Here is a 57,671-nt window from a genome sequence, read left to right as displayed (position 1 = left end):
CCATCAGCCAGTCCGGCGTGATCCGCAATGCGCCGCTGGCGATGCGCCTGCGCGCCAACAGCGTCTGGGCGATGCTGGAATTCGTGTTTAACGGCATGGTGTTCATCATGTTGGGCCTGCAACTGCCGGGGATCCTGGAAACCTCAATCTTGCAGGCGGAGCTGGATCCGACCATTCAGACCTGGTACTTGTTCGCCGACGTGGCGATTATCTATGCAGCGTTGTTGTTGCTGCGCTTTACCTGGCTGTGGCTGATGAAAAACGCCAGCCGGCGCTTTATGAAAAAACGGCCATTGCAGTTTGGCGATTACAGTACGCGTGAGCTGTGGGTGGCATCGTTCGCTGGGGTGCGCGGGGCAATCACCCTGGCCGGCGTGCTGTCGATTCCACTGCTGCTCAGTGACGGTTCCGCCTTCCCCGCGCGCTATCAGTTGGTGTTTATCGCCGCCGGCGTGATCCTGCTTTCACTGATCGTCGGTGTGCTGGCATTGCCGTTGCTGCTGCGTGGCGTAGTGGTGGTGGACAAGAGCGCCAGCAAGAGCGAGGAGCGGATGGCGATTGCCCTGGCGGCTGAAGTGGCGATCGAAAGCATCAACAAGATGGAAGAACGTCTGGCCGTCGACGTAGAGGAGAACATCGACCCGCAGGTGCTGAAAGAGATCAGTTCACGGGTGGTGGGCACGCTGCGGCGGCGCATCACCACCAAAGACGATATCGAAAATGCATTGATGCTGGAGAACCTGGAGCGACGCTTCCGCCTGACCGCACTGCGCGCCGAGCGCGGGGAGTTGTATCACCTGCGCGCTACGCAGAAAATCAGCAACGAGACGCTGCAAAAGCTGTTGCACGATCTCGACCTGCTGGAAGCGCTGCTGATAGAGCGCGAAGGGTAACGCCAACAGGGCCGCAGATGCGGCCCTTGTTATTGGGGCTATTTGATCGGCGGCCAGTAGTCGCGGCAGCAGGCGATCCAGGCCTGGGCGCCGTGCGACAGGTAGCTGCCCTGGCGCCAGATGAGCCCCACGCGCCATTCCATCCTCGGTTCCAGCGGCAGCCAGATCAGGTTTTCTTTATCCAGCCACTGGCATACCGGCTCCGGCAGGGTAGCGATGCCGACCCCGGCCTGTACCATCGATGCCAGAAAATCCCACTGCCCACTGCGTACGGCAATCTGCGGTTCAAAACCGGCCTGGCGGAATGCCTTCATCAGCATTTTGTACAGCGAAAAATCTTCGTTATAAATCAGGATCGGCCAGTTGGCCAATTCGGCGATATCGATGCTGGTGCGGTTAAGCCAGTGCGGCGTACGCGGCGCCACCACGCACATCGGATGGTTCAGCAGCGGCAGGAAGGTCAGCGGCTGATCCAGGTCGACGGGCAGCACCGTCATGGCCAGATCCAGTTCGCCGGACATCACTGCTTGCTCAACCGACAACCCGCCCAGCTCGGAAATTTTCAGTTCGATGCCGGGATAGGTCTGACGAAACTGACGGATCAAATCGGCGATCTGCCGGCCGACCATCGGCGGGATACCCAGCCGCAACACGCCTTTTTTCACCGAGCTGATGTCTTCCAGTTCGGCTTCCAATTGGCGGAACTCATCCAGGATCGCCAGCCCGCGCTGGTATACCGCCTGGCCGCTGTCGGTCAGGTGCAGCTTGCGTCCTTCGCGGATCAGCAGCGTACACTCCAACTCTTCTTCCAGATGCCGCAGCATCTTGCTGATGGTCGGCTGGGTGACGAACAGTTTCTCCGCCGCGCGGGTAAAGCTTTGCTGGCGCACGACTTCCACGAAGTAACGCAGGGTGCGGACATCCACGTTGGGTTCTCCTCAGGACAATACCGGCGGGAAACTATTCCCTGATGGCATGATATTGATGATTTTAATTCATTTCAGGCAAGGTTTCCTGGCCGCGTATACTGCAATCCTTGAATTTTTTGAGGCTATCTCCCATGTCACTGGCGTTACGCCGCGCAGCCCCCTCTCTGTTGACCCGCCTGCAGGTACCGGTTCAGGTTGCTTTATACGCGGTGCTGTTTCTGATTGCCGATCGGCTGGTACAGCAATTTCATCTGCCGCTGCCCGCCAACATTGTCGGCATGCTGATGTTGTTGGCGCTGATCCTGCTGAGGATTTTGCCGTTGAGCTGGGTCAGGGCCGGCTCGCGCTGGCTGCTGGCAGAAATGCTGCTGTTTTTTGTTCCGGCGGTGGTGGCGGTGGTCAACTATGCCCAGTTGCTGATGGTGGAAGGCTGGAAGATTTTTCTGGTGATTGCGATCAGCACCATGCTGACGCTCGGCGCCACCGGGTTGGTGGTCGACCGGGTATACCGTTTAGAGCTTTGGTTGCAGCGACGGAAACAGCGCGATGAATGATTATATCCTTAGCCTGGTTTGTTTTCTGGCGACGCTGGCGTTGTACTTCGCCAATAAGAAACTCTACCGCCGCCGCCGAACCCTGCTGCTGATGCCGTTAGTGCTGACCCCGATGATCCTGGTGCTGTTACTGGTGGTGACGCATATCTCGTATCAGGATTACATTGGCGAAACGCACTGGCTGCTGTGGCTGTTGGGGCCGGCGACTATCGCGTTTGCGGTGCCGGTTTATGAAAATCTGCATATTATCCGCCGCCACTGGCTATCGCTCAGCGCCGGGGTATTGACGGCGGTGCTGGTGGCGGTCTACAGCTCGGTGTGGTTGGCGCGGCTGCTAACGCTGCCGGAAGAGGTGCAACGTAGTCTGGCGGTACGTTCCATCACCACGCCGTTTGCGCTGGAGGCCGCCAAACAGATGGGCGGCCAGCCGGATTTGGTGGCGCTGTTCGTGGTGATCACCGGAGTGTTCGGCATGGCGGTGGGGGACATTCTGTTTCTGCGGCTGGCGGTGCGCAGCAGTCTGGCCAAGGGGGCGGGGCTGGGGGCGTCGTCGCACGGTGCCGGCACGGCAAAAGCCTATGAAATGGGGCAGGAAGAAGGCGTGGTTTCCAGCCTGGTGATGATGCTGGCGGGGATTATTACGGTGATCGCCGCACCGCTGATTGGGCAACTGATGTGGTGAGCCCTGAACGGATCATTCCGTTCAGAGGTTCTCTGAAACGCCGGCGGGAACGATGCCAGATACAACAGACGAGAAAAAATTAAATAATTTTCAGCACGTTTTTTTCCATCGTTAGAACAAAAATCGATAGATATCGCGGCGGTCAGGCCGGTTGTCAATTTTCAATCTTCTTTTATCTATTTTATTTTGAAAAGTGATCGTGCTAATCATAAAGGATAACTTACTGATGTGGGAAAGGTTTTATCATTAGGTTATTTGTACACTTATAGTATTGAATAATGTTTTTTAAAATAAATCATTATGAAATCATTATATTTAAATAATTAATAAGTCCGCTGGTCATCCTCGGGTAATATAAGTTAAACAAATCGTTAATTAATTCAATTGCCCCCCTTTCGCCAAACAAAATATCTTCTTCTATACTACATCCCTCCAGGAAATGAAGTGCGCAGGAGGCTCTGTATTAGCGATCAATTCCTTACTTAGTTGGCGTAAAGATCCAACTTTTTCATTTTTTATTCTGACTCGACCTGTCGGGCGGCCAGGCTTTGCCTAAAAATCGATCAGTTATTTTCATTCACTTAATGAAATCGTACTAGAGAGTATTATGAGCAAACAAACTAATGTGAAAGGTGAGGAATTCCGCGCAGATGCCCTGGCGGTAACGAATAAAACGGAGCTGCATGAAATTACTACGGCGCAGCGTGAACTCTGGTTGGGAGAAAATATTTCCAAAGAGTTGTCGTTTAATATTTGGGGGTATGGCCGGGTAGAGGGTCCGCTAGACATTACGCTGTTGCGGCAGGCCATCGATGCAATAGTCGAAGAAACCCCCGCTCTGCAGGCTCATTTTGTGGAAAAAGACGGTGAGTTGTACCAATACCGTGCGCCACGGACCCATGAACCCTTGTTCACGCTTGATTTCAGCCACGAGGAAAGCCCCGAACAGGCCGCCAGCCGCTGGATGATCGCGGACGCCGCGCTGACCCGCCGGGCCACCGATGCCGAGCCCTTCAGTTTTTATGTCATCACGCTTGCTCCGCAAACCTATTTTATCTATCGCCGTTTCCACCACATGATGACCGATGGTCGCAGCGCGGAAGAAGTGATGCGGCGCATTGCAGCCTATTACAATGCGTTGGCTTCCGGGGCAGAGATACCCGAATTTGCCAACTGCCCCTTCTCTCTGCTGTGCGAGAACGACGCCAAATATCGCTCTTCCTCACGTTATGTTTCGGACCAGGCTTTCTGGCGAGAATATACCGTCGCCGCATCGGGCAGCCTGTCGCGCAAAGCGATATTGACTCCTGAGTCGGCCATGCAGCACAGTACGCGGTTGCTGGAAAAAAGCGTGCTGGATCAGCTTCAGGAGCGTGCTGAAATTATTGGCGTTCACCGTGCTCATATTCTGGTTGCCGCAGTGGCATTATCTTTCTACAGCCTGACGGGTAGCGAATGTCTTAATTTCAGCATGCCGGTGACCGGCACGCGCGAACGCAATAGCATTGGCATGACGTCCAACGTAGTCCCATTAATTATTCACGTTAACCCACAGAAAACTCTGGCGGAATTTGTTCAGCAGGTTGCGGCGGAAATAGCCAGAGTTGCACGTCATCAATTATATCGCTGCGAGGATATTCGCCGCGATAAAGGCACCACGGATGCCGGCTGGTTTGGTCCTTCGATTAATATTATTTCCTTCGATCATGGTGAGCCATTTTGGGGGTGCCGCACTCGTTGGTATTACGGTGGGAACATTCCTGCCGGCGATTTACAAATTATGCTGTATGAAGATCAGCAGGCAGAGGAGTTGGACGTCACGTTCTCGGATGCCGTTTATGCAAATTCATTAGCCGATCTGGATGTTTTGCAGCAGCGTTTCCAGTTTGTTCTGCGTGCGCTGAACACCCCGGCGACGGGGACCGTCGAGGCGCTGGATCGGCAGATTGCGGCTCAGGCAGAGTTGGACGCTACCGGCAGTTTTTATGCTAACCGTCGTCAACCGCCGGCCGGGGGATTCCTTCGTTGGGATCGCCCGGCGGAGGAGTTACGGCACATGGTTGCTTCGCTGAGCCAGGGCGTTGGTTCTGGCTACCCGGCAAAGATACTGCTGGCCGATCGCGTTTTGGGGCTGACGGCATTAAAGGCTGTGCGGAGTGAGGATGCAGGCGAACCTGGAACGCTGCTGCAGATCGACGCAAACGGTTGGTATATCGCCACCCATCCCGGCGTAGTGCGGGCCGGGCCGTTTTTGCGCGCTGATGGCACGCGCCAACCGGCAGACGCGCTGGCGCAGGCCTGTGGCCTGTCGGTAGGCGACGTATTGCCGTTGCTGAGCGACACAGAAGCGCTGCATTTTGGCACTGTTTATGCCACCAGCGTCAATAATGCCGCGTTTTGGACACCGCGCCTGACGCATTTTTATCCCGCGCCTTTCCCGCCGGGCCCAGGGCGCCGGGCGGGCGTTCCTGCTCGCTGGCAAGCCACTGCGTGGCAGCGCCTGGAGCACATTTCCGGTGAGCAGGTATTGGCCGCAGCGACCCTCTATCTGGCGCGCATGTGCAATGAGAGCGATTTTCAACTCGGCTGGATTACGCAAGACGATCACGATTGGGGACGTTGGTCCAACTTGTCCGTGTGGGCGCTACCGCTGCAGGTTTCGATCGACAACGGTCAGAATTTTCAGCATGCACTGACGGCGCTGCAGCAGGAGTATGGGCAACTCAAGGCACATGCTTCATGCCATCCCGCACTGTTGACGCGCGATGCGGAACTGCGTGCGCCGCTGGCCTGGCCAACGGCAGTATCCATTGTCAGCCGGCGCACGGATCAAGGATTGCAACCTGAAGATGAGGGTGTCGCCGCCATCATGGCGTCCGGTTCACGGGCAGTATTGCAGATTTGCAAAACCGACGGTGCCTTCCGTTGGACATATGACGCCGCTTCGGTGGCCGATGAGCAAATGCTGCGCGCGACTCAGCACCTGTTGATGCTGCTTAACGAAGCGGTCCGGGCAGGTTCCCACCGACGACCGGTCAATGAACTCAATCTGGTGTCCACCGAGGAGCGCGAACTGCTGCTGAAAACCCTCAATCACACCTTTACGGCACATCAATCACCTTCCTGCCTGCACAGCATGTTTGAAGCGCAGGCGAAGCGGACGCCAGACGCTACGGCGGTGGTGAGCGGCGCCGAGAGCCTGAGCTATGCCGAATTGAACGATCGGGCCAACCGCTGGGCACTGCGGCTGATACAGCAGGGCGTTCGGCCAGACAGCCTGGTGGCGTTGTGTGCCGAGCGTGGGTTGCCGATGCTGGCCGGGCTGTTGGGGATCCTCAAGGCCGGTGGCGCCTATGTGCCGTTGGATCCCGCCTATGGTGGGGAGCGGCTAGAGTATATTTTGCAAGACTCCGCACCGGTGCTGCTGTTGGCGGACGCCGCTGGCCGTCAGGCGTTGGGTGAGTCGGAGGTACCGGTGCTGGCGTTGGAGCAGCTGCCTGAGGAAAGTGCCGGAAATCCGCAGCCCGCCGGGCTGACCCCGGCAAATCTGGCGTATGTGATTTATACCTCAGGTTCGACGGGCAAACCCAAAGGCGTAATGGTTGAGCATCGTCAGGTTGCGCGGCTGTTCAGTGCTACCGAAAACGGATTCCACTTTACCGCCGACGACAAATGGTGCCTGTTCCACTCGTTCGCGTTCGACTTCTCGGTGTGGGAGATCTGGGGTGCGCTGCTGCACGGCGGCCAGCTGTTTATCGTACCGCAGGAGATTGCTCGCTCGGCTCCGGATTTCTACCATTTTGTCTGTCACAGCGGCATCACGGTGCTGAACCAAACGCCCAGCGCCTTCAAAGCGTTTATTCAGGCACAGGCCCACAGCGACCAGCGGCAGCAACTGCAACTGCGTTATATCGTATTTGGCGGCGAAATGCTGAAACCGTCCGATCTGACGCCGTGGTATGCGCGTAATCCGGACAACCGACCACAGCTGATCAACATGTACGGCATTACTGAAACCACGGTGCACGTCACCTATCGCCCGCTGTTGGTACAGGACGTGGCGATCACCACCAGCCCAATCGGGCAACGTATTCCCGATCTGCGGCTGTATCTGCTGGGCGCCGATGGCCAGCCGGTACCGCTGGGTGCGATTGGTGAACTGTACGTGGGTGGTGAAGGTGTGGCGCGCGGCTATCTGAATCGTCCGGAACTGACGGCGGAACGCTTCCTCGACGATCCCTTTAACCGGGCGCCGGGTGCGCGCATGTATCGCACAGGCGATCTGGCTCGTTATCTGCCGGACGGCGATATCGAGTACCTGGGGCGCAACGACCAACAGGTGAAAATTCGTGGTTTCCGCATTGAGTGCGGCGAAGTGGAAGCGCAGTTGAGCACTCATCCGGCGGTGAGCGGTGTTGCGGTCGACGCGATTGATGATGGCGACGGCGGCAAACGGCTGGTGGCCTGGATTGTTCCGACACAGGGCGCAGACCGCGGGGAACTGGCGGCCGGGCTGCGGCAGCACCTGCAGGCACGTCTGCCGGACTATATGGTACCTGTGGCCTATGTCTGGCTGGAGGCGTTGCCGTTGACCGGCAACGGCAAGCTGGACAAGCGAGCGCTACCTGCGCCGCAAGCCGGCTCCTGTGTGCGTGAAGCCTATGTGGCACCGCAAGGGGTCACTGAAACCTTATTGGCGGCTATCTGGGGTGAGTTACTGGGTGTGGAGCAGATCGGCCGCTACGACAATTTCTTCGAGCTGGGCGGGCATTCCCTGATGGCGGTGCGTTTGGCCAACCGGGTGCAACAGGCCGGATGGCAATTGCCGTTGGCGGCTCTGTTCGCCGGACCGACGTTACACATGGTGGCCAAGGCGTTGGAAGCGGCGCCTGCCACGGCGTTGCCGCCGATAAACCCAACGGCACGCGAAGGTGCATTGCCCCTGTCATTCGCCCAGCAACGTTTGTGGTTCCTGACTCAACTGGAGGGGATGAGCGAAACCTACCATATTCCTTTGGCGCTGCGCCTGTGCGGACGGCTGGATCGGCAGGCCCTGCAAGGTAGCCTGGATGCGCTCTACACCCGTCATGAAGCGCTGCGCAGCGTATTCGTCACCCGTGACGATCGGCCACAGGTACAGCTTTTGCCGGCGGACGGACTGTCGTTGACGTTCCACGACCTGAGCAAGCACCCTGAGGAAGCCGAGATGCTGTGCCGGTGTGCGGCCACCCAAGCCTTCGATCTGGTGCAGGGGCCGCTGGTGCGCGCCAGCCTGATCCGCCTGGCGGACGAAGAGCATGTACTGCTGCTGACCTGCCACCACATCGTGTCCGACGGTTGGTCCACCGGCATTTTGCTACGCGAACTGGGTGCCCTGTACGGCGCCTTCCGCCACGGCGAAGCCAATCCGTTGCCACCGCTGGCATTGCAATACCCGGATTACGCTGCCTGGCAGCGCAGTTACCTGACGCCGGAGCGGCTGTCGACACAGGCGCAGTACTGGCGCGAGGCTCTGAGTGGTGCGCCGGCGCTGTTGACGCTGCCCACCGACCGGCCGCGTCCGGCGCTGCAGTCGTTGAACGGCGCGGAGGTACCGGTCGTCATCGACGCCGGACTGACGCAGGCGCTGCGGCAACTCAGCCGTCAACACGGGTGCACGCTATTTATGACGGTGCTGGCGGCCTGGAGCCTGGTGCTGGCGCGGATGGCCGGTCAGCAAGAGTTGGTGATCGGCACGCCGGAGGCCAACCGTAGCCGATTGGAGACCGAGCCGCTGGTCGGTTTCTTCGTCAGCACGCTGGCGCTGTGGATCGACCTGAGTGACGATCCTGATCTGTCGACGCTGCTCGGGCGGATCCGCAAGACGGTACTGGCGGCGCGGGAAAACAGCGATCTACCGTTCGAACAGGTGGTGGAGCAGGTCAACCCGCCACGTCACCTGGGTTATACCCCGTTGTTCCAGGTGATGCTGGCCTGGCAGGACGGGTCGGTGCGCGATATTGCGTTGCCGGGGCTACGGGTGGAGCCTGCGGGCTTGGAATACAGCGCGGCGAAATTTGATCTGACACTGGATTTGGCCGATACCGGCGAACAGATCAGCGGTACGCTGAACTTCGCTACCGCGTTGTTTGACCGTGCTACCGTGGAACGTTACGGCGTCTATCTGCAGCAGGCGCTGCGAGCGATGATGCAGGAAGAACCTCAGCGGGTCAGCCGGATCAATATGTTACCGGCAGCGGAACGCGAACATTTGTTGCACGGCTGGAATCAAACCGCACGGGATTACCCGCTGCACCAGACGCTGCACGCGCTGTTCGAGCAACAGGTACAACGCACCCCGGATGCTACTGCGTTGGTGAGCGGCGAGGAAAGCCTGAGCTACGCCCAGTTGAACGCCCGCGCCAACAAGCTGGCGCATGCGTTGATCGCCCGCGGCGTGGGGCCGGACTGCCGGGTGGCGGTATGTGCCGAACGCAGCCTGGGCATGGTCACCGCGCTGCTGGGGATCCTCAAGGCCGGCGGCGCCTATGTGCCGTTGGATCCGTCCTATCCGGGCGAGCGCCTGCAGTACATCCTGCAGGATGCCGATCCGGTGCTGCTGCTGGCGGACGCCGCCGGGCGGGCGGCGCTGGCGGCGCACGAGGTACCGCAACTGGCGCTGGACGAGGCGCTGCCCACCACTCTGAGCACCGACAATCCGCTGCCGCGGGCGCAGTCGTCGCATCTGGCGTACGTGATTTACACCTCGGGCTCGACCGGCAAGCCGAAAGGGGTGATGAACGAACACCGCGGAGTGGTCAACCTGCTGCTGTGGATGCAGGACGCCCACGGCCTGACGGTGCAGGAACGGGTGCTGCAAAAAACGCCGTTCGGTTTCGACGCGGCGGTACCGGAGTTCTTCTGGCCGCTGATGGTCGGGGCGCAGCTGGTGATGGCGAAGCCAGACGGACACAAGGATCCGGACTACCTGAGCCGGGCGATAGCCGAACACGGCATCACCACGCTGCATTTCGTGCCCTCGATGCTGCAAAGCTTCCTGGCGGACGAGCGGGCGGCGGCGCGCTGCCAAAAGGTGCGGCGGGTGATGTGCGGCGGGGAAGCGCTGCCGGCGACGCTGGTGACGGAGTTCTACCGCCGGCTGCCGCAGGTGGAGCTGCATAACCTGTATGGGCCGACCGAGGCGGCGGTGGACACCATCGTCTGGGACTGCAGCCGCGAGCCGGGACGGGTGTCGGTGCCGATCGGCCGGCCGATCGCCAACACGCGGGTTTATCTGCTGGACGAACGCGGGCGGCCGGTGCCGTTGGGGGCGGTAGGCGAGCTGTATATCGGCGGGGTGCAGGTGGCGCGCGGCTACCTGAACCGGCCGGAGCTGACGGCGGAGCGTTTCCTGAGCGATCCGTTCAACCCGGGCGGGCGGATGTACCGCACCGGCGATGTGGCGCGCTATCTGGCTGACGGCGCTATCGAGTACCTGGGGCGCAACGATCAGCAGGTGAAAATCCGCGGGTTCCGTATCGAATGCGGCGAGATAGAAGCGGTGCTGGTGACGCACCCGGCGGTGCGTGAAGCAGTGGTGGATGCACGCGAGCTGGGCGGCGACACGCGGCTGGTGGTCTGGGTGGTGCCGGCCGCGGGCGCGGAGCCCGAAGGGCTGGCGGGGGCGCTGCGTCAGCATCTGAGCGCGGCGTTGCCGGATTACATGGTGCCGGCGGCCTGGGTGCTGCTGGAGGCGCTGCCGCTGTTGCCGAACGGCAAGCTGGACCGGCGTGCGTTGCCGGAGCCGCAGGGGGCGCAGAGTCAGGTGGCCTACGCGGCGCCACAAGGCGAGCGCGAAACGCTGCTGGCGGCCATCTGGCGCGAGCTGTTGGGCGTGGAGCGGGTGGGACGGCACGACAACTTCTTCGAACTGGGCGGTCACTCTCTGCTGGCGGTACGCCTGACCAACCGTTTGCAACAGGCGGGGCTGCAACTGCAGCTGCAGGCGCTGTTTGCCAGCCCGACATTGCACGTGCTGGCTCAGCAGCTGCGATCGGCTGCGGGCGAGGCGCTGCCGCCGATCGAGGCGACGGCCCGCGATGCGGCGCTTCCGCTGTCGTTCGCCCAGCAGCGCCTGTGGTTCCTGACCCAGTTGGAAGGCATGAGTGAAACCTACCATATCCCGCTGGCGCTGCGCCTGAACGGCGAGTTGGATCTAGACGCCTGGCGCCGGAGCCTGGATGCGATCTATACGCGCCATGAGGCATTGCGCAGCCGATTCGCGACTCTGGACGATCGGCCGCAGGCGCACATTCTGCCGGCCGACGGTCTGCCGCTGGCGCTGCACGATCTGCGCGGTCAGCAGGATGCGCAGAACCGCGCACGGCAGCTGGCGCAACAGCAGGCGGATGCGCCTTTTGACCTGAGCGCCGGGCCGCTGGTGCGGGCCACGCTGATCCGCTTGGCGGAGGAAGAGCATTTGTTCCTGCTCACCTGCCATCACATCGTTTCCGACGGCTGGTCGACCGGCATTCTGCTGCGCGAACTGGGTGCCCTGTACGGCGCTTTCCGCCATGACGAAGCCAATCCGTTGCCGCCGTTGGCGCTGCAGTACCCGGATTACGCCGCCTGGCAGCGCAGTTACCTGACGCCGGAACGGCTGTCGGCGCAGGCGCAATACTGGCGCGAAACCCTGAGCGGCGCGCCGGCACTGTTGACGCTGCCGACCGATCGGCCGCGCCCGACGGTGCAGTCGTTCAGCGGCGCGGAGGTACCGGTCGTCATCGATGCCGAGCTGACGCAGGCGCTGCGGCAGTTCAGCCGGCAGCACGGCGCTACGCTGTTCATGACGGTGCTGGCGGCCTGGAGCCTGGTGCTGGCGCGCATGGCCGGGCAGCAGGAGCTGGTCATCGGCACGCCGGAGGCCAACCGCAGCCGGCTGGAAACCGAGCCGCTGGTCGGCTTCTTCGTCAGCACGCTGGCGCTGCGCATCGATCTTCAGGACGATCCGAGTCTGCCGACGCTGATCGAACGGATCCGCAGCACGGTGCTGACGGCGCGCGAAAACCGTGATCTGCCGTTCGAGCAGGTGGTGGAGCAGGTGAATCCACCGCGCCACCTGGGCTATACCCCGCTATTCCAGGTGATGCTGGCCTGGCAGGACGGGTCGGTGCGCGATATCGCGCTGCCCGGCCTGCAGGCAGAAAGCGCGAATCTGTGTTATCAGACCGCCAAGTATGATTTGACGCTCGATCTGGCGGAGATCGGCGGGCAGGTCAGCGGCACGCTGAACTTCGCCACCGCGCTGTTCGATCGTGCCACCGCCGAACGCTATGGCGCTTATCTGCTGCAGGCGCTGCGGGCAATGGCGCAGGGCAGCACCCTGCCGGTTTCGGGGATCGATCTGCTGCCGGCCACGGAGCGCGAACTGCTGCTGCATGGTTGGAACCAGACCGCCGAAGCCTATCCGGCACAGAGCAGCGTGCACGGCCTGTTTGAACAGCAGGTGCGGCACGATCCGGATGCCGTCGCGCTGGTGAGCGATGACGGCAGCCTGAGCTATGCCCAGCTGAATGCCCGCGCCAACCAGCTGGCGCATCAGCTGATTGCGCAGGGCGTGCGTCCTGGCGATCGAGTGGCGACCTGCGTTGAACGCAGCGCTGCGCTCACCCTCGCTCAGTTGGCGATCCTTAAGGCGGGGGCGGCGTATGTACCGGTCGATCCGCAGTTGCCTGCCGTACGGCAGACATGGATCCTCGGCGATAGCGGAGCGATGTTGATCCTGTGCGATCGCGATCTCGACGGCGCAATCACCGGAGATGTGAAACGTCTGCGTATCGATCGTCCGCTGGAGGGCGCGGCCACCGACCCGGGGTTGCCGATCGCCAGCGATCAGCCGGCTTACGTCATGTACACCTCGGGCTCGACCGGCACCCCTAAAGGCGTGATGGTGGCGCACCGGGGCATCGTTCGCCTGGCGGTCAACAATCGCTTTGCCACCTTCGAGCGCGGCGATCGCCTCGCCTTCGCCGCCAACCCGGCATTCGACGCCTCTACCCTGGAGATGTGGGGGGCGCTGCTGAACGGCGCCAGCCTGGCGGTGATTACGCCAGAGGTGCTGACGGATGCCGATGCGTTGGCGGCCGCGCTGGTGCGGCAGCGGGTCAACGTGCTGTTCCTCACCACGTCGCTGTTTAACCAATACGCCCACAGCATCGCCGGCACGCTGGCGCAGTTGAAGTACCTGATCAGCGGCGGCGAAGCGGCGGATCCGCATGCCTATGCCCGCCTGCTGAAAGAAGGGGGACCGGTGCAGTTGGTGAATGCCTATGGACCGACCGAGGGCACCGTCATTGCCACTGCGGCGGCGATTACCCGGGTAGAGCAATGGCAACGTCTGCCGATCGGCCGGCCTGCCGGCAACACCCGGATCTACCTGTTGGATCCATGCCAACAGCCGGTGCCGATTGGGGCAACCGGCGAGCTGTATATCGGCGGCGCCGGGGTGGCGCTGGGCTATCTCAATCGTGCTGATCTGACCGCCGAGCGCTTCCTGGCGGATCCGTTCATCCCGGGTGGACGCATGTACCGTACCGGCGATCTGGCGCGTTATCTGCCGGACGGCAATATCGATTATCTGGGGCGCAACGATCGGCAGGTGAAAATCCGCGGTTTCCGCATCGAATGCGGTGAAATCGAAGCGCGGTTGGCCGGCCATGTTGCGGTACGCGAGGCGGTGGTCGATGTGTGCGGCGAAGGGGACGACAAGCGTCTGGTGGCCTGGCTGGTACCGGAGGCCGCAGCGGAGCGCACGACATTGGCGACGACGCTGCGGCAGTACCTGGCGGGCATGCTGCCGGAGTTTATGCTGCCTGTGGCCTACGTACCGCTGGAGGTGCTGCCGCTGACGGCGAACGGCAAACTGGATCGGCTGGCGTTGCCGGCGCCGGAGGAAGAGGCCTATGCGCGTGAAGCCTACGCCGAACCTGAAGGCGAGCTGGAGACGCTGCTGGCCGGGATCTGGTGCGAGCTGCTGGGCGTGAAGCGGGTAGGGCGGCACGACAACTTCTTCGAGCTGGGCGGCCATTCGCTGTTGGCGGTGAAGCTGATGGCGCAGCTGCGCCGCTGCGGATTGGCTGCCGGCGTTCAGACGCTGTTCACCGCACCGACGTTGTCGGCGCTGGCGCAGGCGATGGGTGCGCAGCAGGAGGTGAGTGTACCGACCAACCGCATTGATGCCGACAGTGAACACATTACGCCGGAGATGCTGCCGCTGGCGACGCTGAGTCAGGCGGATATCGACCAGGTAGTGGCGCAGGTGCCGGGCGGCGTGGCCAACGTGCAGGACATTTATGCGCTGTCGCCGCTGCAGGAAGGGATCCTGTTCCACCACTTGATGGCGGAACAGGGTGACCCGTATCAGTTGTCGGCGGTGCTGCGTTTCGACAGCCGCGCGCGGCTGGACGACTGGCTGGCGGCGATGCAACAAGTGATTGATCGTCATGACATTCTACGCACTGCCTTTGTCTGCGAGGGGATTTCTTCGCCGGTGCAGGTGGTATGGCGACGCGCCGAGTTGTCGCTGAGTGAGCTGCGTCTCGACCCGGCGGCGGGTGAGATTGGCGCACAACTGACGGCATTGTTCGATCCCCGCCGTATCAGACCGGATCTGACTCGTGCGCCGCTGCTGAACTTTGTCACGGCGCAGCAGGCTGACGGCAGCTGGTGCGTGCTGCAACAGTGGCATCATTTGATCGGTGACCATTCCACGCTGGCGGTGATGCAGGAGGAAATTAACCTTATCCTGGCGGGCCGCGGGGATGAACTGGCCGCCGCACCGCCGTTCCGCAATGCGGTGGCGCAGGCACTGCTGGGGGTCAGCGAGGCCGAACATGAGCAATTTTTCCGCGATATGTTAGCGGGCATCGATGATCCGGTGCTGCCGTTTGGATTGAGCGATGTGCACGGCGATGGGCAGGGGGGATCGACGGCGCATTTGGCCTTGTCGTCAGCGCTCAATCTGCAGCTGCGGCGGCAGGCAAGGCGTCTGGGTGTCAGTCTGGCCAGCCTGTGCCATCTGGCCTGGGCGCAGGTGCTGGCGCGCATTTGCGGACGTGATGAGGTGGTATTCGGTACCGTTCTGCTTGGTCGTTTACAGGCAGGGGAAGGGGCTGATCGAGCGCTGGGGTTATTTATCAACACATTGCCGCTACGGTTGGACATCGACGATAGTAACGTGGAAACGGCGGTGCGGCAGGCGCATGGTCGGCTGAGCGGGCTGCTGGCCCACGAACATGCCCCGCTGGCGCTGGCGCAGCGTTGCAGCGGCGTGGCGGCCGGAACGCCGCTGTTCAGCGCTTTGCTGAACTACCGCCATAACAGTGGAGAGGACACGGCATTGCCGACTGGGGTGACGCTGCTGGACTCGCAGGAACGGACCAACTACCCGTTCGTGCTGTCGGTGGAGGACGGCGGCGATTCGCTGGGTATAACGGCGCAGGTAAGCCAACCGATCGAAGCGCAACGAGTGTGCGGTTATATGGCGAAGGCTTTGTCCGCATTGGCGGAGGCTTTAGAGCAGGCACCGGATACACCGGTGTGTGAATTGGAGGTGATGCCGGACGAAGAGTATGCGTTGCAACTGTGCCGCTGGAATCATACCTCTGAGCCTTACCCGGCGCAGGCGTGCGTCCACAGCCTGTTTGAGGAGCAGGTACGGCTTTCACCGAACGCCGTTGCATTGGTCGATGGCGATCTCCAACTGAGTTATGGGCAACTTAACGTTCGTGCCAACCAATTGGCGCAGAGGTTAATCGAGTCAGGCATTCAGCCGGGGGATCGCGTGGTGGCACGGCTGGTACGCGGCGTCGATCTGGTCGGTGCGCAACTGGCGATCATGAAAGCTGGAGCTGTGTATGTACCGATTGATCCTCTGCTGCCGGCAGCGCGTCAGGCATGGATCATCGACGACAGCGGAGCGCGACTGATTGTGGCTGAAACCGCCGGCGACGAGACGATAGCGCATCTGCCGGTCAACGATGTCGGTGAGGACGATGCGGCAGACAATCCGTCGCTTCTGCTGTCGAGCACGTCGACGGCGTATATCATGTATACCTCGGGCTCGACCGGTATGCCTAAAGGGGTGATGACGCCGCATCAGGGTGTCACTCGGCTGGTACGCAATAATCGCTACGCCGCCTTTGATGCCGACGATCGCGTCGCTTTCGCGGCCAATCCGGCCTTTGACGCCAGTACCATGGAAGTGTGGGCGGCATTGTTGAACGGCGGGACATTGGTGGTCATTGCACCTGAGGTGGTGATGGATGCCGGGTTGCTGGCCGAGACGCTAGAGCACCAGCGTATTACCACTTTGTTCCTGACGACTGCGTTGTTTAATCAGTATGCGCACAGCATCGGTGGTGCGCTGACCCAACTGAAATACCTGATTAGCGGTGGTGAGCAAGAGGATCCGGGCGCTTATGCACGCTTGCTGCAGGAGGAGGGCCCGGTGAAGCTGATCCATGCCTATGGCCCAACGGAGTCCACCTCCTTTGCCACTACGGCGTTGATCGAACGGGCTGAAGGATACAAACGCCTGCCGATTGGCCGGCCAATCGGTAACACCCGAGCCTATTTGCTGGATAGCCGTGGGCGCCCAGCGCCTGTGGGGGCGGTTGGCGAGTTGTATATTGGCGGTGTTGGCGTGGCGCTCGGCTATCTGAACCGACCTGAACTGACGGCGGAGCGTTTCCTGAACGATCCGTTCAACCCGGTTGGTGGTCGTATGTATCGTACCGGCGATCTGGCGCGCTACTTGCCGGATGGCAATATCGAATATCAGGGGCGCAACGATCAGCAGGTCAAGCTTCGCGGTTTCCGCATTGAGCCGGGCGAGATAGAAGTGCAGTTGGCGGCGAGCCCGTGGGTGCGGGAGGCGGCGGTACAGGTCTGTTCGGCGGCGCATAGCCCGAGGCTGGTGGCCTGGATTGTGCCGGCGGCGGATGCCGACCGCGTGGCGCTGCCCGGCCAACTGCGGGCGTACCTGAGCGATCGGCTACCGGATTACATGGTGCCGTCGGCCTACGTTTGGCTGGAGGCGATGCCGTTGACCGCCAACGGCAAGCTGGATCGGCGTGCGCTGCCGGAACCGGATCTGGCGGCCAGTACCGCGCGGGAATATGCGGCGCCGCAAGGGTACACTGAAATGGCATTGGCGCAGGCCTGGGCGGGGCTATTGGGGATTGAACAAGTGGGCCGTCAGGACAACTTCTTTGAACTTGGCGGCCACTCGCTGCTGGCGGTGCGTCTGTCGAGCCAGATGAGGCAGGTTGGCGTTATTCTGCCGGTACAGACCCTCTTTAATCATCCTGTCCTGGCTGAACTGGCCGAGCGGATCGATAGTCGCAGTGAGGGTACGCCTCTGCGCAAAGCGGTGCCGGCCCGTAGCAGCGGCAGCCGACATCCGCTGTTCTTCGTGCCTACAGGGTTTGGTGATCATTCCTACGTGTTTGAACTGGCGAAGGAAATTGATCGCGAATACCCGGTTTACGCCGTGCCGTGGCCAGCGTTGGAGGAGAGGCCGGCCACCATGCACGAGATGGCCGCAAGCGCTGTGACGCTGATTCGTGAGGTGCAGCCGAGTGGGCCCTACCACCTGGCGGGATACTCTTCCGGCGGCGTATTGGCCTATGCCATCGCCGAGCAGTTGCAGTCGGCTGGGGAACCAATCTCATTCCTGGGGCTGATAGATACTCTGCGGCCGGTGGATGCGATGCACAGCCCGGTGCAACTGTTGTTGAACTGGGTCGAGTCGGCGCTGGAAACGCCGGATCCGCGGCTTTGCCAGCAACTGGCCGAACTGCCGTTGCCTGAGGCGATTGAGGTAGTGCAGCGGGCGGGGATAAAAACCCAGCATTCCACAGTGGCTGACGAGGCGGCGCTTTGGCAGCAGCGTCATCACTATGCCAAGCTGGTGGAGGCCACCCAGGTGCAGCCGGTCTCATTGAAGATCCATCTGTTTAAGGCGAAGCAGGAGCAGGTTTCCGCCAATTCGCAGAATGAACACTTCAGAGAATATTGGCAGAAGATCAGGCAGGCGGGCTATTGTCGTGAAGATGCCTCCGCGCTGGGTTGGGATATGCTGTTATCGCCTGGTGCAGTGAGCGTCAGCCAGATCAGCGGCGACCACGTGTCGATGATGGAACATCCGGAACACCGGCGAGAACTGGGTAGGCACTTCAATCTGGCGCTGGGCAGCCTCGACCAGGCGTAACCGATACGACCATGATGCAAAAGCCCTCTTGATGAGGGCTTTTTTTCAGCCATTGGCCGCGGTTTTAATCAATTCGACCACCAGAGGCGACAGCTCATCGCGCAACGCGGCTCGTTCGGACTGGAACAGCGTCGCGGCGTAAAAACGGTGCCCCGGCAGTTCTATCGAACGTACGTCACCTTCGCGGTCATGGCTACTGATAATCAGCGGGTGTTGCTGCAGATCGGCAACGAACTCCGGGTTAACGCCGAAATTGCAGTGGTAGCCTTCATGCGTTTCCAGCTTGCCGTAAGCGCGGGCGACCAGCGTGTCCGGTTGGAAAATGATGTCCCCGTCGATTTCCACCAGCGAACAGCTCAATGGCGAGATAACCAATCGGCCGCCGGTGTTGGTTTCCGCATGCCCGGCATCGTGCCATCCCATGACATTACGAGCGTATTCCACAACCGCATACTGGAAGCCACCGCAGGAGCCGAGGAAGGGGATATTCTGTTCGCGTGCATGGCGAATGGTCATAAAGACGCCATCGTCATGGTTGTACGGGCTGCCGGGTACCACCCAGATAGCATCATAATCTTGCAATACCGAGGTGTCGGTAAGGGTTTCTGTGGGCAGCCAGTGGGATTGAATATCGACGTTAAGGTGTGCGGCGGTGAGCTGGAGAGCGACGGGGATAGCCTGGTGAGATACGGCCTGGGGTTTGTAGTCACCGACCAGAGCAATGCGGACTTGAGTTTTCATCGTTTCCTTTTCCTGTACGGGTAAAAAAAGAGGTTACAGCAAAGCCGAAGGACCGGCCGCAGGTTTTTTAAACGCAGCGCACAAAAAAGCCCGGCGTCTTGGCCGGGCTGGGAAACAGCATCTGGGCTCAGTACAGCGACGGTGCGCCGGCCGGCCGGGTTTTGAAGCGGCGATGCAGCCACATGTACTGCTCCGGCGCGCGCATGATCTCTTTTTCCACCACTTTATTCATGTAGGTGGCTGCAGCGAGTTCATCGCCTATCGGGTAATCTTCCAGAGCAGGCTGGATCAACAGGTCATAGCCGCGGCCTTTCTCGCGGCGGATCAGTACCACCGGAACCAGCGCCGGCTTGGCCATACGCGCCAGCATAAAGGTGCCGCTGGTGGTGGCGGCCTGATCGACGGCGAATAACGGCGCGAATACGCTGCCACGTGGGCCGTAGTCTTGATCCGGAGCGAACCAAACGGCCTCGCCGCGTTTCAGGGCATGCACCATGCCGCGCAGGTCTTTGCGATCGAGCATGGCCTTGTTGGAGCGCATGCGGCCTTTGGTCTGTGCCCATTCCATCGCTTTATTGTTGTGTGGGCGGTACATCGCCATCATGGGCTGACACAGCCCCATAGCGCGGCCACCCAGCTCCAGCGACATAAAGTGCACGCCAATCACCAGCACGCCGCGCTCATTCTGTTGCGCCATTTTCAGGTGATTGATGCCGGAGACGTTGAACCAGCGTTTGACTCGCTTATCCGACCAAAACCAGGCCATGCCGGTTTCCAGCAGACCCATGCCGAGGGATTCGAAATTGCCGATCACTTTGCGCTCGCGTTGCGCCTCGTCCATATCCGGGAAACACAGCTCCAGATTACGACGGGTGATGGAAACGCGGCGTTTCAGGAAACGCATCGAGGTGCGGCCCATCCATACGCCGAGCTTGTGCAGCAGCGGGTAAGGCAGTTGAACCAGCAGGAACAGAATGCCCAGACCGAACCAGGTAAACCAGTAACGCGGGTGCAGCAGGGCCGAACGGAATTTTTGTGGACGCTTCATATCAACTCATTTATGCAATAAGGGGGTAGTAACCTGTAACGCATAAAGGATCCACTCGATTGCGATACGACTACTAAGACACCCAGACATCATTATGGTTTAGCCAGATTCCATAATTGACTAAATCTTTACACTCGAAGGGGCAGTTCGCGCTGCTGTCAGGCTTCGGAAGGATGGCTGTAGGCCAGCGAAGGCGGCTCCAGGAATGCATATTGTATCACACAATACGGGCTACGAAGTAAGAGGGGCATGCGAATATTCTCATTCGCATTGCGGCTGGGTTTATTCGGTGCAAGGTTAAAGAAAAAGGCGCTTACCAAATGAGGTAAAAGCGCCTTTTTTCAATACGTTAACTGACTAGTATCAGTTCATGCCGTATTTTTTCAATTTCTTACGCAGCGTACCACGGTTGATGCCCATCATCAGAGCAGCACGGGTTTGGTTGCCACGGGTGTATTGCATCACCATGTCCAACAGTGGCTGTTCAACTTCAGCCAAAACCAGCTCATACAAGTCATTAACGTCCTGACCATTCAGTTGAGCAAAATAGTTCTTCAGTGCTTGTTTAACCGAGTCACGCAGAGGCTTTTGAGTCACTTGATCCTGTGAGTTCACGGTAGAAACGGTCAGTACGTCAGAATTTACGCGTTGTTCGAACATAGTTCTGTCAGCTCTTTTTTGTTACGCAAGATTTTCGAAATATGCCTCCAACGCCTCCAGCTGTTCGCTGGCATCCTCTATGGCGTTGAATGTGCGCCGAAACTGGTCATTCGGGGCGTGTTCCTGGAGATACCAGGACACGTGCTTGCGAGCAATCCGGAATCCCTTGCCTTGGCCATAAAAGCCGTGCAATTCCCGAATATGCCCTATCAACAAGCGCTTAACCTCGCCAAGCGGCAAAGGTGGCAGCAACTCCCCAGTGTCCAGATAATGCTGGATTTCCCGGAAGATCCAGGGTCTCCCCTGAGCAGCACGGCCTATCATCAGGGCATCGGCCCCGGTGTAGTCGAGCACTGCTCTGGCTTTATGCGGGTCAGTAATGTCGCCATTCGCGATAATCGGAATGGAAACACTCTGCTTAACTGCCCGAATGCTGTCGTACTCCGCGTTGCCGTTGAACAGGCAAGCACGGGTTCGGCCATGAATAGTCAGGGCCTGTATACCACAATCTTCGGCCAGTTGGGCAATCTCTACACAGTTACGGTGTTCTGGCGCCCAGCCGGTGCGAATCTTAAGCGTTACCGGCACATCCACTGCGTTAACCACCGCGTGGAGGATCTGTTTAACCAGATCCGGGTACTGCAGCAATGCAGACCCTGCAAGCTTCCGGTTCACTTTTTTGGCCGGACATCCCATATTGATGTCGATGATCTGTGCACCGCTGGCCACGTTAATACGCGCCGCGGCGGCCATATCATCGGGATCGCATCCGGCAATCTGCACGGAACGGATCCCTGGTTCATCGCTATGTACCATACGCAGACGCGACTTATCCGTCCGCCATACCTCCGGATTGGAGGAGAGCATTTCGGATACAGCCATCCCAGCACCCATTGCATGACATAGGGTTCTAAACGGGCGATCTGTAATGCCGGCCATAGGGGCCGCAATCAGGCAATTTGTAAGCTGGTGGTGTCCAATGCGCATAGACAAAGAGTAACCATACTGTGTCCGCAAGGGCGCGTATATTACGCATTTTTGCGTTGAGATGAAAGGCCAAACTTTGACCAATTCGCCGTTATCGGGCAGGGAAAAGGGTCTGCGTCAGGATTCATAAAAATATTGTATATATTTAACAATGAGTTGACTTGGTTTGCTTGTTTTTTGCGCAATAAAATATTCCCGACACAACAGAATTTTATCTGTAATCAGTGCGGATTCCACTGGAGAACCGCGGCAATATAGGGTGTTTCTCAGGGCATTCCGTTGAGAATAGGCGGAATTACGCTGAACCACCTTGCGCTGGGGCGGCTAAACAGGCGCTTATTCACCGCCGGCGACCAAAACCGGCGGCAACCTGCTGATAGCCTTAGTCGACGATGACCCGGCCATTCAGCGGCTGTATCGGGCGGTTGTTTGCATGCCGGACTATGCCCTTGAATTGGGCGATCTGCTCGGTCGACGCGCTGACCGGTTTATCCAGCACCATCCAGCTAACCCCTTCGGAGCAGGGTGGCGTGGTCAGCGAACCGCTGAAGCGATAGAAGTTAAACTGCTTGGGCAGCAGGGCCTTGATATCCAGCGGAGCGTTCAATACAGCGGTTTGATCGACGGCGGTCGGTATCTGTTGCCAGGCCTTCGCCAGTTGCGCGTTCGCTTTGCCTGGCTGGAACATCAGTGCCAGCACCGCCAGTTCCCCCTCTTTGCCTTTATAAACAAAGTGGCCCTCCAGCGGGAACTGTTTGCCGTCAATTTCATTTTCGCTTGGGGCGTGGAAGTGGAACTGTTGCAGCGTAAAGGTATTGTTATCCAGCACCAATGTATTGCCGCCGCTGACGTTGACCTGCAGGGTGTGACCGTTGTTGACGATCTGCTGTTTGCCTGGCTGGAACGCCAATTGCAGTTGGCCGTGTTGGGTTTTCAGGGCACCCTTGATATTGACCGGGGACTGGTTTTTACCGGTTTCGCACAGCGAGAAGTCTGGAGAGAGCTTGCCCCAGTGCGCCGGATCTTCCTGGCCATCATAGCCCCAATGCGCCTGTTCAGCCGCAGTGACCGAAAAGCTGCCGGCTAAAAGCACGGCAATCAATAAGTGACCTTTCATGTTAACTCCCTTTAAAAACGACGGTGTGAGGTTTGTCTGAAGAGTCGCCGTCGCCTCTGTGGGCGTTGGCGTCAGGGAGAAGAGAATACACCTACTAACTATAGGTATAAATCAGTCAGGCTCGGAGGAAATAAAAAATCCACCGAAAGGGGTAACTTCCGATGGATTTTTGCATGAAGGGAAGGTGTGATTATTTACGCTGGCCGGTAATGCGGCACCATTCTTCGCGCTCTGCGACCGGATCGAGCGTGAATTTATCTTCATAGGCTTCCGCCACGCTTGCCGCCTGGGTGGCCAGCACGCCGGACAGGCCCAGGTAGCCGCCGGACTTCGGCAGGCAGCCGATCAGCGGCGCCAGTTCGCGCAAGGGGCCGGCCAGAATGTTGGCGACCACTACGTCTGCCAGCAGGTCGGCCGGCTGGTCTTTCGGCAGATACAGTTCCAGACGCTCTGAAACGCCGTTACGCTGCGCGTTGTCGCGGCTGGCCTGAATGGCCTGGGGATCGATATCGATGCCGATAGCGCGCTCTGCACCGAGCTTCAGTGCGGCAATCGCCAGAATGCCGGAGCCGCAGCCGAAGTCGATAATGGTCTTACCGGCCAGATCGAGGCCATCCAGCCACTGCAGGCACAGCGCGGTGGTCGGGTGGGTGCCGGTACCAAACGCCAGACCCGGGTCGAGCATCACGTTGACCGCATCCGGATCGGGCACGTCGCGCCAGCTCGGGCAGATCCACAGACGCTCGCCAAAGCGCATCGGATGGAAGTTGTCCATCCACTCGCGTTCCCAGTCCTTGTCTTCCAGCTGTTCAATCTTGTGGCGGAAACCGGCGCCCAGCAGCGGGTGCTGTTCCAGTATCGCCACCACTTCGACCATATCGGTTTCCGCGTCGTACAGCCCGATCACATCGGTATCGCCCCACAGCAGGGTTTCGCCCGGCAGCGGCTCGAACACCGGATTGTCGTGGGTATCCTGGAAGGTCACGGATACCGCGCCGCTTTCAACCAGCGCGTCGCTCAGGTCTTCCGCCTGGCTGCCGGTGGTGTTCAGTTTTAGTTGGATCCAAGGCATAGCTATTCTCTTTAAGAGGGTAATGATGACGCCACCCGGCGCTTTTCGCCGACGACGTTACCGATATAAAACGCCAGCAGGCTGAGCAACAACGAAGGCACGATAGGGTGCAACCCCGCCAACTGCAACTTGAAGCTGGCCAATAGCGTATAGCATACCGCACCCGTCACCATTGAGCTAAGCGCTCCCTGCGCGTTGGCGCGCTCCCAGTACAGCCCAAGCACCAGCGGCCACAGGAATACCGCCTCCAGGCCGCCAAACGCCAGCAGATTCAGCCAGATGATCATTTCCGGCGGTCGCCAGGCCGCCAGCAGCACCAACAGGCCGAGGATCAACGTGGTCAGGCTGGAGAAACGCTTGATCAACCTTTCGTTCTGCATTTGCTGCGGGCGCACGCCAAGATAGAGATCTTTGACGATAGTGGCGGAAGATTGCAGCAGTTGGGCGTTAATCGTCGACATGATTGCCGCCATCGGTGCGGCCAGGAAAATGCCGGCGGCATACGGCGGCAGCACGGTAATCATCAGCGTCGGGATCACCTGATCGGGGATCTTCAGGTCCGGCAACACCGCGCGGCCCAGCGCGCCGGCCAGATGCATGCCGAACATCAGCACCGCCACCACCATGGTACCGAGGATAATGCCGCGATGTACCGCTTTGCTGTCTTTGTATGAGATGCAGCGCACCGCGGTATGCGGCAGGCCAATCACGCCAAAGCACACCAGGATCCAGAACGATGCCATAAAGGGCAGGCTGAGGATCTGTTCGCCGCCCTGAGGCGAGACCAGCGCCGGGTCGATCTGTTGCAGCTTGTCCACCGCACTGTGCAGGCCGCCGGCGGCGTGGATCACCGCAACCAGCAGCAGCACGGTGCCGATCAGCATCACCAGCCCTTGCATGGCATCATTCAGCACGCTGGCGCGGAAGCCGCCAAAGGCGGTATACAGCGCGATGCTGATGCCGAAAATCAGCAGACCGGTGTCGTAAGGGATACCGGCGGCGGTTTCCAGCAGGCGCGCGCCACCGATAAATTGCACCGTCATGGCGCCCAGGAAAGCCACCAGCAGGCTGAGGCTGGCCAGCCATACCAACAGGCGGCTTTGATAGCGGCCGTACAGCATGTCGTTCAGGGTGATGGCGTTGTAGCGGCGCGCCAGAATGGCGAACTTTTTACCCAGCACCCCGAGCGACAGCCACACCGCAGGCAGTTGGATCATGGCCAGCAGCACCCAGCCAAGGCCGTATTTGTAGGCGGCACCGGGGCCACCGATGAATGAACTGGCGCTGATATAGGTCGCGGTCAGCGTCATGGCCAGCACAAAGCCGCCCATTGAGCGGTTACCGAGGAAATATTCGCTGAGGAAGTTGCCGCTCTGACGCCGGCTGTATGCGTACACCGACAGCCCGAACACCAGCAGCAGGTAGGCGATCAACGGCAGGATCACTTCAGTTTGCATCGCCATCCTCCAGCGAAATATCGCGGAACACGCCGCGTACCATCAGCCAGCACAGGCCGATAAATAGCAGCGGTACCAGCAGGCAGGCCATTTCGAACCAGTGCGGCAGGCCGGTGATGCCGGCATCGCTGTCCGGCAGATAGGCCGCCAGCGACCAGGCCAGCAGGTAGAGCAGCGTCAGCCCCAGCGCCCAGCGCGCTTCGCGGTGTGCCTGAATAAAGCGTTTGTCCATCAGTGTCTCCCACAGGTTTAGGGTGAGGGATGTATCAAAGGTAGGGAATTCTACGGCATGCTATCGTTTTGCCAAGCCGTTACTGGCCTGAAATGAAAAAGAAAAAGGCCGGTGATTAACCGGCCTTCTGTCAGGCAATACGGGCAGCCTGCCTTAGGTTTCCTGCATACCCAGCTTCTTCTCCAGATAGTGGATGTTGGTACCACCGTGCTGGAAGTTTTCGTCGCTCATGATCTTTTGCTGCAGTTCAACGTTGGTTTTGATGCCATCGATGATCAGCTCAGCCAGGGCGTTCTTCATGCGGGCAATGGCCACGTCACGGTTTTCACCGTAAGTGATCAGTTTGCCGATCATGGAATCATAGTACGGCGGTACGGTATAACCGGCGTAAATATGAGATTCCCAACGCACGCCGAAACCGCCTGGCGCATGGAAACGGGTGATCTTGCCCGGGCTCGGCAGGAAGGTGTTCGGGTCTTCGGCGTTGATACGGCATTCCACCGCGTGGCCGTGAACCTTCACTTCGTCTTGTTTGATCGACAGCGGCTGACCGGCAGCGATGCGCAGCTGCTCTTTGATCAGATCCACGCCGGTGATCATTTCGGTAACCGGGTGTTCAACCTGAATACGGGTGTTCATTTCGATGAAATAGAACTCGCCGTTTTCATACAGGAACTCGAAGGTGCCTGCACCGCGATAACCGATTTCCACACAGGCCTTCGAACAGCGCTCGCCGATGTAACGGCGCATTTCGCTGGTGATGCCCGGTGCCGGAGCCTCTTCAACCACTTTCTGGTGGCGGCGCTGCATGGAGCAGTCGCGCTCGGCCAGATAGATGGCGTTGCCCTGGCCGTCCGCCAAAATCTGAATTTCGATATGGCGTGGGTTTTCCAGGTATTTTTCCATGTAAACCATGTCATTGTTGAAAGCCGCTTTGGCTTCCGCTTTGGTCATGGAAATGGACTGTTCGAGATCTTTGTCGCTGCGCACAACGCGCATACCACGGCCGCCGCCGCCGCCGGACGCCTTGATGATCACCGGGTAGCCGATGCGCTTGGCGAAGGCACGGTTTTTATCCATGTCGTCGGTCAGCGGGCCATCGGAGCCAGGGACGCAAGGCACGCCGGCTTTCTTCATGGCGTTGATCGCAGAAACCTTGTCGCCCATCAGGCGGATGGTTTCGGCTTTCGGGCCGATGAAGATAAAGCCGGAGCGTTCGATCTGCTCGGCGAAGTCGGCGTTTTCGGACAGGAAGCCGTAACCCGGGTGGATCGCCACTGCGCCGGTAATTTCCGCCGCAGAGATGATTGCCGGGATGTTCAAATAGCTTTTTACCGAAGGCGCAGGACCGATACAGACGGTCTCGTCAGCCAGCAGTACGTGTTTCAGATCGCGATCGGCTGTGGAGTGCACGGCAACGGTTTTGATGCCCAGCTCTTTACAAGCACGCAGGATACGAAGCGCGATCTCGCCGCGGTTGGCGATAACAATTTTATCAAGCATGTTCGCCTCGTTATTCGATGACGACCAGTGGCTCGTCAAATTCAACCGGTTGGCCGTTTTCTACCAGAATAGCTTTAACAACGCCGGATTTGTCCGCTTCGATCTGGTTCATCATTTTCATGGCTTCAACGATGCACAGAGTGTCGCCGGCGTTCACTTTCTGGCCGACTTCGATGAAGGCTTTCGCATCCGGGCTTGGCGTGCGGTAGAAAGTGCCGACCATTGGGGAACGGACGATGTGGCCACTCATGGCCGCCGGTGCTGCAGGAGCTTCTGCGGCAGGCGCGCTGGCAACGGCGTTAGCCAGAGCCGGCTGCTGCTGTGCCGGCATGGCATAGGCCTGTGGCATCATTGGGTAAGCCTGCACCGGAGCGGCACGGCTGATGCGAACCGACTCTTCGCCTTCAGAGATTTCCAGTTCAGAAATGCCTGATTCTTCAACCAGTTCGATCAGTTTCTTGATTTTACGAATATCCATGAGTGTGATTCCGTACTCTTTTTGCGTAGCAATTAGTGGGTTTTTGACAGACGGTTAACCGCTGCCTGTAAAGCAAATGTGTAGCCATCCGCGCCGAGGCCGCAAATCACGCCTACCGCAACATCGGAAAGGTAGGAATGATGGCGGAAAGGCTCGCGGGCGTGCACATTGGAGAGGTGGATCTCGATAAACGGGATCTGCACCGCCAGCAATGCATCACGCAGCGCCACGCTGGTATGCGTGAACGCGGCAGGGTTGATCAGAATAAAATCCGTGTTGCCGCGTGCCTGGTGTATGCGATCGATAAGCTGATACTCGGCGTTGGATTGCAGATGGCTCAGGGTGATATCCAGCGCGGATGCCTGGTTTTCCAATCCGTTAACTATCTCTGTCAGCGTCGTGCTGCCGTACTTCTCCGGCTCACGCGTCCCCAGCAGATTCAGATTGGGGCCGTTCAGAAGCAAAATGTGAGACTTGTCTGCCATTGTGCTGGTATCTCCGGCAATAAAACCATCATCGTAGAAAATAACCCGATGTCACCGATTTGTCACCTGTTAAGGGGGAAATTCACCCTGCGAACAGGAGCAAGGCCGGGCATTATAACGATATCGTAGCAATTCGCAGCTAAATACTGGTCTTATCAGCGAAGATATTCAACCCCAAATCGGCAAACTGACGATGGCGTTATCGCATTATGAGGGGTAGAACACAGAAAAGTTCCGCCCTTTAACGCCACCAATTGCGGAATTTTTTGTATCGCAGCGCCAGCAGCAGTATAGCCAACAGGGCGTAAATGAAAGGCTGCGGCGAAAAGGTTTTTACCGACCACAGGTAGTGAATCGGTGCCAATATCGCCGCCAGATAGACGAAGTTATGCAACATTTGCCATTTGGCGCCCAGTTTGCGCATTGCCCATAGCGTAGAGGTGGCGGCCAGAGCGAGCAAAATCAGCCAACTGATAATGCCTAGCGTCAGATAAGGGCGGGTCACCAGTTCTCGCCCCAACAGGCCGATATTGCTCAGCCCCAATTCGAGCGTCGAATAGCTTATCAGATGCAGCGTGCCCCAGGCAAAACACCACAACCCCACCAGGCGGCGACAGCGGATCAACAGCGGTTGGCGGGCATAGCGGGCCAGCGGGGCAATCATCAGGGTCGCCAGCAGCAGTTTCAGCGTCATTCTGCCGGTAAAATGCTGAATATCCTTGGCCGGATCGGCGCTGAACCAGCCCTGATCCACTGCCAACAGCAGCCAGAGAAACGGCAGGAATGCCGCCAGATAAATGGCGACCTTGATCCCTTTGATGTGAAGCGGAGTCAAACGCACTTAGAAATTCTCCCGCAGGTCCATCCCGCGATACAACGACGCGACCTGATCGGCATAGCCGTTAAACAGCAGCGTCGGTTGGCGTTTGACATCCAGAATGCCGCCGGAGCCGATAAAACGTTCGGTGGCCTGCGACCAGCGCGGATGATCGACGTGCGGGTTCACGTTGGCGTAGAAACCGTATTCATTTGGCGCAGACTCATTCCAGGTCGTCGGCGGTTGATCACGCACCAGGCGGATATGAACAATCGATTTAATGCCTTTGAAACCGTATTTCCATGGGGTGATCAGCCGCAGCGGTGCGCCATTTTGCGGCGGCAGCGTTTTGCCGTACACGCCAACGGTCAGCAGAGCCAGCGGGTTCATGGCCTCATCGAGACGCAGCCCTTCGACATACGGATACTTCAGGCCGCCGCCGATAAAACGATCCTTCTGGCCCGGCATCTGTTCCGGATCGTACAGCGTCTGGAAGGCAACGTAGCGCGCATTGCTGTTCGGTTCCGCCAGTTTGATGAGTTTACCCAACTCAAAGCCAATCCAGGGGACGACCATCGACCAGGCCTCCACGCAGCGCATGCGGTAGATGCGCTGTTCCAGTGGGAAGCGTTTGATCAAATCATCGATATCCAGCGTGATCGGTTTACCGACTTCACCGTCGATGCGCACCTTCCAGCCTTCGGTTTTCAATCCCCCGGCATTGGCGGCGGGATCGGCCTTATCGAGGCCGAATTCGTAAAAATTGTTGTAACCGGAAACCTTGTCTTCGGGCGTCATGGCCAGTTGCGCCTGCCAGGCGGCCGGTTTGCTGAATTCCAGCGGCTTGCCGGCCGGGGCTTTGGGCCTGTCGTTACCTTTGAACCATGACAGCACATCGGCCTGCGCGTTAAGCGGCAGGGCCAGCGATGCGGCGGTGATGCCTAACGCCTGCAACACTTTGCGCCGCTGATGAAATACGCTCTCGGGCGTGACATCGGCCTCGGTCAGTTTAGGGAATTTGCTCATGGTGTTTTTCTCCGCATTTTTACCCGTCGCCTTGCAAAATAGGGCATTCAAACCTGCCCCGGTCAGACTTACCGGGGCAGGCGAATATGTTCGCCCCGATTAACGCGGGCGCAGCATGCTGTGCCTCTACAATACTCCGGGATATTAGAGGTAAGCATGGCGTGAAAGCAGGGCTTATGCGAGAGGCGGCAGGAAAATATGAAATTTCGTAGAGCGGGTTCCCCCCGTTGCCGGGGGGCGAGCAGATTTAGCGGATTTTCACCAGCGTGCGGCCGGTGACCTGGTTATCCAGTAGCGCCGCGGCAGTGGCCGGTGCCTGTTCCAGCGTAATTTCCTGCGTGGCCTGCTGGTAGAAGCTGTCCGGCAGAATGCCGGCCAGGCGTTCCCAGGCGGTTTGGCGGCGGTGCAGCGGGGTATGTACCGAGTCTACCCCCTGCAGGCGCACGTTGCGCAGAATAAACGGCATCACCGTGGTTGGCAGGTGGTAACCGCCGGCCAGCCCGCAGGCGGCGACGACGCCGTTATAGTTCATCTGTGCCAGCACTCGCGCCAGCAAGGTATCGCCAACGGTATCTACCGCTCCGGCCCACAGCTGTTTCTCCAGCGGACGTGGCGCCTCCAGATAGCCGCTGCGCGAGAGCACCTCTTTGGCACCCAGCGCTTTCAGGTAGTCGGTGTTGCTTTCGCGGCCGCTGATCGCGGTCACGTGATAGCCCAACGCCGTCAGAATGGCGATCGCCGCGCTGCCAACGCCGCCGCTGGCGCCGGTCACCAGAATATCGCCGTCATCCGGTCGTACGCCGCCTTCCTCCAGCGCCATCACGCATAACATGGCGGTAAACCCCGCAGTGCCGAGGATCATCGCTTTGCGTTCATCCAACCCATGCGGCAGCGGCACCAGCCATTCGCCGGATACCCGTGCCTGCTCTGCCAGGCCGCCCCAGTGATTTTCGCCGACGCCCCAGCCGGTGAGCACCACGCTCTGGCCTTCCTTAAACCGCGGGTCTTTGCTGTCGCGTACCGTACCGGCGAAATCGATGCCAGGCACCATAGGGAATTGGCGGATGATCTTGCCTTTGCCGGTGATCGCCAGTGCATCTTTATAGTTAAGGCTGGACCAGTTGACGTCAATCGTCACATCGCCATCGGGCAGTTGATCGCTGTTGATGTCTTTGATGTGAGCCAGAGTTTGATCGTCTTGTTGTTCCAATAACAGTGCGCGCATGTCACTCTTCCTCGCTTTTTCATTTTTGCCATAGATGGCTGAATCAGATTTATTTGACTATATGCATAATAAGAAATTTATGTCCTGATAAAGGACAAATAATGACGTTTTAAGGTTTTCTTCGTTGGCTATGCTTGATAGGTTGATCGGCATGACTTGCTGCCTTATGTTGGCGGAATGAGCGAAGCGAAAGGTTAGTTATTAATTAAAAATCAAGGTATTGAGTTGCATTCATTTGAGCGGATTCGGGGCCTTTATACCTCCAAAGGTGAAAATTTTCGTAACCATAACGGACAGGGCACAGGGATGCGATTTACCACGAAGCTGTCTACGTTGATCACCCTGCTGGTTGCTCTGGCGATGTTTTTGATGCTGATGGGGTGTTCATACAGTTTTTTCTACGTTACTCAGGATCGCCTGGAGCGCCGCTTCGATTCGCTGGTGACGTCGCTCGATCAGTCAATGCTGCATGGCGCCCCGGACGAACAGCAACAATGGTTGCCGCTGGTGATGCGTCCGCTCGGTATCGTGGCCGTCAGCGTCGATAGCGGCCGCACCAATCTCCTCACCTATAAACTGCCGACTTTGAAGCTGCCCTGGGATTCGCTGAACGGCTACCGTCAGGTCTCCCGACCTCTGCTGCAGCACCCGGGCAGTTCGCTTAACATCACCTATGTCGATCCCTTCGCCAGCGATGTGCGCTCGCTGCAATCCACCGGCGTCGTCACGCTGTCGATCGTCGTGATGATGGTGATTTTGCTGTTCAGCCTGCGCTGGCTGCGTGAGCAGGCCGAGGGAGAGGATCGGCTGGAACGCCGTGCGCGGCGCATTCTTAACGGCGAACGAGAGAGTGTGATGCAGGGCGATGTGCGCGAATGGCCGGCGAACGTCAGCGGTGCGCTTGATCGCCTGCTGGCGGATCTGGCGGAAGCGCGCGAAGAGCGTAGCCGGGTCGATACGCTGATCCGCGCCTTTGCCGCGCAGGACGCCAAAACCGGGCTGAACAACCGACTGTTTTTTGATAACCAACTGGCGACTCAGTTGGAGGAAGAAGGCTCGCACGGCATTGTCATGATGGTGCGGTTACCCGACTTCGACACGCTGCGGGAAACCCACGGCAACAACGCGGTACAGGAACTGATGTACTCGCTGGTCAATCTGCTGTCGACTTTCGTGATGCGCTATCCGGCAGCGCTGCTGGCGCGTTATTTCCACAGCGACTTCACCGTATTGTTGCCGCACCGTACGCTGAAAGAGGCGGACGGCATCGCCGCGCAGCTGGTGAATGCCATTGACTCACTCCCTTCAACGGCGCTAATCGATCGCGAGGCGTTCTTGCATATCGGCATCGTGGCGTATCGCAGCGGACAGACCCCGGAACAGGTGATTGATTACGCGGAGCAGGCAACGCGACACGCCACGCTACAGGGAGGAAATGGCTGGTACGTATATGACAGCCAGGTGCCCGAAAAGGGGCGCGGCAGCGTCAAATGGCGCACCCTGCTGGAGCAGGTGCTGGTGCGGGGCGGTCCGCGCCTGTATCAAAAACCGGCGGTAACGGTGGAGGGGGATGTTCATCACCGTGAAATCCTGAGCCGGATTTATGATGGAACCCAAGAGTTGTTGCCATCTGAATATATGCCGCTGGTGCAGCAGTTGGGGTTGGCTGAAAGTTACGATCGCCAGCATATCAGCCGTATCCTTCCTCTGCTGGCGCTGTGGCCGGAAGAGACGCTGGCATTTACGCTGTGCGTAGATTCATTATTGCAGCGCAGTTTCCAGCGCTGGTTGCGCGATACCCTGCTCCAGTGTGAAAAAAGTCACCGTCGGCGAATTCTGATTGAACTTGCAGAGGCAGATGTGTGTCAACATATCGACCGTTTGCGCCCGGTGCTGAGATTGCTTTCAGGATTGGGTTGCCGTCTTGCCGTTTCTCAGGCGGGATTAACCGTGGTCAGTGCCTCCTATATCAAGTCCTTACCGGTGGAGATCGTCAAACTCCACCCTGGTTTAGTGCGTGGGATTGATAAGCGTGATGAAAATCAGCTGTTCGTACAGAGCCTGACCGGTGCCTGCGAAGGCACCAGCGCCAGGGTGTTTGCCGCCGGCGTGCGGACGAACAACGAATGGCAGACGCTGAAAGAACGCGGGATCCTTGGCGGGCAGGGTGACTTTTTTGCGCCGCCGGAGCCGATAGACGTGGGGCGTAAAAAATATTCGCGCCGTTATCGCGTTTAACCTGAATGCCGGGCAAAAATTGACGTAGAATGAGCGCCAATTCATCTGGGCCATTTTATCTGTCATTTTGGGATTATCCCCAAACTGCCTGCGACAAGAACGCCTATTTGATATAGGCTCTTGTCAGCCCTTTTCTGTTGTACGTTGGTAGGTGCTTACCACCCGCGTCAATCAGGGAATATGTTAGATTTTATGAGCTGTGTTACGCCGTTTCGTGCGCTGACAGGGTGGTAAACTGAGCCTTTGTTCAGGGAATTCAGGCCTCATCCAATTTTCGTGCATTCGAGCAGAAACAATACAGACTATTTTTCACCGAAGCAGAACATTTTTGCGCCTTGTCGCTGCTTCGTGTGGTTGGTAAAGTAGGCGGATTTTATTTTCCGCCCCCAGCTTGCAGGATTATCCCTTAGTTATGTTTAAGAAATTTCGTGGCATGTTTTCCAATGACTTGTCCATCGACTTGGGTACCGCCAATACCCTGATTTATGTTAAAGGGCAAGGCATTGTACTGAACGAACCGTCGGTGGTTGCCATTCGCCAGGATCGTGCCGGTTCACCCAAGAGCGTTGCGGCCGTGGGCCATGGCGCCAAACAGATGCTGGGCCGTACGCCTGGCAATATCGCGGCTATTCGCCCGATGAAAGACGGCGTGATCGCCGATTTCTTCGTGACCGAAAAAATGCTGCAGCACTTTATCAAACAGGTTCACAGCAACAGCTTCATGCGACCAAGCCCGCGTGTGCTGGTGTGCGTACCTGTTGGCGCAACTCAGGTTGAACGCCGCGCCATTCGCGAATCCGCCCAAGGGGCCGGTGCGCGTGAGGTGTTTCTGATTGAAGAACCGATGGCTGCGGCAATCGGTGCAGGCTTGCCGGTATCGGAAGCGACCGGTTCAATGGTTGTGGATATCGGTGGCGGTACTACTGAAGTGGCGGTGATCTCACTGAACGGTGTGGTGTACTCCTCTTCCGTACGTATCGGTGGCGATCGTTTCGACGAAGCCATCATTAATTATGTGCGTCGTAACTATGGCTCGCTGATTGGTGAAGCCACTGCTGAACGCATCAAGCACGAAATCGGCTCAGCCTATCCGGGCGACGAAGTGCTGGAAATCGAAGTTCGCGGCCGTAACCTGGCTGAGGGCGTGCCACGCGGCTTTACCCTGAACTCCAATGAAATCCTCGAAGCGTTGCAGGAGCCGTTGACCGGCATCGTCAGCGCGGTGATGGTGGCGCTGGAACAGTGTCCGCCGGAGCTGGCCTCTGACATTTCCGAACGCGGTATGGTGTTGACCGGCGGTGGCGCACTGCTGCGCAATCTGGATCGCCTGCTGATGGAAGAAACCGGTATTCCGGTAGTCGTGGCAGAAGATCCACTGACCTGCGTAGCCCGCGGCGGCGGCAAGGCGTTGGAAATGATCGACATGCATGGCGGCGATTTGTTCAGCGAAGAATAGTCAGCCCCAGGAAGGAGGAATCGTATCGGATGACAGCGCAAAGCGAAAATCAGGTACGGTTCCTCTTTCTGTTGTCGAGGAACTCGCATAATTTATGAAGCCGATTTTTAGCAGGGGGCCTTCCCTGCAACTCCGACTTTTTTTGGCGGTGATTGCGGCCATTGGCCTGATCGTTGCCGATAGCCGTCTCGGTACGTTCGTGAAAATTCGCACCTACATGGACACGGCCGTCAGCCCTTTCTATTTTTTGGCCAATGGGCCACGTAAAGTTTTGGACGGCGTTTCAGAAACGCTGGCTACCCGCCAACAGCTGGAGCTGGAAAACCGGGCTCTGCGGCAGGAACTGTTGCTGAAAAACAGCGATATTCTTCTTCTTGGCCAATTCAAGCAGGAAAACGCCCGCTTGCGTGAGCTGTTAGGCTCGCCGCTGCGCCAGGATGAACACAAAATGGTCACCCAGGTGATCTCCACCGGCTCCGACCCTTATAGCGATCAAGTGGTGATCGACAAAGGCTCGGACAACGGCGTTTATGAAGGCCAGCCGGTGATCAGCGATAAAGGCGTGGTCGGCCAGGTGGTAGCGGTGGCGAAGGTCACCAGCCGCGTGCTGCTGATTTGCGACGCTTCTCACGCGCTGCCGATTCAGGTACTGCGCAACGATATCCGGGTGATTGCCGCAGGCAGCGGTTGCGCCGACGATTTACAGCTCGAGCATCTGCCGAACAATACCGATATCCGCGCAGGGGACGTGCTGGTGACTTCAGGCCTGGGCGGCCGCTTCCCGGAAGGTTATCCGGTAGCGGTAGTTTCCTCGGTCAAAGTGGATAACCAGCGCGCTTATACCGTGATCCAGGCGCGGCCAACCGCAGGTCTGCAACGTTTGCGCTACCTGCTGCTGCTTTGGGGCGCCGATCGCAATGGCGATATGCCGCTGCCGCCCGATGAAGTTCACCGTGTCGCCAATGAACGCCTGATGCAGATGATGCCGCAGGTGCTGCCGCCGGCCGACGCCATGGGGCCGCAACCGTCCCTGCCTGCAGCGGCAACCGGCGCCGCTGCGCCGCAGACCGCCGCACCGGCTGCGGGAGCCGCACAATGAACCGCTACCGCAGCAACGGGCGCTGGATAATCTGGCTATCATTTTTGGTGGCGCTGGTGCTGCAAATCATGCCGTGGCCGGAGCAAATTTATATGTTCCGGCCGTCCTGGCTGGCTTTGATCCTGATTTACTGGGTGATGGCGTTGCCGCACCGGGTGAACGTCGGCACCGGCTTCGTGCTGGGGCTGGTTATGGATCTGATCCTCGGCTCCACGCTGGGCGTACGCGCACTGGCGTTGGGCATCATCGCCTACCTGGTGGCGTTCAAATTCCAGCTGTTCCGCAATATGGCGCTATGGCAACAGGCGCTGATCGTCGTGCTGTTATCCCTGGCGATGGACGTTGTGGTGTTCTGGGCTGAGTTTTTAGTGATCAACGTCTCTTTCCGCCCAGAGGTGTTCTGGAGTAGTGTGGTTAACGGCATTCTGTGGCCGTGGTTGTTCCTGCTGATGCGCAAAATCCGCCGTCAGTTCGCCGTACAATGAGGATTGCAATGACTTCGCTTTATCTGGCCTCCGGCTCTCCGCGTCGACGTGAATTACTGACCCTGCTGGGCGTTCCGTTTGAAATTATCCTGACGGATACCGAAGAGCAGCGTCAGGAAGGGGAAGCCGCAGAAGCCTATGTGCGCCGTCTGGCGCAGGACAAGGCCAAAGCGGGCGTGGCGCTGGCGCAGCAGGACTGGCCGGTGCTGGGCGCGGATACTATTGTGGTACTCAACGGCCGGGTGTTGGAAAAACCGCGCGACGAAGCGCATGCGGCAGAAATGCTGGCGCTGCTCTCGGGCAAGCAGCATCAGGTGATGACCGCAGTGGCGATCGCCGATAGCCAGGACGTTTTGTGCCAACTGGTGGTGACAGACGTGACGTTCCGCAACCTGTCACACCAGGATATCTGCGACTATATTGCAACGGGCGAGCCGATGGATAAAGCGGGCGCCTACGGAATTCAAGGAAAGGGTGGTTGTTTCGTCAGAACGATAACCGGGAGTTATCACGCGGTGATGGGCTTGCCGCTGGTCGAAACACATGAGCTGCTCAGTCATTTTGTCGCATTACGTGATGTAAGAACCGGTTGATGGGCGCTGCCATTATCGACCGGCTCTGAGGAGAAGGCATGACAGCTGAGCTACTGGTTAATATCACACCGTCTGAAACGCGGGTTGCCTATATTGATGGCGGCATCCTGCAAGAGATCCACATCGAACGCGAATCCAAACGCGGCATCGTCGGCAATATTTATAAAGGGCGCGTAAGCCGCGTCTTGCCGGGCATGCAGGCGGCATTCGTCGATATCGGCCTGGACAAGGCCGCCTTCCTGCACGCCTCCGATATCATGCCGCACACCGAATGCGTCGCCGGTGACGAGCAGAAGAATTTCCACGTGCGCGATATCGCCGAACTGGTGCGCCAGGGGCAGGATCTGATGGTGCAGGTGGTGAAAGATCCTCTTGGCACCAAAGGCGCGCGCCTGACCACCGATATTACCCTGCCTTCGCGTTATCTGGTGTTCATGCCGGGTGCGGCGCACGTTGGCGTTTCACAGCGCATTGAAAGCGAAGCCGAGCGCGAGCGGTTGAAAAAGGCCGTAGCCGCCTACTGCGACGAACTGGGCGGTTTTATCATCCGCACTGCGGCGGAAGGCATCGGCGAAGAAGAGCTGTCGCAAGACGCCGCATTCCTCAAGCGCCTGTGGACCAAGGTCATGGAGCGCAAAAAGCGCAATCAGACCAAATACAAATTGTACGGCGAACTGGCGTTGGCGCACCGCATTCTGCGCGATTTCGCCGGTGCGGCGTTGGACAGGATCCGCATTGATTCGCGCCAGACTCACGATCAACTGGTGGAGTTTACCGGCGAATACATTCCGGACATCACCGACAAGCTGGAGTTGTACACCGGCAGCCAACCGATCTTCGACCTGTACGATGTCGAAAACGAAGTCCAGCGGGCGCTGGAGCGCAAGGTGGAGCTGAAATCCGGCGGTTACCTGATCATCGACCAGACCGAGGCGATGACCACCGTGGATATCAACACCGGTGCCTTTGTCGGCCACCGCAATCTCGACGAAACCATTTTCAATACCAATATCGAAGCGACGCAGGCCATTGCCCGCCAACTGCGGTTGCGCAATCTGGGCGGCATCATCATCATTGACTTCATCGACATGAACAATGACGAACATCGCCGCCGGGTACTGCATTCGCTGGAGCAGGCGTTGAGTAAAGATCGGGTAAAAACCACGATCAACGGCTTCTCTCAGCTAGGCTTAGTGGAAATGACGCGTAAACGCACGCGCGAAAGCATTGAACATGTGCTGTGTCATGATTGTCCTACCTGTAATGGGCGCGGCACCGTGAAAACGGTGGAAACCGTCTGCTACGAAATTTTGCGTGAAATTGTGCGTGTACACCATGCTTACGATTCCGATCGTTTCCTGGTATACGCCTCTGCGGCGGTTGGCGAAGCGCTGAAAAGCGAAGAATCGCATGCGCTGGCCGAAGTGGAAATCTTCGTTGGCAAACAAGTTAAGGTGCAGATCGAACCCTTGTACAGCCAGGAACAGTTTGACGTTGTCATGATGTGATCGTTGGCCCTCACTCCATACCTCACCCCGAGGTAGGGTGAGGACGAACAGTCGAGAGATTCCCGTTGCCAGGCAGCGGAAGCAAGGAGAACTGCGTGAGGCGACTGCCTGGGATTTTGTTAGCAACAGGCGCCACTCTGGTTGTTGTTGTGGCGTTACTGATCAGTGGGCTGCGTCTGGCACTGCCTGAGCTGAACAAGTACCGCCCTCAAGTGCTGGAAAAAGTGGCGAGCCTCACCGGCGTGCCTTTCCAGGTCGACTTCATGCAGGGGAGTTGGGAAACCTTCGGCCCGCAGCTTGAAATGCGTAACGTGCGCGCCACGCTGCCCAAGAGCAATTTGCACATCGAACGCGTTACGCTGGCGCTGGACGTGTGGCAGTCGTTGCTGCACTGGCGCTGGCAGTTTCGCGATCTCACCTTTTATCAATTCCAGCTCGATATGAACACCACGCTGGGTGGCGATGATCACAAGGGCAACACCATCGAGCCGGGCAAAATCAGCGATCTGATGCTGCACCAGCTCGATCATTTTGATCTGCGCGACAGCCGAGTCTCTTTTCTAATGCCTTCCGGCGCACGCGCCGAATTCGAAATCCCGCAGCTCACCTGGCTTAATGGCCGCGATCGCCACCGTGCCGAAGGGCAGCTTAGCCTGTCGACGCTGAATGGCCAGCACGGCGTGGTGCAGCTGCGCATGGATCTGCGCGATAACCAGGGGTTATTGAATACCGGTACGATCTATATGCAGGCCGATAACATTGACATGAAGCCGTGGTTTACCCGCTGGTTGCGCGCCAATACCGGCCTGGAGAGCGCTGATTTCAGCCTGGCGGCCTGGCTGCAGATTAAAAACGGCGATATAGCCGGCGGCAACGCATTGTTGAAACAAGGCGCGGCGAACTGGAACGTGGGAACAAAACAGCACCGGCTGGACGTGGATAACCTGGCGCTGGCGCTCAGCCGTCAGGGCAATGGCTGGCGGGTTGAGGTGCCACAGCTCAGGTTGCAAACCGACGGCAAGGTCTGGCCGCAGGGCCGGCTTTCGGCGCTGTGGTTGCCGGAAAATACCGAATTTATGGGGCCGGAGCAGAACGAGGAATTGCGCGTCCGCGCCACCGATATTCAGCTTGAGCGGCTGGCGGCGTTGTTGCCCACGTTCTCATTCCTCAGCCCGGACGTATTGGAGCGCTGGAACGATTTACAGCCGCAGGGCAAGCTCGATGCGCTGGCGCTCGACATCCCGCTGAAGCAACCGGAAAAAACCCGCTTCCAGGCCCGCTGGCAGGATGTCAGTTGGCAGCACTGGAAACTGCTGCCGGGGGTGAATCACTTCTCCGGCGCGCTGAGCGGCGGCGTGGAGAATGGCCGCCTGACGTTGGGTCTCAACAACAGTACCTTGCCTTACGGCGACATGTTCCGCGCCCCGCTGGAAGTCAGCAGTGCACGCGGTGCGCTGACCTGGCTTTACAACGATCAGGGCTGGGAACTGGCCAGCAAGAACCTGGATGTGAAGGCCAAATCGCTGTGGGTTAACGGCGATTTCCGCTACCAGCAGCCGGCGAAAGGCGACCCCTGGCTGAGCATTTTGGCCGGTATCCGTTTGTACGATGGGGCGGACGCATGGCGTTACTTCCCCGAACCGCTGATGGGCAAGCACCTGGTGGATTACCTTGGCGGCGCCATCCAGGGCGGCCAGGTGGATAACGCCACGCTGATTTACGCCGGCGATCCGCAGCATTTCCCTTATCGCAAGAACGAAGGGCAGTTTGAAGTGTTCGTGCCGCTGCGTCATTCCACCTTTCAGTTCCAGCCGGGCTGGCCGGCACTGACCGATCTGGCGATCGACCTCGACTTTGCCAATCAGGGGTTGTGGATGAATGCTCCGCAAACCAAATTGGGCAAGGTGGACGGCAAGAATATTACGGCGGTCATTCCGGACTACCTGAAAGAACGCTTGCTGATTGACGCCGACGTGGCGGGCGAAGGCGCGGAGATCCATAACTATTTTAACCAGACCCCGTTGCATGATTCGCTCGGTTCCGCCCTGGATGAGCTGCAGATTGGCGGTAATGTCAGTGGGCGCTTACATCTCGATATCCCCTTGAACGGCGAGCTGGTGCGTGCGCAGGGTGAGGTCGCGCTGAACAACAATTCGCTGCTGGTGAAGCCGATTGAAAGCGAGCTGAAACAGGTCAGCGGCAAATTCCGCTTCGATAACGGCAATCTGACAAGCGACACGCTGTCGGCTAACTGGTTCGGGCAGCCGGTGGCGGTGAATTTCACCACCCAAGAAGGCAAAAGTGACTATAAGGTCAATGTTGGCCTGAAAGCTGACTGGTTGCCGGCTAAATTCCCCGGCATACCGCAGGAAGTGAGCGACGCGCTGAGCGGCAGCGCGCCCTGGCAGAGCCAGGTTGCGATCGTCCTGCCACATCAGGGTGCGGCCAGTTATGACATCGGCCTCGATGCCGACCTCAAAAAAGTAAGCAGTCACTTACCGCCACCGCTGGATAAACCGGCGGGTGAGCCCTTGCCGTTGAGCGTTAAGGTGAAGGGCGGACTGAATGGGTTCATGTTGACCGGCAGCGCAGGCAGGCAAAACCGCTTCAACAGCGAATGGATCTTTGCCAAAAAACAGGTGACGCTGGCGCGCGCCGCATGGCAAACCGATGCCGGCGCTACGCCGCCGTTGCCGGGCAGCCCCTCGTTGACGCTGAATCTGCCGCCGCTGGACGGTGAAAAATGGCTGGCGCTGTTGGCGCCGGCGCTAAAACAAGGCGGTGGCTCGGGCCAGGTGGGCGGTTTTAATTTCCCGACCACAGTGGCGCTGAAAACGCCGCAATTGATGCTGGGCGGCCAGGCATGGCACAAGCTGCAACTGACGGCGGAGAAACAACCGGGTGGCACGTTGGTCAGCGCCAAGGGCGATGAAGTCGACGGCAACCTGCAGGTCGCGGATCGCGGGCCATGGCGTGCGGACATCAACTACCTCTATTACAACCCGCAGTTCAGCACGGACAAGAGCGCCCCGGCGGCGACCAACCCGTTGGCCGTTGCGGATAAAGTTTCCTTCAGTGACTGGCCCTCGCTGATGCTGCGCTGCAAGTCGTGCTGGGTGATGGGGCAGAACCTCGGTAAGGTCGAAGCCGATCTGGCCAATCAGGGGGATACCCTGACGTTGGAGCATGGGTTGATCGACACCGGCAAAGGGCGCATGACCGCCAGCGGCCTGTGGAAGCAAAACGCGCAGGAAGAGCGCAGTTCGCTGAAAGGCAAGTTGCTGGGCGGCAAGATCGACGAAACCGCCGCCTTCTTTGGGATCACCACCCCGCTGAAGGGAGCGCCTTACGATGTCGATTTCGACCTGTACTGGCGTGGCCAACCCTGGAAACCGCAGGTGGACACTCTCAGCGGCGCGTTGACGATTAAAATGGGCAAGGGCGAGATCGACAGCATCGGTGGCGGCCGTGCCGGCCAATTGCTGCGTTTGGTGAGTTTCGATGCCCTGTTGCGCAAGCTGCAGTTTGATTTCAGTGATACCTTCGGTAAGGGCTTCTACTTTGACTCCATCCGCAGCACCGCGTGGATGAAAGATGGCATAATGCATACCGACAATCTTTTGGTTGACGGGCTGGCGGCGGACATCGCCATGAATGGCCAGATTGATCTGGCGCGTCGGCAGATTGATATGGAAGCGGTGGTGGCGCCGGAGATCTCCGCCACGGTCGGCGTGGCGACGGCGTTCGTGATCAACCCGATCGTCGGTGCGGCGGTGTTTGCCGCCTCCAAAGTGTTGGCACCGCTGTGGAACAAGATCTCGCTGATTCGCTATCACATCAGCGGCAGCCTGGATCAGCCGAAAATTAACGAGGTGTTGCGTAAGCCAAAGGAGAATAAGGCGTCATGAGAAATGCTAACGTTGCGTTGTTACAGTTGTGCAGTGGCGATCGGGTGCGCGATAACCTGGCCCAGATTGAACAGCAGATCAAGCAGCTCAATGCCGGAGTAAAACTGGTCATGACGCCGGAGAACGCGCTGCTGTTCGCCAACTCTGCCGCTTATCGCCAGCATGCGGAAGCGCAGGGCGATGGCCCTCTGCAACAGGCGGTACGCGAGTTGGCGCGGCGCTATGGCGTATGGTTGCTGGTCGGTTCGATGCCGTTGATCAGCCGCGAAAATCCTGCGTTGATCACCACCAGCAGCCTGCTGTTTGACGACCAGGGTGAAATCCGGGCGCGCTACGACAAGCTGCATATGTTCGACGTGGACATTAACGACTCCCACGGCCATTATCGGGAATCGGACACTTACCAACATGGTCAGCAGTTGACCGTGGTGGATACGCCGGTCGGCCGTCTTGGCATGACGATATGTTACGACCTGCGCTTCCCGGCCCTGTATCAGGCGCTGCGCGCACAGGGGGCGGAGCTGATTTCCGTGCCGGCCGCCTTTACCCGCGTGACCGGCGAGGCGCATTGGGAAATCCTGCTGCGCGCAAGGGCGATTGAAAACCAGTGCGTGATCCTGGCGCCGGCGCAGGTGGGTAGCCACGGCCCGACCCGCCGCACCTGGGGCCACTCGCTGGCGGTGGACGGTTGGGGCAAGGTGCTGGCCGAAAACCCGGATGCGGTTTCGGCGTTGAAAGTACGGGTCGACACTGCCGGCCTCAGCACCCTTCGCGCGCAAATGCCGGTATTGCAACACAACAGATTCCAGACGTCGCTGACGGCGCCGTTTGAAAAAACCTCCTCCAATAAAGAGTGAAAAAATTATGAGCCTGACGTTTGTCAGTGAGCAGTTACTTGCTGCGAATAAGTTGAGCCACCAGGACCTGTTCTCTGTCTTGGGGCAACTGGCCGAACGCCGCCTCGATTACGCCGACCTCTATTTTCAGTCCAGCTACCACGAGGCCTGGGTGATTGAAGACAGCATCATCAAGGACGGTTCTTATAATATCGACCAGGGCGTTGGGGTGCGCGCCGTCAGCGGCGAAAAAACCGGGTTCGCCTATGCCGATCAGATAACCCTGAACGCCTTGCATCAAAGCGCCCAGGCGGCGCGCAGCATCGTGCGTGACAGCGGTGACGGCCGGGTGCATACGCTGGGTGAGATCAGCCATAAGGCGCTGTATCCGCTGCTCGATCCGCTGCAAAGCCTGCCGCGCGAAGAGAAAATTGCCCTGCTGCACCGCGTCGACAAGGTTGCCCGTGCGGCCGATAAGCGGGTACAGGAAGTGAGCGCCAGCATCACCGGCGTGTATGAGCAAATCCTGGTGGCCGCGACCGACGGCACCCTGGCGGCGGACGTTCGCCCGCTGGTACGTCTTTCCGTCAGCGTGCTGGTGGAAGAAGACGGCAAGCGCGAACGCGGCTCCAGCGGCGGCGGCGGCCGTTTCGGTTATGACTACTTCCTGGAAATCGCCGATGGTGAAGTTCGCGCGGACGCTTACGCCAAAGAAGCGGTACGCATGGCGTTGATCAACCTTTCCGCCGTCGCGGCCCCGGCCGGCAATATGCCTGTGGTGCTGGGGGCCGGCTGGCCTGGCGTGCTGCTGCATGAAGCGGTAGGTCACGGCCTGGAAGGCGATTTCAACCGTCGCGGCACCTCGGTGTTCAGCGGTCAGATGGGCCAACTGGTGGCTTCCGAGCTTTGCACCGTGGTGGACGACGGCACCCTGCAGGGGCGCCGCGGTTCGCTGGCCATCGATGATGAAGGCGTGCCGGGACAGTACAATGTGCTGATCGAAAACGGCATCCTGAAAGGCTACATGCAGGACAAGCTTAATGCGCGCCTGATGGGCGTTGCGCCGACCGGCAACGGCCGCCGCGAGTCCTATGCGCATCTGCCGATGCCACGTATGACCAACACTTACATGCTGGCGGGCAAATCCACGCCGGAAGATATCATCGCCAGCGTGGAGTACGGCCTGTATGCGCCGAACTTTGGCGGTGGCCAGGTGGATATCACCTCCGGCAAGTTTGTGTTCTCCACCACTGAAGCCTATCTGATCGAAAAAGGCCGCATCACCAAGCCGGTGAAGGGCGCGACGCTGATCGGCTCCGGCATTGAGGCGATGCAGCAGATTTCGATGGTCGGCAACGATTTGGCGTTGGATAAAGGCGTGGGCGTTTGCGGCAAAGAAGGGCAAAGCCTGCCGGTGGGCGTCGGCCAGCCGACCCTGAAACTGGATATGCTGACCGTTGGCGGTACCGCGTAGTTCTTTTCCGGGGCCGGTTCACGGCCCCAATAAATCCGTTTTTTGCGGTGCTTATCGCATTAGCCATAATTAAGACGGATTCGCTGCTTTTTCCGATTAGAGAAAACCAATAAGCCATTTTTAAGTGTAAAAACTGATTTTATGGGGTTTTTATTTAAGATTTTCTTGTTTGGTTAGTCTATCTAATGTTTACCCGATAATTTATGCCTTGTTACCTGCCTTGCGTAGCCTTTAGAATGCCGAAAAATCATACGGACGGCCTTCTGAATGGATTCAGTAACTCGGCGGCTATCAGCCGCTTTACTTTGCATTTTCTTTTCCTCCGCTACCGGTGCAAACCTGCTTAGCCCGGCGGATCGCGACAGTATTCAACAACAGCAGCGTGAATTGCTTGAGCAAAATCAGCAGCAGCGGCAGGAGCTGCAACGCAGTCTGACGCCGACGTTGCCCGCGCCTGCAGAATCAAACGCCAGTTCTGGCGGCCCCTGCTTCACCATCACCACCCTTCGGCTGGAAGGCGCGGATCACCTGCCGGCCAGCGCGCGGCAGGAACTAACCCAAGCCTACCTGCAACGCTGCCTGAATCTGGGCCAAATCCAAACGCTGGTACGGAAGATCTCCGATTGGTATATCAGCCGTGGCTATATCACCAGCCGCGCATTTCTGACCGAGCAGGATTTGTCGCGTGGCGAGCTGCGGCTGTTGGTGCTGGAAGGCAAGCTGGAAAAGATCCTGCTGGAGCAGCACGACGATCGCATGCTGAAAATGGCTTTCCCCGGCCTGCAGGGCAATATTCTTAATCTGCGCGATATCGAACAGGGCATGGAGCAGATCAACCGCCTGCGGCAGCAGCCGATACAGATTGAGATTCTGCCCGGCAGCAGGCCGGGTTATTCGGTGGTCAATTTGAGCGCCAAACCCGAATTCCCGCTGACGCTGGGGCTGGGGTTTGATAATAGCGGTCAGAAGAGTACCGGCACCGGTCAAATCAACGGTTCGCTGACCGGCAATAATTTGTTGGGTGTGGCGGACCAGTGGTTCGTTTCCGGCGCGCGCAGCAGCGATTTTGCCAAGGATCACAATGCACGCAGCGTGCAGGCCGGCGTCAGCCTGCCTTATGGCTATTGGCTGCTGGATTATAACTATGCCTACAGCGACTACCTGGCCACCATCAACAATCAGGGCTTTGACTGGCGATCCAGCGGCGACAGCCAGACTCACCGATTGAGCCTGTCGCGGGTGCTGTTTCGCGACGGTGAAATGAAAACCGGCCTGTCTCTGGGGCTGACGCACCGCATTAACCGTAACGCTCTCAACGATACCCGGTTGGAAAGCAGCAGTCGCAAGTTGACCAGCGTCACGCTGGGGCTCAGCCATAGCCAGAAATTGCTGGGCGGATTCGCCACGTTAAACCCGGCTTACAGCCGCGGCGTGCCCTGGCTGGGTGCCGAAGACGACAGCGGTAAAATCAAGGAAGCGCCACGCGCCGAGTTCCACAAGCTTTCGCTTTCCGGCAGTTACTACCTGCCGCTGACGCAGGACTGGACTTACCTCACCAGCCTGTATGGCCAGTGGACACCCCAGCATTTGTACGGCAGCGAGCGCCTGACTATTGGCGGCGAAAGCTCGGTGCGCGGCTTCAAAGAGCAGTATCTTTCCGGCGACAAGGGCGGCTACTGGCGCAATGAACTTAACCGGTCGCTGGTGACGCTGCCGTATCTGGGCAGTATCAACGCCCTGGCCGCGCTGGACGGCGGCTGGCTGCATCACGACGCGCTGGACGCCAACGCTTCCGGCACGCTGTGGGGCGGTGCCATCGGGCTGGGAAGCCGCAACCGTTATTTCGGCAGCCAACTGACCGTCGGTTGGCCGCTGGCTTATCCAGACTGGCTGAGGCCGGATCGGGTGTCGGTGTATTACCGGGTCAATATCGTACTTTAACGCTAACGTACAGGAAGGTTTCAGGGATGAAACATAAAAACAATCAACCGCTTAATACCTATCAGCGCCTGCTGAGCTACACCCTGTGCGGCCTGCTGGCCGGCCAGCCGCTGCTTCCGGTTTTTGCCGCAGGCGTTAACGTCGCCGAAGGCAATACCCGTGTCGATCAGGCTGCCAACGGCGTGCCGGTGGTCAATATCGCCACGCCAAACCAGGCCGGTATTTCTCATAATAAATACAACGATTTCAACGTCGGCAAAGAAGGCTTGATCCTCAATAACGCCACCGGTCAGCTCAACCAGAGCCAACTGGGCGGCCTGATCCAGAATAACCCCAACCTGCAGGCCGGCAAGGCGGCGCAGGGCATCATTAACGAAGTGGTGGCGCCCAATCCTTCACAACTGCAAGGCTACCTGGAAGTGGCGGGCAAGCAGGCCAGCGTGATGGTGGCCAACCCTTATGGCATTACCTGCGACGGCTGCGGTTTTATCAATACCCCCAACGTGACGCTGACCACCGGCAAACCGGTGCTGGGCGCTGACGGCAAGCTGCAGGCGCTGGAAGTGACTCAGGGGGCGATCACCGTTCAGGGCCAAGGGCTGGACGCCAGCCAGAGCGATAAATTCGCCCTGATCGCTCGCGCCACCGAGATCAACGCAAAACTGCATGCCAAAGACGCCCGCATCACGCTCGGTGCCAATCGGGTAGACGCGGCAGGCAACGCCACGCCGATCGCCGGCCACGGCGCGGCACCCAGAGTGGCTATCGACACTGGCGCGCTCGGCGGCATGTATGCCAACCGCATCCATCTGGTGTCCAGCGAACAGGGCGTGGGGGTGAATCTCGGCAACCTTAACGCCCGCGAGGGGGATATCAACCTCGACGCCAGGGGCAGGCTGACGCTGCACAATTCGTTGGCGCAGGGTGCGTTGAGCGCGAATGCGGCCGACCTGGCGCTGAGCGGCAGCCACCAGGCCGGGCAGGCGATAACCCTGAACAGCGGGGGCAATATCGCGTTGAATCAGGCCACGCTGAGCGCGGCAGGCGATATGGCGCTTAACGCGGCCGGCAAACTGCAGGCCGACGGCAGCACACTGTTGGCCGGCGCCGATCAGCAACAACGGGCCACCGGCGGGCAAAGGCTGAAGGTGAAAACCGGGGAGCAGCAATGGAATAACAGCCGCCTCACGGCCGGGACGATAACGGCGCAGGCGCAACGTGACCTGCAACTGGACGGTACATCAACGCTCACCGGGCTGAAGCAGTTGGATCTGCAAGCCGGCGCGTTGACGCTGGCGGGTAAGGTTGCCTCCGGCGGCGATCTGCAACTGAACGCCGCTAGCCTCAACGGTGGAGCGACCAGCCGGGTGACCGCCGAAGGCGATATCGGGCTGACGCTCAGCGGCGATGGCGACTGGCAGGGAACATTGACTGCCGGGCGTGATCTGCAACTGCAGGCCAACACGTTGAAAAACCATGGCCAATTGGCCGCCAATCGCGACAGCCGGGTTCAGGCACAGCAACTGAGCAACACCGGATTGATGCAGGCGCAGGGGGCGCAGAACCTGACCGGCAGGCAGTTGGATAACAGCGGCAAACTGCAGGCGGGCGGCGCGCTGACGATCAACGCCGATGGCGTGAACAATCAGGGGCTGATTGGTTCTCAACAACGGCTTGATTTGACGGTGAAAAACGGCCTGAACCTGGGCGGTTCTCTGTATGCCGACGGCCCGCTGAGGGTACGGGCGGGCGAGTTTTTACTGGCCGGCAGCGCTACCGGCAAACAGGGCGTAGCATTTAATGGCGGCGTGCTGAAAACCGCGCAGGGTTCTTCGCTACTCAGTGATGGCGACATCGCGCTCCAGGCGGATGAGGTGCGGCTCGGTGGTTTGCTTTCTGCGGAGCGCGAGCTGACGATCGACAGCCAACGGATGATTGCCGCTGCGAGCGGACAAACCCAGGCCAAACAGGGCATGTCTCTGAAAGCCACCGAGGGTGCGCAACTTGCCGGGGTGTTCAGCACCCTGGGGGATCTGAAGGTCAGCGGCGCGACGGTGGACAATACCGCAGAGATCGGCGCGCGCAACCTCGACTGGCACGGGAATTATTTGAACCAGCGTGGGCAGTTGCACGCCAGTGAGCAATTGACGCTGGCCGTCAATCGTCTTGATCAGCAGGGTGAATTGCTGGCCGGCCAGCAACTGACTCTGCGCGGCGAACGGCTGGCCAACAGTGGATCAATAGGTGCTGCGGCGCTGGATTTGGCCTTCACGCAGTCGGTAGACAACCTGGGCGAGCTGGTGGCGGAGAATGCGCTGACGCTGGCCGCCCCGCTGCTGAATAACGCCGGACGGCTTGCGGCGACCGATGTCGCAATCAATACAAGCGCTCTGGAAAACGGTGGGCTGCTGCAGGCCAAAGGCAAGGCGGATGTCGCTGCCAACGAGCTGCAGAACCGCCTGTCGGGCAGGATCCTGGCCGGCGGTGCGCTGGGGCTGCAAGCTGTGCAACTGAACAATGCCGGCAAGCTGCAGGGGCAGGTTATTGATATCACCGCGCAGCGCTGGGACAACGCCGGCAGCGCGCTGGGCATTGACGGGCTGACCGCCCGGGTCGGCCAACTGGATAACCCGGGGCAGGTATTGAGCCGCGGGGCATTGGCGTTGAACGCCGACGTGCTGGACAACGGCGGTAAGGTCCTGACGGAAGGCGCGCTGAGGCTGAAAGCCGGCAGCGTCGATAACCGGGGGGAAGTACAGGGCGACAGCGCGCAGATCGAAGCCGACGCGTTGAACAACAGCGGCAACCTGATCGGCGTGAAAAAGCTGGCGCTGCAACTGCAACAGGATCTGCATAATCTTGCCGCTGGCCAGTTGCTGAGCGGCGGCGAACTCAACGTCGCGGCGGCAGCGGTCAATAACGCCGGGCTTTGGCAGGGCGATCGCATTCTGCTGTCGGCGCGGCAGCTGGATCATACCGGTACCTTGCAGGCGAAACAGTTGATCCGCGTGGATCTGAACGGCGATCTCAACGCCGGCGCGGGCAGCAAAATCGTCTCTAATGGCGAAGCGGCGCTGACGGCGCTGGCGTTGAACAATCAGGGCAGCTGGCAGGCTGCCGCATTGCGCCTGAAAGGCGACAACCTGAATAACGGCGGTGTGTTGACCGGCGTTAACCGGCTTGATGCCGAGATGGCCGGTGCAGCAGTGCAGCAGGCCTCGGGGCAGATGCTGAGCGACGGCGAATTGCGACTGAATGCGGAACGCATCGATAATCCGGGCCTGATGCAGGCGGGGGATCTGCGGCTCACGGCCGTGCAATTGGACAACGGTGGCAGGCTGCTGGGAAAAAACAGCCTTAACGCTGAGCTGAGTGGGGTATTCAATAACCTGGCCGGCGGCAACGTGCGCAGCCAAAATGCGCTGCAACTGACGGCGGCAGAGCTGAACAACGCCGGTGAGATGCAGGGCGATGGCCGCAGCGAACTGCGGCTGGATCGTCAGTTGATCAACCCGGGCAAACTGATCGTCGGCGGCGCATTGGATCTGCAGGCGCCAACGCTGAATAACGCTGGCTGGCTGCAGGCGGGTAGTCTGATCTTCAACGGATCTCAGCTTGATAACAGCGGTACACTGCTTGCCGCCGGTGATAACCAACTGACGCTTAACCACCTGAATAATCAGGGGACGCTGCAAGGCGGCAATCTGCAACTCAAGGCGGACAGCCTGGAGAATGCCGGTACGCTGCTGGCTACGCGCCAGATGGCGATCGAAGCGCGGCAGATGGATAACCGACAGGGTGGCAAGCTGTTCAGCGCCGGTGATGCGGTGCTGGCAGGCAGCCTGTTGAATCAGTACGGCCAACTGGTGGCGCTGGGCAACATCGCGCTGACGCTGAAAGAGGCCTTTACTCAGCAAGGTACCCTGGCGGCGGGCAATGCGCTGAGCCTTGAGGCCGATGGCGATATTCTGCTGCAAGGGACCACTCAGGGGCAAAGCCTGAACCTGCGCAGCCGCGGGCTGCTGACTAACGCCGGCACGGTACGCGGCGGTGGTGGAGAGGTGCGTCTCGAGGCTGAGCGCATCAAACAAAACGATGGCGCCAGCCTGCAATCGGGCGGGCGGGTGCAACTGCTCAGCCGCAGCGACATTACCAACAACGGTTTTATCGGCACCGCCGGCGATCTGCTGCTGATTGCCGCCAATCAGCTGTTTAACAGTGGCATGCTGTACGGCGGTGGCAATATGCAGCTGATGGCGGATCGCATCGTCAACCAGCGCGGCGATATTCTGGCGGGCAACAGTCTGTGGATGCAGAAAGATGCCGACGGCAATGCCAACAGCGAGATCGTCAATACTTCCGGCACCGTCGAGACCGAAAACGGCGATATCCAGATAAAAACCGCGCACCTGCTTAACCAACGTGATGGCCTGAAAACCTCGGTTACGCAGGAGGATCTGACGCAGAAATACGATTGGTTGAACGGCGCTACCGCCAGCATTCCATTGAGTTTCTTTAACGACGACGAGTATGGCTACTACACCGTTACCACCTGGCATCAATTGGCGGGGAATGACGCGCGGGAAATCACCAAGGTGTATACCTACGCCTCGCCGTATGCCACCACCCGTGAGGTGGCGCTGTCGGTCAGCAAAGTGACGGTCAGCAGCGAGGGCGGTGCGGCGCGCATTGCCGCCGGTCGCAATATGGCTGTGAATGCCGCGACCCTGGATAACCTGGCCAGCGATATTCTGGCCAACGGGGATATTGCGCTCTCCGGCGGCACACTGAATAACCAGTCCTGGGCGGCGGGTACGGAAACGCGTTATCAAACTTATGCCTATCAAAAACCTGCGCTGCCGGGCTCGGATCGCCCACCTCGGGTATCGGAGGTTTCCCCCATCAACGACTATTCGAAAGGGAAAATCGACGATAAACATATTCACTACAAGGCCAGTGGTGAGGTGCGGACCGAACGCACCGACGATGGCGTCTACCGTTCGGTAATTCAGGCGGGCGGTGCGGTTAACGCCAGCTTTACCGACACGATCAGCAACACGGCGGTAACGCCGAATGCCGGCAGCCTGAGCCATACGATCGTCCGGCCGACGCTCGACAGCCTGCAACAACCGGATGCCGTCGACGGCGTACAGCAGCAAGGGCTGGCGGGCGATCAGGGTGTCGCCGTCGGCGGCCCGGCGTGGCGCGACAGTCTGCAGAGTGCATTGGGTTCGCTCGGCAACAACGCCGCCGAACTGGCGGATTATCCGCTGCCGAATGGCGGTAATGGCCGCTTTGTCCCGACCGAGGATCCGAACAGCCCGTATCTGATCACCACCAACCCCAAACTGGAAGGTCTGGGGCAACTGGACAGCGGCCTGTTCAACGATTTGTACGCCATGCTGGGCCAGCAGCCCGGCGCTGCGCCGCGTGAGAATGACAGCCGCTTCACTAACGAGACGCAGTTTATCGGTTCGGCTTATTTCCTCGATCGTCTCAAATTGAATCCGGACTACGACTACCGCTTCCTTGGCGATGCGGCGTTCGATACCCGTTATATCAGCAACGCCCTGCTGACTCAGACCGGTAAGCGTTATATCGACGGCGTCGGCTCCGATCTGCAGCAGATGCAACAGCTTATCGACAATGCCGCCCAGGCGCAGAGCGGCCTGAATTTGCAGCTCGGGATCAGCCTGACGCCGCAGCAGGTGGCACAGCTGGACAGCAGCATCGTCTGGTGGGAGAAGGTGACGGTCAATGGCCAAAGGGTGCTGGCACCGAAGCTGTACCTGGCCAAAAAAGACCTGGCACCGCTCAGTGGAAGCGTGATTGCAGGCAACAGCGTTAATCTGAACGCCGGCAGCATCGGCAACGACGGCAGTACGTTGCAGGGCGGCGAACGGCTGAGCGTTACCAGCCAGAACGGCATCAGCAATATCAATCGCGGGCTGATCGACGCCGCGGGCGAACTGCAACTCACCGCCATCGGCGATATCAACAATGTCGGTTCCACCCTCAGCGGCCGGCAGGTGGCGCTGGAAAGTCTCGACGGCAGCATCATCAACAAAACCCAGACTCGTCAATGGGATGCCAAAGGTTCTCTGGGCGGCGAGTCCCTGGCTCTGTCACGCACTGAAATCGGCAATATTGCCGCCATCAGCGCCGAAGGCGGGCTGAGCATGCAGGCCGAGCGGAACATCGACATCACCGGCGCTAAGGTGACCTCCGGTGGTGGGATGAGCCTGCAAGCGGGTGGCGACGTTAACCTGATAGCCAACAACACCTATACCGCCGACAGCGCGGATGGCGGCCGCTGGGGGGGCGGGCGTAAAGAAAGCGAAGTGCGCGGCAACCAGGCCAGTGAGATCAGCGCAGGCGGGGCGCTGGGCGTGAAAGCCGGGCAGGATCTTAACCTGACCGCCAGCCAGATCGGCAGCAAGGGGGATGCTGCATTGAGCGCAGGCCGCGACATTAATCTGCACACCGCCGAACAGAGCCAACGCCAGAAAACCGACGGCAACGAGCGCATCGGCAGTGGCGCCACTCGCAGCACCCTCACCAGCGGCGGCGATTTGCAGTTGCAGGCCGGGAGTGACCTGAACTCGCAGGCGGCGGCGATAGTGGCGGATAACCATGTCGGGCTGAACGCTGGGCGTGACCTTAACCTCAACGCACAGCAAAGCCGGGAGTATCAGGCGAGCCACGGCGGCGGCAAGCAGCAGGTGAACGAATCTTTCCGCCAACAAGGCACTGAAATCGCCAGCGGCGGCGATACGCACATGCAGGCCGGACGCGACGCGACCCTCAACGCTGCGCAGGTGCAGGCAGGCGGCGACGTCTCGGTCAACGCCGGGCGCGATATCGCGCTCAACAGCGCCACCGAGAGCGACTACAGCTTCTTCGAGGAGACCAAAACCAGGAAAGGCTTGCTGTCCAAAACCACCACCCATACGGTGAAAGAGGACTATGCCACCCACGAGAAAGGCAGCTTGCTGAGCGGCAATAACGTCTCGCTCAACGCCGGCAACGACCTGAAGGTACAGGGCTCGACGGTAGTGGGCGACGGCAAGGTCAATCTGCAGGCAGGCAATAATGTCGCGATCGTGGCGGCCACCGAAGAACAATCGAGTTACCGGCTGAACGAGAAGAAAACCAGCGGCATGTTCAGCGGCGGCGGCATCGGCGTAACCTTCGGCAGTAAATCTTCGCGCCATCAATTGAACGAAGACGGCACCACCCAAAGCCAGAGCGTCAGCACCATTGGCTCGACCGGCGGCGACGTGAATATCATGGCGGGCGGCAAGGCGCATATCGGCGGCGCGGATGTGATTGCGGATAAAAACCTGTCGGTGATTGCGGATAGTGTGCAAATCGATCCGGGTCAGGATATTCGCCGCCGTGATGAAACCTTCGAGCAAAAGCAGAGCGGTTTGAGCCTTGCTTTGTCCGGCACGGTAGGCAGTGCGGTTAACAGCGCGGTGACGACTGCCCAGCAGGCGAAGAAGGAAACCGATGGCCGACTGGCGGCGTTGCAGGGTACCAAAGCGGCCTTGTCCGGCGTACAGGCATTGCAGGCGGGGCAACTGGCCGAAGCCGGGAATACCGATACCCAAGAGGGCAGCATGGTGGGCGTCAGCGTTTCGCTTGGTGCGCAGAAATCGTCGTCAACACAGCATCAGGAGCAAACCAGCGTTACCGGTTCAACGCTCAGTGCGGGCAATAATCTGCAGGTGACCGCTACCGGGAAAGGGAGCAGCGCCAACAGCGGCGATATCGCGATAGTCGGCAGTCAACTGAAGGCCGGTGGAGACACAACGCTGAGCGCTGAGCGTGATTTGCTGCTGCTGGGCGCTGCCAACACGCAGAAAACGGAGGGTAGCAACAAGAGCAGCGGGGGTAATGTCGGTATCAGCATTGGTGTCGGCCAGCAAACCGGGCTGAGCGTATTCGCCAATGCCAACAAGAGCCAGGGCAGTGAGCATGGCGACGGCACCTTCTGGAGCGAAGCAACGGTCGACAGTGGCGGCACATTATCCATGCGCAGCGGCCGGGATACTACCTTGGCAGGGGCGCAGGCCAGCGGTGAAACGGTGAAGGTGGATGCCGGACGCAATCTGACCTTGCAGAGCCAACAAGACAGCGACAACTATGACGCGAAACAGACCAGCGTCAGCGGCGGTGTCAGCGTGGCGATCATTGGCGGCGGCGGTTCCGCCAACCTGAGCATGAGCCGTGACAAGCTGCACAGTAATTACGACAGCGTACAGGAGCAGAGTGGGCTGTTTGCCGGCAAGGGCGGCTATGATGTTAAGGTAGGCAAGCATACGCAATTGGACGGCGCGGTGATTGCCAGTACTGCTCCCGCGGATAAAAACCGCCTTGACACTGGCACGCTCGGCTTCAGCGATATCCATAACCAGGCGGACTTTAAGGCCGAACATCAGGGCGGCAGTCTCAGCAGCGGTGGCCCGGTGGGGTCGGACTTGCTGACCAACCTTGCGGGCGCAGCGCTCTCCGGTGCGGGTAATAAGGGGCACGCAGAAGGCACCACGCAGGCGGCGGTGTCGGGCGGTAGCGTGGTCATTCGGGACACGGCGAATCAGCAGCAGGATGTCAATCAACTGAGCCGGGATACCGATAACGCCAACGGCAGCATCGGGCCAATCTTCGACAAGGAGAAAGAGCAGAACCGGCTGAAGCAGGCGCAGCTTATCGGCGAGATAGGCCGGCAGGCGATGGATGTTATCCGCACGCAGGGTGACATCAATGGGTTGCAGACGGCGAAAGCGAAGTATCCGGGGCTGGATGCGAAAGCGTTGCGCGAAACGCCGGAATACAAAGCGGAGATGCAGAAATACGGTACCGGCAGCGACCTGCAAAAGGCAGCGCAGGCGGTAACCGGAGCGCTGCAGGGGCTGGCGGGCAACAATCTGGCGGGGGCGTTGGCGGCCGGTGCCGCGCCGTATCTGGCGACGGAAATCAAGACGCGGGTCGGTGAAGCGAACCCGGCAGCCAACGCGATGGCGCATGCGGTGCTGGGTGCGATAACGGCGGAGCTGAACCACCAGTCTGGTGTCGCCGGTGCAGTGGGGGCCGGCGGCGGTGAACTGGCGGCACGGGTGATAGCCGGCGAGCTGTTCCCGGGACGCAAAGTTGGCGAGCTGAGTGAAGGCGAGAAACAGCAGGTCAGCGTCCTGAGCCAACTGGCGGCAGGGCTGGCGGGCGGAGTGGCAACAGGGAATACAGCCGGTGTGGTGACCGGTTCTCAGGCCGGGAAGAATGCGGTTGAGAATAACTTCTTGGCGGTTCCTGCGCCGGTTCCGCCACCGGTAGCGGTGCCGAATGCTTCTGTTAATGGTGCTGGAGGCAATGAGGCGTGGGATGCTGATGATGGCTCAGATCCAAGTAAGTCTCGTGAAGAGAACGCGCGGCAGCCGAATGTGGCGAAGGATCTGACGGACGAGGATAAAGCGGAGCTGGGTGGGTCGGGATCTGGGACTCCGGGTGGGCATGGGCCGGAGGATGAGGAGAATGCTCGGAATCAGGAAGCTCTTCAACATGGCTTCTCAAAGGATAAACTTAACCAAGCTGCTTCAGCCCCTAATAGAAATGGTTTGACTGATGCAGGTCGTGCTTTGCAGAAGCATGGTGGAAGGGATGGTTCTGTTTATTCTTATACAAGCCAAAAGGCCGCTGTTTTAAACCAAGAGGCTCAAGCAATAGTTAACGATATTTTGAATAACCCTAGTACGAAAGTGGAAACTAGAGTTGTATTCGAAAATAAGCAAAGAATTACTGTGCTTGAAGCAACTGCTCCTGATGGGCGTGCTTTGCGCTTTAATGCTGATGGTTCAAGGCTGATTGGTTTTAGAGAGCCGCCGATTAAATGATAAGGATTACATTATGTTGGAATATAGCGTAGGAAGCTCTATGGACAGGGAGGATCTTTATGCTGAATTATCATTTAATAGAATTCAGTGGGGAGAAATCTCATTATCAGAGGATAGAAAATCCGTGAATATTATTATTTATCCCAATGATAATGATGTTCTTGAATTCAAGTATGATGAGTTTTTACATCTTGTCGAGAAGGCCAAAAACCATCTTCTCAAGCTGGAACCATTAGCAGAATGAAGATCCCGGCCAGCTGGCCGGGATTTTTACATCTAAGCCCTAAAAACTTCCTCATCCCGCCGCTACAACTGGATCATGATCTCCAGCTAGCACGTTAACACGCGGGTGCAGGGCGGCGAACGGCTGAGCGTTACCAGCCAGAGCGGCATCAGCAATATCAATCGCGGGCTGATGGACGCCGCGGGTGAACTGCAACTCACCGCCATCGGCGACATCAACAATGTCGGTTCCACCCTCAGCGGCCGGCAGGTGGCGCTGGAAAGTCTCGACGGCAGCATCATCAACAAAACCCAGACCCGCCAATGGGATGCTAAAGGGACGCTGGGCGGCGAGTCCCTGGCCCTGTCGCGCACTGAAATCGGTGATATCGCCGCCATCAGCGCCGAAGGCGGGCTGAGCATGAAGGCGGGTGGCAACATCGACATCACTGGCGCGAAGGTGACCTCCGGCGGTGGGATGAGCCTGCAAGCGGGCGGCGACGTTAACCTGATTGCCAACAACACCTATACCGCCGATGAACATAACGGCAACGAGCGCATCAGCAGTGGCGCTATTCGCAGTACCCTCACCAGCGGCGGCGATTTGCAGTTGCAGGCCGGGCGTGACCTGAACTCGCAGGCGGCGGCGATAGTGGCGGATAACCATGTCGGGCTGAACGTCGGGCGTGACCTTAACCTCAACGCGCAGCAAAGCCGGGAGTATCAGGCGAGCCACGACGGCGGCAAGCAGCAGGTGAACGAATCTTTCCGCCAACAAGGCACTGAAATCGCCAGCGGCGGCGATACGCACATGCAGGCCGGACGCGACGCGACCCTCAACGCTGCGCAGGTGCAGGCAGGCGGC

The 57,671-nt window shown here is 59.0% G+C and carries 32 protein-coding genes (1 of these 32 running past the window's edge); 17 read left to right on the top strand and 15 right to left on the bottom strand.

The window, feature by feature from the left end:
• Positions 1-893, top strand: the 3' portion of a protein-coding gene (locus D4100_RS23965; RefSeq protein ID WP_006317852.1) for a Na+/H+ antiporter. Its footprint begins 757 nt before the window's first position; 893 of the gene's 1,650 nt are visible here — the last part of the coding sequence; its start codon lies beyond the left edge, outside the window; its stop codon occupies positions 891-893.
• Between the two features lie 38 nt (positions 894-931).
• On the opposite strand, the gene D4100_RS23960 is transcribed toward D4100_RS23965, so the two are convergent.
• A complete protein-coding gene (locus D4100_RS23960) occupies positions 932-1,819 on the bottom strand; it encodes a LysR family transcriptional regulator (RefSeq protein ID WP_065506670.1) in 888 nt (295 codons plus the stop codon).
• A 134-nt stretch (positions 1,820-1,953) separates the two neighbouring features.
• Here D4100_RS23960 and D4100_RS23955 point away from each other — a divergent pair, with 134 nt between their 5' ends.
• The 3 genes from D4100_RS23955 to D4100_RS23945 all read left to right on the top strand — a co-directional run bounded on the left by D4100_RS23955 (position 1,954) and on the right by D4100_RS23945 (position 18,308).
• Positions 1,954-2,376 (top strand): CidA/LrgA family protein, encoded by a 423-nt coding sequence (locus tag D4100_RS23955; RefSeq protein ID WP_065506669.1) that lies wholly within the window; start codon positions 1,954-1,956, stop codon positions 2,374-2,376.
• On the top strand, positions 2,369-3,058 hold the full coding sequence (locus D4100_RS23950; RefSeq protein ID WP_065506668.1) for an LrgB family protein: 690 nt from the start codon (positions 2,369-2,371) through the stop codon (positions 3,056-3,058). The genes D4100_RS23955 and D4100_RS23950 overlap by 8 nt, the downstream gene beginning before the upstream one ends.
• Positions 3,059-3,665: 607 nt before the next feature.
• Entirely contained in the window at positions 3,666-18,308 is a 14,643-nt protein-coding gene (locus D4100_RS23945) for a non-ribosomal peptide synthetase (RefSeq protein ID WP_119805403.1), read from the top strand.
• A gap of 45 nt (positions 18,309-18,353) precedes the next feature.
• Here D4100_RS23945 and D4100_RS23940 read toward each other — a convergent pair whose 3' ends face one another.
• The 14 genes from D4100_RS23940 to acuI form a co-directional block, all read right to left on the bottom strand.
• Positions 18,354-19,049 carry a CTP synthase C-terminal region-related (seleno)protein gene (locus D4100_RS23940; protein WP_119805402.1) on the bottom strand — a complete coding sequence of 232 codons (696 nt, stop codon included), beginning with the start codon at positions 19,047-19,049 and terminating at the stop codon, positions 18,354-18,356.
• A 127-nt stretch (positions 19,050-19,176) separates the two neighbouring features.
• Entirely contained in the window at positions 19,177-20,097 is a 921-nt protein-coding gene (lpxP, locus tag D4100_RS23935; protein WP_065506666.1) for a kdo(2)-lipid IV(A) palmitoleoyltransferase, read from the bottom strand.
• A 363-nt stretch (positions 20,098-20,460) separates the two neighbouring features.
• Complete coding sequence (gene fis / locus D4100_RS23930) at positions 20,461-20,757, bottom strand: DNA-binding transcriptional regulator Fis (protein WP_000462905.1); 297 nt, start codon at positions 20,755-20,757, stop codon at positions 20,461-20,463.
• A 21-nt stretch (positions 20,758-20,778) separates the two neighbouring features.
• Positions 20,779-21,744, bottom strand: a complete 966-nt coding sequence (dusB, locus tag D4100_RS23925; RefSeq protein WP_037416196.1) for a tRNA dihydrouridine synthase DusB — start codon at positions 21,742-21,744, stop codon at positions 20,779-20,781.
• A 382-nt stretch (positions 21,745-22,126) separates the two neighbouring features.
• Positions 22,127-22,861 carry a carbonic anhydrase gene (locus D4100_RS23920; protein ID WP_065506665.1) on the bottom strand — a complete coding sequence of 245 codons (735 nt, stop codon included), beginning with the start codon at positions 22,859-22,861 and terminating at the stop codon, positions 22,127-22,129.
• Between the two features lie 190 nt (positions 22,862-23,051).
• Complete coding sequence (gene prmA / locus D4100_RS23915; protein WP_065506664.1) at positions 23,052-23,933, bottom strand: 50S ribosomal protein L11 methyltransferase; 882 nt, start codon at positions 23,931-23,933, stop codon at positions 23,052-23,054.
• An 11-nt stretch (positions 23,934-23,944) separates the two neighbouring features.
• A complete protein-coding gene (gene panF, locus D4100_RS23910; RefSeq protein WP_065506663.1) occupies positions 23,945-25,390 on the bottom strand; it encodes a sodium/pantothenate symporter in 1,446 nt (481 codons plus the stop codon).
• A complete protein-coding gene (locus D4100_RS23905; RefSeq protein ID WP_065506662.1) occupies positions 25,380-25,622 on the bottom strand; it encodes a YhdT family protein in 243 nt (80 codons plus the stop codon). Before D4100_RS23905 ends, panF begins: the two co-directional genes overlap by 11 nt.
• Before the next feature lie 153 nt (positions 25,623-25,775).
• Positions 25,776-27,125, bottom strand: a complete 1,350-nt coding sequence (gene accC, locus D4100_RS23900; protein WP_065506661.1) for an acetyl-CoA carboxylase biotin carboxylase subunit — start codon at positions 27,123-27,125, stop codon at positions 25,776-25,778.
• A 10-nt stretch (positions 27,126-27,135) separates the two neighbouring features.
• Positions 27,136-27,603 (bottom strand): acetyl-CoA carboxylase biotin carboxyl carrier protein, encoded by a 468-nt coding sequence (gene accB, locus D4100_RS23895; RefSeq protein WP_065506660.1) that lies wholly within the window; start codon positions 27,601-27,603, stop codon positions 27,136-27,138.
• A 32-nt stretch (positions 27,604-27,635) separates the two neighbouring features.
• On the bottom strand, positions 27,636-28,088 hold the full coding sequence (gene aroQ, locus D4100_RS23890) for a type II 3-dehydroquinate dehydratase (protein WP_004948665.1): 453 nt from the start codon (positions 28,086-28,088) through the stop codon (positions 27,636-27,638).
• A 241-nt stretch (positions 28,089-28,329) separates the two neighbouring features.
• Positions 28,330-28,929, bottom strand: a complete 600-nt coding sequence (gene msrQ, locus D4100_RS23885) for a protein-methionine-sulfoxide reductase heme-binding subunit MsrQ (protein WP_065506659.1) — start codon at positions 28,927-28,929, stop codon at positions 28,330-28,332.
• Positions 28,930-29,931 (bottom strand): protein-methionine-sulfoxide reductase catalytic subunit MsrP, encoded by a 1,002-nt coding sequence (msrP, locus tag D4100_RS23880; protein WP_065506658.1) that lies wholly within the window; start codon positions 29,929-29,931, stop codon positions 28,930-28,932.
• A gap of 247 nt (positions 29,932-30,178) precedes the next feature.
• Complete coding sequence (gene acuI / locus D4100_RS23875; protein WP_119805401.1) at positions 30,179-31,156, bottom strand: acrylyl-CoA reductase (NADPH); 978 nt, start codon at positions 31,154-31,156, stop codon at positions 30,179-30,181.
• Between the two features lie 306 nt (positions 31,157-31,462).
• Between acuI and csrD the strand changes: the two genes are divergently transcribed.
• From csrD to D4100_RS23810, 13 genes are all read left to right on the top strand, one after another.
• The gene (gene csrD, locus D4100_RS23870; protein WP_119805400.1) at positions 31,463-33,394 is read left to right on the top strand and encodes an RNase E specificity factor CsrD; all 1,932 of its coding nucleotides are present in this window, start codon (positions 31,463-31,465) and stop codon (positions 33,392-33,394) included.
• Positions 33,395-33,806: 412 nt separating this feature from the next.
• On the top strand, positions 33,807-34,850 hold the full coding sequence (gene mreB, locus D4100_RS23865) for a rod shape-determining protein MreB (protein WP_065506655.1): 1,044 nt from the start codon (positions 33,807-33,809) through the stop codon (positions 34,848-34,850).
• 94 nt (positions 34,851-34,944) lie between these two features.
• A complete protein-coding gene (gene mreC, locus D4100_RS23860; RefSeq protein WP_119805399.1) occupies positions 34,945-35,949 on the top strand; it encodes a rod shape-determining protein MreC in 1,005 nt (334 codons plus the stop codon).
• The gene (mreD, locus tag D4100_RS23855; RefSeq protein WP_065506653.1) at positions 35,946-36,434 is read left to right on the top strand and encodes a rod shape-determining protein MreD; all 489 of its coding nucleotides are present in this window, start codon (positions 35,946-35,948) and stop codon (positions 36,432-36,434) included. Before mreC ends, mreD begins: the two co-directional genes overlap by 4 nt.
• An 8-nt stretch (positions 36,435-36,442) precedes the next feature.
• A complete protein-coding gene (locus D4100_RS23850; protein WP_119805398.1) occupies positions 36,443-37,027 on the top strand; it encodes a Maf family protein in 585 nt (194 codons plus the stop codon).
• A 38-nt stretch (positions 37,028-37,065) separates the two neighbouring features.
• Entirely contained in the window at positions 37,066-38,535 is a 1,470-nt protein-coding gene (gene rng, locus D4100_RS23845; protein WP_065506651.1) for a ribonuclease G, read from the top strand.
• Positions 38,536-38,630: 95 nt separating this feature from the next.
• Entirely contained in the window at positions 38,631-42,443 is a 3,813-nt protein-coding gene (gene yhdP, locus D4100_RS23840; RefSeq protein ID WP_119805397.1) for an AsmA2 domain-containing protein YhdP, read from the top strand.
• A complete protein-coding gene (gene nit1, locus D4100_RS23835; protein WP_065506649.1) occupies positions 42,440-43,300 on the top strand; it encodes a deaminated glutathione amidase in 861 nt (286 codons plus the stop codon). The genes yhdP and nit1 overlap by 4 nt, the downstream gene beginning before the upstream one ends.
• A gap of 7 nt (positions 43,301-43,307) precedes the next feature.
• Entirely contained in the window at positions 43,308-44,753 is a 1,446-nt protein-coding gene (gene tldD / locus D4100_RS23830; RefSeq protein WP_065506648.1) for a metalloprotease TldD, read from the top strand.
• A 267-nt stretch (positions 44,754-45,020) separates the two neighbouring features.
• Entirely contained in the window at positions 45,021-46,694 is a 1,674-nt protein-coding gene (locus tag D4100_RS23825; RefSeq protein WP_119805396.1) for a ShlB/FhaC/HecB family hemolysin secretion/activation protein, read from the top strand.
• A gap of 26 nt (positions 46,695-46,720) precedes the next feature.
• Positions 46,721-56,584 (top strand): hemagglutinin repeat-containing protein, encoded by a 9,864-nt coding sequence (locus D4100_RS23820; protein WP_119805395.1) that lies wholly within the window; start codon positions 46,721-46,723, stop codon positions 56,582-56,584.
• 13 nt (positions 56,585-56,597) lie between these two features.
• The gene (locus D4100_RS23815; RefSeq protein ID WP_119805394.1) at positions 56,598-56,828 is read left to right on the top strand and encodes a hypothetical protein; all 231 of its coding nucleotides are present in this window, start codon (positions 56,598-56,600) and stop codon (positions 56,826-56,828) included.
• A 105-nt stretch (positions 56,829-56,933) separates the two neighbouring features.
• Positions 56,934-57,671 (top strand): hemagglutinin repeat-containing protein (locus tag D4100_RS23810; protein ID WP_147417768.1); only part of this gene is annotated, 738 nt, incomplete at its 3' end.

It is taken from the genome of Serratia inhibens (assembly GCF_003591175.1).
GTDB classification, from domain to species: domain Bacteria; phylum Pseudomonadota; class Gammaproteobacteria; order Enterobacterales; family Enterobacteriaceae; genus Serratia; species Serratia inhibens.
Note: the sequence above shows the minus strand (reverse complement) of the source record. Positions and strands in the feature narration are given on the sequence as shown.

Coding starts and splice junctions, on each gene's coding strand:
- rng (WP_065506651.1), top strand. CDS start 37,066: ATGACAGCTGAGCTACTGGTTAATATCACACCGTCTGAAACGCGGGTT.
- csrD (WP_119805400.1), top strand. CDS start 31,463: ATGCGATTTACCACGAAGCTGTCTACGTTGATCACCCTGCTGGTTGCT.
- mreC (WP_119805399.1), top strand. CDS start 34,945: ATGAAGCCGATTTTTAGCAGGGGGCCTTCCCTGCAACTCCGACTTTTT.
- lpxP (WP_065506666.1), bottom strand. CDS start 20,097: ATGAAGCGTCCACAAAAATTCCGTTCGGCCCTGCTGCACCCGCGTTAC.
- D4100_RS23815 (WP_119805394.1), top strand. CDS start 56,598: ATGTTGGAATATAGCGTAGGAAGCTCTATGGACAGGGAGGATCTTTAT.
- D4100_RS23945 (WP_119805403.1), top strand. CDS start 3,666: ATGAGCAAACAAACTAATGTGAAAGGTGAGGAATTCCGCGCAGATGCC.
- D4100_RS23950 (WP_065506668.1), top strand. CDS start 2,369: ATGAATGATTATATCCTTAGCCTGGTTTGTTTTCTGGCGACGCTGGCG.
- dusB (WP_037416196.1), bottom strand. CDS start 21,744: ATGCGCATTGGACACCACCAGCTTACAAATTGCCTGATTGCGGCCCCT.
- D4100_RS23820 (WP_119805395.1), top strand. CDS start 46,721: ATGAAACATAAAAACAATCAACCGCTTAATACCTATCAGCGCCTGCTG.
- accB (WP_065506660.1), bottom strand. CDS start 27,603: ATGGATATTCGTAAAATCAAGAAACTGATCGAACTGGTTGAAGAATCA.
- acuI (WP_119805401.1), bottom strand. CDS start 31,156: ATGCGCGCACTGTTATTGGAACAACAAGACGATCAAACTCTGGCTCAC.
- D4100_RS23920 (WP_065506665.1), bottom strand. CDS start 22,861: ATGAAAGGTCACTTATTGATTGCCGTGCTTTTAGCCGGCAGCTTTTCG.
- D4100_RS23825 (WP_119805396.1), top strand. CDS start 45,021: ATGGATTCAGTAACTCGGCGGCTATCAGCCGCTTTACTTTGCATTTTC.
- msrP (WP_065506658.1), bottom strand. CDS start 29,931: ATGAGCAAATTCCCTAAACTGACCGAGGCCGATGTCACGCCCGAGAGC.
- fis (WP_000462905.1), bottom strand. CDS start 20,757: ATGTTCGAACAACGCGTAAATTCTGACGTACTGACCGTTTCTACCGTG.
- D4100_RS23850 (WP_119805398.1), top strand. CDS start 36,443: ATGACTTCGCTTTATCTGGCCTCCGGCTCTCCGCGTCGACGTGAATTA.
- D4100_RS23905 (WP_065506662.1), bottom strand. CDS start 25,622: ATGGACAAACGCTTTATTCAGGCACACCGCGAAGCGCGCTGGGCGCTG.
- mreD (WP_065506653.1), top strand. CDS start 35,946: ATGAACCGCTACCGCAGCAACGGGCGCTGGATAATCTGGCTATCATTT.
- D4100_RS23955 (WP_065506669.1), top strand. CDS start 1,954: ATGTCACTGGCGTTACGCCGCGCAGCCCCCTCTCTGTTGACCCGCCTG.
- panF (WP_065506663.1), bottom strand. CDS start 25,390: ATGCAAACTGAAGTGATCCTGCCGTTGATCGCCTACCTGCTGCTGGTG.
- tldD (WP_065506648.1), top strand. CDS start 43,308: ATGAGCCTGACGTTTGTCAGTGAGCAGTTACTTGCTGCGAATAAGTTG.
- nit1 (WP_065506649.1), top strand. CDS start 42,440: ATGAGAAATGCTAACGTTGCGTTGTTACAGTTGTGCAGTGGCGATCGG.
- D4100_RS23940 (WP_119805402.1), bottom strand. CDS start 19,049: ATGAAAACTCAAGTCCGCATTGCTCTGGTCGGTGACTACAAACCCCAG.
- prmA (WP_065506664.1), bottom strand. CDS start 23,933: ATGCCTTGGATCCAACTAAAACTGAACACCACCGGCAGCCAGGCGGAA.
- accC (WP_065506661.1), bottom strand. CDS start 27,125: ATGCTTGATAAAATTGTTATCGCCAACCGCGGCGAGATCGCGCTTCGT.
- mreB (WP_065506655.1), top strand. CDS start 33,807: ATGTTTAAGAAATTTCGTGGCATGTTTTCCAATGACTTGTCCATCGAC.
- aroQ (WP_004948665.1), bottom strand. CDS start 28,088: ATGGCAGACAAGTCTCACATTTTGCTTCTGAACGGCCCCAATCTGAAT.